Annotated in this window: 44 protein-coding genes; 22 read left to right on the forward strand and 22 right to left on the reverse strand. The window is 71.6% G+C overall.

What is annotated here, in order from left to right; genetic code table 11:
• Nucleotides 1–160: 160 nt before the first annotated feature.
• Together ACWDN5_RS25530 and ACWDN5_RS25535 are read left to right on the forward strand one after the other, a co-directional pair.
• Nucleotides 161–745, forward strand: a complete 585-nt coding sequence (locus tag ACWDN5_RS25530; RefSeq protein WP_449678017.1) for a TetR/AcrR family transcriptional regulator — start codon at nucleotides 161–163, stop codon at nucleotides 743–745.
• 105 nt (nucleotides 746–850) lie between these two features.
• Nucleotides 851–2,404, forward strand: coding sequence for a glycoside hydrolase family 27 protein (locus tag ACWDN5_RS25535; protein ID WP_449678018.1), 1,554 nt, complete (start codon nucleotides 851–853; stop codon nucleotides 2,402–2,404).
• On the opposite strand, the gene pucD is transcribed toward ACWDN5_RS25535, so the two are convergent.
• Genes pucD through ACWDN5_RS25555 form a run of 4 tightly spaced genes read right to left on the reverse strand, consistent with a single transcriptional unit; the run spans nucleotide 2,391 to nucleotide 7,307 of the window.
• Nucleotides 2,391–4,652, reverse strand: coding sequence for a xanthine dehydrogenase subunit D (gene pucD / locus ACWDN5_RS25540; protein WP_449678019.1), 2,262 nt, complete (start codon nucleotides 4,650–4,652; stop codon nucleotides 2,391–2,393). The two genes, ACWDN5_RS25535 and pucD, sit on opposite strands and share 14 nt — an antisense overlap.
• Nucleotides 4,649–5,989: an 8-oxoguanine deaminase gene (locus ACWDN5_RS25545; RefSeq protein WP_449678020.1), complete on the reverse strand. Its 1,341-nt coding sequence runs from the start codon at nucleotides 5,987–5,989 to the stop codon at nucleotides 4,649–4,651. Before ACWDN5_RS25545 ends, pucD begins: the two co-directional genes overlap by 4 nt.
• Nucleotides 5,986–6,453 (reverse strand): (2Fe-2S)-binding protein, encoded by a 468-nt coding sequence (locus tag ACWDN5_RS25550; RefSeq protein WP_449678021.1) that lies wholly within the window; start codon nucleotides 6,451–6,453, stop codon nucleotides 5,986–5,988. The genes ACWDN5_RS25545 and ACWDN5_RS25550 overlap by 4 nt, the downstream gene beginning before the upstream one ends.
• A complete protein-coding gene (locus tag ACWDN5_RS25555; protein ID WP_449678022.1) occupies nucleotides 6,444–7,307 on the reverse strand; it encodes an FAD binding domain-containing protein in 864 nt (287 codons plus the stop codon). The genes ACWDN5_RS25550 and ACWDN5_RS25555 overlap by 10 nt, the downstream gene beginning before the upstream one ends.
• Nucleotides 7,308–7,429: 122 nt before the next feature.
• Between ACWDN5_RS25555 and ACWDN5_RS25560 the strand changes: the two genes are divergently transcribed.
• Nucleotides 7,430–8,749 carry a PucR family transcriptional regulator gene (locus tag ACWDN5_RS25560; RefSeq protein ID WP_449678023.1) on the forward strand — a complete coding sequence of 440 codons (1,320 nt, stop codon included), beginning with the start codon at nucleotides 7,430–7,432 and terminating at the stop codon, nucleotides 8,747–8,749.
• 97 nt (nucleotides 8,750–8,846) lie between these two features.
• Nucleotides 8,847–9,335 (forward strand): MarR family winged helix-turn-helix transcriptional regulator, encoded by a 489-nt coding sequence (locus tag ACWDN5_RS25565; protein WP_449678024.1) that lies wholly within the window; start codon nucleotides 8,847–8,849, stop codon nucleotides 9,333–9,335.
• A 53-nt stretch (nucleotides 9,336–9,388) separates the two neighbouring features.
• On the opposite strand, the gene ACWDN5_RS25570 is transcribed toward ACWDN5_RS25565, so the two are convergent.
• Entirely contained in the window at nucleotides 9,389–9,916 is a 528-nt protein-coding gene (locus tag ACWDN5_RS25570; RefSeq protein ID WP_449678025.1) for a cation:dicarboxylate symporter family transporter, read from the reverse strand.
• Between the two features lie 75 nt (nucleotides 9,917–9,991).
• Here ACWDN5_RS25570 and ACWDN5_RS25575 point away from each other — a divergent pair, with 75 nt between their 5' ends.
• A complete protein-coding gene (locus ACWDN5_RS25575; RefSeq protein ID WP_449678026.1) occupies nucleotides 9,992–11,131 on the forward strand; it encodes a DUF2786 domain-containing protein in 1,140 nt (379 codons plus the stop codon).
• A 3-nt stretch (nucleotides 11,132–11,134) separates the two neighbouring features.
• Here ACWDN5_RS25575 and ACWDN5_RS25580 read toward each other — a convergent pair whose 3' ends face one another.
• Nucleotides 11,135–12,322, reverse strand: a complete 1,188-nt coding sequence (locus ACWDN5_RS25580; RefSeq protein WP_449678027.1) for a DUF6986 family protein — start codon at nucleotides 12,320–12,322, stop codon at nucleotides 11,135–11,137.
• Nucleotides 12,322–13,899 carry a malate synthase A gene (aceB, locus tag ACWDN5_RS25585; RefSeq protein WP_449678028.1) on the reverse strand — a complete coding sequence of 526 codons (1,578 nt, stop codon included), beginning with the start codon at nucleotides 13,897–13,899 and terminating at the stop codon, nucleotides 12,322–12,324. The genes ACWDN5_RS25580 and aceB overlap by 1 nt, the downstream gene beginning before the upstream one ends.
• Nucleotides 13,900–14,011: 112 nt before the next feature.
• Between aceB and ACWDN5_RS25590 the strand changes: the two genes are divergently transcribed.
• Nucleotides 14,012–14,788, forward strand: coding sequence for an IclR family transcriptional regulator (locus ACWDN5_RS25590; protein WP_310974483.1), 777 nt, complete (start codon nucleotides 14,012–14,014; stop codon nucleotides 14,786–14,788).
• A gap of 74 nt (nucleotides 14,789–14,862) precedes the next feature.
• Nucleotides 14,863–15,216, forward strand: a complete 354-nt coding sequence (locus tag ACWDN5_RS25595; protein WP_449678029.1) for a hypothetical protein — start codon at nucleotides 14,863–14,865, stop codon at nucleotides 15,214–15,216.
• Nucleotide 15,217: 1 nt separating this feature from the next.
• Here ACWDN5_RS25595 and ACWDN5_RS25600 read toward each other — a convergent pair whose 3' ends face one another.
• The gene (locus ACWDN5_RS25600; protein WP_449678030.1) at nucleotides 15,218–15,718 is read right to left on the reverse strand and encodes a GNAT family N-acetyltransferase; all 501 of its coding nucleotides are present in this window, start codon (nucleotides 15,716–15,718) and stop codon (nucleotides 15,218–15,220) included.
• A gap of 135 nt (nucleotides 15,719–15,853) precedes the next feature.
• Here ACWDN5_RS25600 and ACWDN5_RS25605 point away from each other — a divergent pair, with 135 nt between their 5' ends.
• Nucleotides 15,854–16,345 (forward strand): hypothetical protein, encoded by a 492-nt coding sequence (locus tag ACWDN5_RS25605; RefSeq protein ID WP_310974486.1) that lies wholly within the window; start codon nucleotides 15,854–15,856, stop codon nucleotides 16,343–16,345.
• Between the two features lie 187 nt (nucleotides 16,346–16,532).
• On the opposite strand, the gene ftsY is transcribed toward ACWDN5_RS25605, so the two are convergent.
• Entirely contained in the window at nucleotides 16,533–17,822 is a 1,290-nt protein-coding gene (gene ftsY, locus ACWDN5_RS25610) for a signal recognition particle-docking protein FtsY (RefSeq protein WP_310974487.1), read from the reverse strand.
• A gap of 139 nt (nucleotides 17,823–17,961) precedes the next feature.
• Here ftsY and ACWDN5_RS25615 point away from each other — a divergent pair, with 139 nt between their 5' ends.
• The 4 genes from ACWDN5_RS25615 (at nucleotide 17,962) to ACWDN5_RS25630 (ending at nucleotide 21,612) form a co-directional block, all read left to right on the forward strand.
• On the forward strand, nucleotides 17,962–19,173 hold the full coding sequence (locus ACWDN5_RS25615; protein WP_449678031.1) for an anhydro-N-acetylmuramic acid kinase: 1,212 nt from the start codon (nucleotides 17,962–17,964) through the stop codon (nucleotides 19,171–19,173).
• A gap of 9 nt (nucleotides 19,174–19,182) precedes the next feature.
• Nucleotides 19,183–20,742, forward strand: coding sequence for a sodium:solute symporter (locus ACWDN5_RS25620; protein WP_310974489.1), 1,560 nt, complete (start codon nucleotides 19,183–19,185; stop codon nucleotides 20,740–20,742).
• A gap of 86 nt (nucleotides 20,743–20,828) precedes the next feature.
• On the forward strand, nucleotides 20,829–21,329 hold the full coding sequence (locus ACWDN5_RS25625; RefSeq protein WP_310974490.1) for a DUF3455 domain-containing protein: 501 nt from the start codon (nucleotides 20,829–20,831) through the stop codon (nucleotides 21,327–21,329).
• A 55-nt stretch (nucleotides 21,330–21,384) separates the two neighbouring features.
• Nucleotides 21,385–21,612 (forward strand): hypothetical protein, encoded by a 228-nt coding sequence (locus ACWDN5_RS25630; protein WP_449678032.1) that lies wholly within the window; start codon nucleotides 21,385–21,387, stop codon nucleotides 21,610–21,612.
• On the opposite strand, the gene smc is transcribed toward ACWDN5_RS25630, so the two are convergent.
• The gene (gene smc / locus ACWDN5_RS25635; protein ID WP_449678033.1) at nucleotides 21,605–25,207 is read right to left on the reverse strand and encodes a chromosome segregation protein SMC; all 3,603 of its coding nucleotides are present in this window, start codon (nucleotides 25,205–25,207) and stop codon (nucleotides 21,605–21,607) included. The genes ACWDN5_RS25630 and smc overlap by 8 nt on opposite strands.
• A 156-nt stretch (nucleotides 25,208–25,363) precedes the next feature.
• Entirely contained in the window at nucleotides 25,364–25,660 is a 297-nt protein-coding gene (locus ACWDN5_RS25640; RefSeq protein ID WP_449678049.1) for an acylphosphatase, read from the reverse strand.
• Nucleotides 25,661–25,854: 194 nt separating this feature from the next.
• On the opposite strand from ACWDN5_RS25640, the gene ACWDN5_RS25645 reads away from it, so the two are divergent.
• Nucleotides 25,855–26,448: a hypothetical protein gene (locus tag ACWDN5_RS25645; protein WP_310974493.1), complete on the forward strand. Its 594-nt coding sequence runs from the start codon at nucleotides 25,855–25,857 to the stop codon at nucleotides 26,446–26,448.
• 202 nt (nucleotides 26,449–26,650) lie between these two features.
• Here ACWDN5_RS25645 and ACWDN5_RS25650 read toward each other — a convergent pair whose 3' ends face one another.
• Genes ACWDN5_RS25650 through kdpF form a run of 8 tightly spaced genes read right to left on the reverse strand, consistent with a single transcriptional unit; the run spans nucleotide 26,651 to nucleotide 34,773 of the window.
• Nucleotides 26,651–26,854 (reverse strand): hypothetical protein, encoded by a 204-nt coding sequence (locus tag ACWDN5_RS25650; protein WP_449678034.1) that lies wholly within the window; start codon nucleotides 26,852–26,854, stop codon nucleotides 26,651–26,653.
• A gap of 29 nt (nucleotides 26,855–26,883) precedes the next feature.
• Nucleotides 26,884–27,120, reverse strand: a complete 237-nt coding sequence (locus tag ACWDN5_RS25655) for a hypothetical protein (RefSeq protein ID WP_449678035.1) — start codon at nucleotides 27,118–27,120, stop codon at nucleotides 26,884–26,886.
• A gap of 21 nt (nucleotides 27,121–27,141) precedes the next feature.
• On the reverse strand, nucleotides 27,142–27,840 hold the full coding sequence (locus ACWDN5_RS25660) for a response regulator (RefSeq protein WP_086837952.1): 699 nt from the start codon (nucleotides 27,838–27,840) through the stop codon (nucleotides 27,142–27,144).
• On the reverse strand, nucleotides 27,837–30,365 hold the full coding sequence (locus ACWDN5_RS25665; RefSeq protein WP_310974496.1) for a sensor histidine kinase: 2,529 nt from the start codon (nucleotides 30,363–30,365) through the stop codon (nucleotides 27,837–27,839). The genes ACWDN5_RS25660 and ACWDN5_RS25665 overlap by 4 nt, the downstream gene beginning before the upstream one ends.
• 4 nt (nucleotides 30,366–30,369) lie before the next feature.
• Nucleotides 30,370–30,960 (reverse strand): potassium-transporting ATPase subunit C, encoded by a 591-nt coding sequence (locus tag ACWDN5_RS25670; protein ID WP_449678036.1) that lies wholly within the window; start codon nucleotides 30,958–30,960, stop codon nucleotides 30,370–30,372.
• Between the two features lie 5 nt (nucleotides 30,961–30,965).
• Complete coding sequence (kdpB, locus tag ACWDN5_RS25675; protein ID WP_449678037.1) at nucleotides 30,966–33,014, reverse strand: potassium-transporting ATPase subunit KdpB; 2,049 nt, start codon at nucleotides 33,012–33,014, stop codon at nucleotides 30,966–30,968.
• Complete coding sequence (gene kdpA, locus ACWDN5_RS25680) at nucleotides 33,011–34,672, reverse strand: potassium-transporting ATPase subunit KdpA (RefSeq protein ID WP_449678038.1); 1,662 nt, start codon at nucleotides 34,670–34,672, stop codon at nucleotides 33,011–33,013. The genes kdpB and kdpA overlap by 4 nt, the downstream gene beginning before the upstream one ends.
• Nucleotides 34,672–34,773, reverse strand: coding sequence for a K(+)-transporting ATPase subunit F (kdpF, locus tag ACWDN5_RS25685; protein ID WP_155545259.1), 102 nt, complete (start codon nucleotides 34,771–34,773; stop codon nucleotides 34,672–34,674). The genes kdpA and kdpF overlap by 1 nt, the downstream gene beginning before the upstream one ends.
• A gap of 404 nt (nucleotides 34,774–35,177) precedes the next feature.
• Here kdpF and asnB point away from each other — a divergent pair, with 404 nt between their 5' ends.
• On the forward strand, nucleotides 35,178–37,019 hold the full coding sequence (asnB, locus tag ACWDN5_RS25690; protein WP_449678039.1) for an asparagine synthase (glutamine-hydrolyzing): 1,842 nt from the start codon (nucleotides 35,178–35,180) through the stop codon (nucleotides 37,017–37,019).
• A 55-nt stretch (nucleotides 37,020–37,074) separates the two neighbouring features.
• Here the strand turns inward: asnB and ACWDN5_RS25695 are convergent, their stop codons facing one another.
• The 3 genes from ACWDN5_RS25695 to ACWDN5_RS25705 are packed head-to-tail and all read right to left on the reverse strand — an operon-like array spanning nucleotide 37,075 to nucleotide 39,595.
• Nucleotides 37,075–37,551 (reverse strand): N-acetyltransferase family protein, encoded by a 477-nt coding sequence (locus ACWDN5_RS25695; protein ID WP_449678040.1) that lies wholly within the window; start codon nucleotides 37,549–37,551, stop codon nucleotides 37,075–37,077.
• A 32-nt stretch (nucleotides 37,552–37,583) separates the two neighbouring features.
• Nucleotides 37,584–38,582 (reverse strand): Gfo/Idh/MocA family protein, encoded by a 999-nt coding sequence (locus ACWDN5_RS25700; protein WP_310974502.1) that lies wholly within the window; start codon nucleotides 38,580–38,582, stop codon nucleotides 37,584–37,586.
• Nucleotides 38,579–39,595, reverse strand: coding sequence for a LacI family DNA-binding transcriptional regulator (locus ACWDN5_RS25705; RefSeq protein ID WP_310974503.1), 1,017 nt, complete (start codon nucleotides 39,593–39,595; stop codon nucleotides 38,579–38,581). Before ACWDN5_RS25705 ends, ACWDN5_RS25700 begins: the two co-directional genes overlap by 4 nt.
• Before the next feature lie 111 nt (nucleotides 39,596–39,706).
• Here ACWDN5_RS25705 and ACWDN5_RS25710 point away from each other — a divergent pair, with 111 nt between their 5' ends.
• Genes ACWDN5_RS25710 through ACWDN5_RS25745 form a run of 8 tightly spaced genes read left to right on the forward strand, consistent with a single transcriptional unit; the run spans nucleotide 39,707 to nucleotide 47,503 of the window.
• A complete protein-coding gene (locus ACWDN5_RS25710; RefSeq protein ID WP_449678041.1) occupies nucleotides 39,707–40,585 on the forward strand; it encodes a TIM barrel protein in 879 nt (292 codons plus the stop codon).
• Between the two features lie 22 nt (nucleotides 40,586–40,607).
• Nucleotides 40,608–41,606, forward strand: a complete 999-nt coding sequence (locus ACWDN5_RS25715) for a sugar ABC transporter substrate-binding protein (protein ID WP_449678042.1) — start codon at nucleotides 40,608–40,610, stop codon at nucleotides 41,604–41,606.
• On the forward strand, nucleotides 41,603–42,646 hold the full coding sequence (locus ACWDN5_RS25720) for an ABC transporter permease (RefSeq protein ID WP_449678043.1): 1,044 nt from the start codon (nucleotides 41,603–41,605) through the stop codon (nucleotides 42,644–42,646). The genes ACWDN5_RS25715 and ACWDN5_RS25720 overlap by 4 nt, the downstream gene beginning before the upstream one ends.
• Nucleotides 42,643–43,422: an ATP-binding cassette domain-containing protein gene (locus ACWDN5_RS25725; protein WP_449678044.1), complete on the forward strand. Its 780-nt coding sequence runs from the start codon at nucleotides 42,643–42,645 to the stop codon at nucleotides 43,420–43,422. Before ACWDN5_RS25720 ends, ACWDN5_RS25725 begins: the two co-directional genes overlap by 4 nt.
• Before the next feature lie 34 nt (nucleotides 43,423–43,456).
• The gene (iolC, locus tag ACWDN5_RS25730) at nucleotides 43,457–44,386 is read left to right on the forward strand and encodes a 5-dehydro-2-deoxygluconokinase (RefSeq protein WP_449678045.1); all 930 of its coding nucleotides are present in this window, start codon (nucleotides 43,457–43,459) and stop codon (nucleotides 44,384–44,386) included.
• Nucleotides 44,383–45,081: a Cgl0159 family (beta/alpha)8-fold protein gene (locus ACWDN5_RS25735; RefSeq protein WP_449678046.1), complete on the forward strand. Its 699-nt coding sequence runs from the start codon at nucleotides 44,383–44,385 to the stop codon at nucleotides 45,079–45,081. The genes iolC and ACWDN5_RS25735 overlap by 4 nt, the downstream gene beginning before the upstream one ends.
• On the forward strand, nucleotides 45,078–45,968 hold the full coding sequence (gene iolB, locus ACWDN5_RS25740) for a 5-deoxy-glucuronate isomerase (protein ID WP_449678047.1): 891 nt from the start codon (nucleotides 45,078–45,080) through the stop codon (nucleotides 45,966–45,968). The genes ACWDN5_RS25735 and iolB overlap by 4 nt, the downstream gene beginning before the upstream one ends.
• Nucleotides 45,965–47,503, forward strand: a complete 1,539-nt coding sequence (locus ACWDN5_RS25745) for a thiamine pyrophosphate-binding protein (protein WP_449678048.1) — start codon at nucleotides 45,965–45,967, stop codon at nucleotides 47,501–47,503. Before iolB ends, ACWDN5_RS25745 begins: the two co-directional genes overlap by 4 nt.
• Nucleotides 47,504–47,539 lie beyond the last annotated feature (36 nt).

The following is a 47,539-nucleotide window of genomic DNA, read 5'->3' on the forward strand; positions in this document are numbered from 1 at the left end:
ACGCGGACGGTGGTGCCGGGTCAAGGCACGCTTTCCCGCCTTGACGCGGTACCACCGTCCGTAGTGACAATCGCGGCTTCGGGGTGGTGGGCACCGACCTGCACAGCGTGAGTAAGCCGAGCTGGATAGAACGCTCTACCCAGCCCGTATCCTCGATGCCATGGCAAGGACCAAGGAACGCATCATGGCCGCCGGCGCCGAGCTTTTCCGGCGCAACGGCTACGCCGGCACCGGCCTGAAGCAGATCGTCGCCGAGGCCAACGCGCCCTTCGGGTCCCTCTACCACTTCTTCCCCGGCGGCAAGGAGCAGCTCGGCGCGGAGGTCATCCGGACCTCCGGGCTCGCCTACATCGCCCTCTTCGACCTCTTCATCGCGCCGGCGGACGACGTCGTCAGCGGCATCGAAGCCTTCTTCGCCGCCGGGATCGCGACGCTCGAAGCCACCGATTACGTCGAAGGGTGCCCGATCGCGACCGTTGCCCTCGAGGTCGCCTCCACCAACGAACCGCTGCGGAAGGCCACCGCCGACGTCTTCACCGCCTGGATCGACGCCGGGACCGAGAAGTTCGCGAAGTTCGGGCTCACCCGGGAGGCCGCCCGGACCCTCACCATCACCGCCGTCAACAACCTCGAAGGCGCTTTCGTCCTCTGCCGCTCGCTGCGGGACACCGAAGCGATGGCCGTCGCCGGGGCCGCCACGGTCGACGTCGCGCGGCGGCTTCTCCAGGAGAACACGCAACTTTAGTCGGTAATCGAACACAAATCACCAACATGGCGCTTGACCGCGCAGCAAGCAACAGCGTATTGGTCTAGTCCTCCTGCCTCACACCGTCGTTCGGTTGGAGTCGCCATGCGCCGTGTCCTCGCCGTCGTCGCCGCCGCAGCCGTGGTCGCGGCCGTCCCCACCCCCGCCCAAGCCCTCGAAAACGGCCTCGCCCGCACCCCGCCGATGGGCTGGAACACCTGGAACACCTTCGAGTGCAACATCAACGAGACCCTCGTCAAGCAGACCACCGACCTGATGGTGAGCTCCGGGATGCGCGACCGCGGCTACACCTACGTCAACCTCGACGACTGCTGGATGACCTGGTCCCGCGACGCGAGCGGGAACCTCGTCGCCGACCCCGCCAAGTTCCCCAGCGGCCTCAAGGCGCTCGGCGACTACATCCACGCCCGCGGCATGAAGTTCGGGATCTACGAAGACGCCGGCACGATGACCTGCCAGGGCTACCCCGGCAGCCTCGGGCACGAACAGGCCGACGCGAACCTCTTCGCGAGCTGGGGCGTCGACTACCTCAAGTACGACAACTGCCACAACGACAGCTCCACCCAGCAGGACTACATCCGGCGCTACTCGGCGATGCGCGACGCGCTGCAGGCCACCGGCCGCCCGATCACCTACAGCATTTGCGAATGGGGCTACTTCGACCCCGCGACCTGGGCCGCGGACGTCGGCAACCTGTGGCGCACCACCGGGGACATCACCAACAACTGGGGCAGCGTCGACGGGATCTACCGGCAGAACGTCGGGCTCGCCTCCGCCGCGAAACCGGGCGCCTGGAACGACCCGGACATGCTCGAGGTCGGTGACGGCATGGACTTCCAGGAGGACCGCGCGCACTTCACGCTCTGGGCGGCGATGGCCGCGCCGCTGATCGCCGGCGCCGACCTGCGCTCGGCCAGCGTCGCGACCTTCTCGACCTACCTGAACCCGGACGTCATCGCCGTCGACCATGACCCGCTCGGCAAACAGGCCACCCGGATCGCCACCGGGAACGGCCTGGACGTCCTCGCCAAACCGCTCCAGGACGGTGCCGTCGCGGTCGTGCTGTTCAACGAAAACAGCACCACGAAGACCATCTCGACGACGGCCGCCGCGGCCGGGCTGCCCGCCGCGGCGAGCTACCGGCTGACCAACCTGTGGTCGAAAGAACTCACCACCAGCGACGGCACGATCAGCGCCGCCGTTCCGTCGCACAGCACCGTGATCTACCGCGTCGCACCGGGGTCCGGCTCCAGCATCGGCACCATCCAGCCGATCCAGGGCGCGTCGTCGGCGCGCTGTATCGACATCAACGACACCATCGCCGACATCTGGGACTGCGACGGCGGCACCGACCAGGCCTGGACGTTCACCGGCGACGGCGAGCTCAAGGCCGACGGCCGCTGCCTGGACGCCGAGAAGGGCGCCACGACCGCCGGGACCAAGCTGCTCGCCTGGACCTGCCACGGCGGCGCGAACCAGAAGTTCAAGCTGGAAGCCGACGGCTCGATCACCCAGGCCGGCCTCTGCGTCGACGTCACCGGCGGCGACAAGCCCGCCGGCAACGTCAACGGCGTCCAGCTCGAACTCTGGGGCTGCAACGACGACGCCAACCAGAACTGGTCGCTCAAGTCCCGGTGAGGTGCTCCGGCCGCACCGGGACGCGGGTGAGCGCGAGCCCGGTCGCGGCCCGGATCGCCGCCACGATCGCCGGGGTCGAGGAGATCGTCGGCGGCTCGCCGACCCCGCGCAGGCCGTACGGCGCGTGCGGGTCCGGACGTTCGAGGACGTCGATGCTCATCGGCGGCATGTCCAGCACCGTCGGGATGAGGTAATCGGTGAAGGAGGGGTTCCGGATCTTCCCCCCGGAGGTCTGGATCTCCTCCATCACCGCGAGCCCGAGCCCCTGCGCCGAACCGCCCTGGATCTGGCCCAGCACGGCTTGGGGGTTCAGCGCCTTGCCGACGTCCTGGGCGCAGTCCAGCGCGACCACCTTGACCAGGCCGAGTTCGGTGTCGACGTCGACGACCGCCCGGTGCGCGGCGAACGCGTACTGCACGTGCGCGGTCCCCTGCCCGGTCTCCGGGTCCAGCGCCGAAGTCGGCCGGTGCCGCCACTCGATCGTTTCGTCGTGGACGTCGTCGCCGAGGACGTCCACCAGGTCGGCGAGCACCTGGCCGTCGGCCGCGACGAGCTTGCCGCCGACGACCCGCGTCCTGGCGTCGAACCGGGACAGCAGCCGCGCCCGCACCGCCACGCACGCGGCCTGTACCGCGCCGCCGGTGACGTAGGTCTGGCGCGACGCCGACGTCGAGCCGCCGTTGCCGATCGAGGTGTCCATCGGCAGGATCGTCACCTGCTCGACGCCGAGCTCGGTGCGAACGATCTGCTGCAGGATCGTCACCAGGCCCTGGCCGACCTCGCAGGCCGCGGTGTGCACGGTCGCGGCCGGCTCGCCGCCGACCAGCTGCAGGCGCACGCGGGCCGTCGAGTAGTCGTCGAAGCCCTCGGAGAAGCAGACGTTCTTGATGCCGACGGCGTACCCGACGCCGCGGACGACGCCTTCGCCGTGGGTCGTGTTGGACACCCCGCCCGGCATGTGCCGCAGGTCGAACGGCCGGTCCGGCGGCAGCGGCATGCCCCGCACCCGGTTCAGCAGCTCCGCGACCGGCGCTTCGGCGTCGACGACCTGGCCGGTCGGCATCAGGTCGCCCTCGCTCATCGCGTTGCGGACGCGGATCTCGACCGGGTCCAAGCCGCACGCACGAGCGAGCTTGTCCATCTGGGACTCGTAGCCGAACGCGGCCTGCACCGCGCCGAAGCCGCGCATCGCGCCGCACGGCGGGTTGTTGGTGTAGGTGCCCCAGCAGTCCACCGACACACTGTCCACTTTGTACGGTCCGACGCCGAGCGTGGCGGCGTTCGCGACCACCGCGCCGGTCGAGGACGCGTACGCGCCGCCGTCGAGGTACAGCCGCGTCTTCACGTAGACGAGCCGTCCGTCGCGGGTGGCGCCGTGCTCGTAGTACATCTTCGCCGGGTGGCGGTGGACGTGGCCGTAGAACGACTCTTCGCGGTTGTAGACCATCTTCACCGGCTTGCCGGTGTGCAGCGCGAGGAGGCAGGCGTGCACCTGCATCGACAGGTCTTCCCGGCCGCCGAACGCGCCGCCGACGCCACCGAGGGTCAGCCGCACCTTCTCGGCCGGCAACCCCAGCGCGGCGACGATCTGCTGCTGGTCGACGTGCAGCCACTGCGTGGCGACGTAGAGGTCGACGCCGCCTTCGGTGTCCGGCACGGCGAGCCCGGACTCGGGGCCGAGGAACGCCTGGTCCTGCATGCCGACCTCGTAGACGCCGGAGACGACGACGTCGGCGTCGAGGTCCTGCGGGCCGCGGCGGATCTTCACGTGCCGGACGACGTTGCCGCCTTCGTGCAGCGAAGGCCCTTCGCCCGCGACGGCGGCTTCAGAGTCCGTCACCGGCTCCAGTTCCTCGTAGCCGACCTTGATCCGCTTCATCGCGCGGCGCGCGGTCTCCGGGTGGTCGGCGGCGACCAGCGCCACCGGTTCGCCCTGGTAGCGGACGACTTCGGAGGCGAGCACCGGCTGGTCGGCGTGCTCGAGGCCGTAGCGGTTCACGCCCGGGACGTCGTCGTGGGTGAGGACCGCGTACACGCCCGGCACGGCCAGGGCTTCCGCGATATCGATGCCGGTGATCCGGGCGTACGGGTGCGGGCTGCGCAGCGTCACGCCCCACACCATGTCCTCGTGCCAGAGATCCGAGGAGTAGGCGAACTCGCCGCGGACCTTCACCGTGCCGTCGGGGCGCCGCGGCGACGTGCCGACGCCGTTCGCGGTCGTCGTCGTGACCGAGGTCGTGCTGGTCATCGGCCCTCCCGCAACCGGGCGCTCGCGGCGGCCAGCTCGCGGGCGATAGCGGACTCGTCGGCTTCGCGCAGGGTGCCGTCCTCGACGACGGCCTTGCCGCCGACGAACAGGCGGCGCAGCGGCGGCGTGGTGCCGAGCACCAGCGCCGCGACCGGGTCGGCGATGCCTGCGTAATTCAGCCCGGTCAGGTCCCAGACGGCGAGGTCGGCGAGCTTGCCGGGCTCGATCGAGCCGAGGTCGTCCCCGCGGCCGAGGCAGCGGGCGCCGCCCATCGTGCCCATCCACAGCGCTTCCCGCGTGGTCAGCCCGCGCGGGCCGCCGCGCTGGCGGGCCTGCAGCAGCGACTGGTGGAGCTCTTCGCCGAGGCCACCGGATTCGTTGGACGCGGCGCCGTCGGCACCCAGGCCGACCGCGACCCCGGCGTCGAGGAGGTCGCGGACCGGGGCGATGCCGGCGCCGATGCGGCCGTTGGACGTCGGGCAGTGCGCCGAGCCGGTGCCGGTCGCACCGAAGCGGCGGATCGCCTCGGGCGCGAGGTGGATCGTGTGCGCGAGCCAGACGTCGTCGGCGAGCCAGCCGAGCTTGTCGGCGTACTCGGCCGGGGTGCAGCCGGCCTCGGCGAGGCACTGCTTCTCCTCGTCGACGGTTTCGGCGAGGTGGGTGTGCAGGCGGACGCCCTTGCGCCGGGCCAGCTCGGCCGCGCCGGACATCAGCCGTTCGGTGACCGAGAACGGCGAGCAGGGACCCGCGGCGATCTGCAGGTGGGCGCCCGCGGAGTCGTCGTGGAAGCGGTCGATCGCCGCTTCGGTGCCGGCCAGCGCGTCCTCGGTCGACTCGACCAGGTTGTCCGGCGGCAGGCCGCCGTCGGACTCGCCGCGGTCCATCGACCCGCGGACCACGTGCAGCCGGACGCCGATGCGCTGGCGAGCGGCGGCCAGCGCCGCGACCTGGTCGCCGCCGTCGCGCGGGAAGACGTAATGGTGGTCGGCGACCGTGGTGCAGCCGGTCAGGGCCAGCCGGGCCATCCCGGCGGTGCCCGCGGCGTGCGTGATCTCGTCGTCGAGGCGGCTCCAGACCGGGTAGAGCGCGACCAGCCATTCGAAGAGCGTGTGGTCGGCGGCCATGCCGCGGGTCGCCCACTGGTAGAGATGGTGGTGGGTGTTGATCAGCCCCGGCGTGACCAGGCAGCCCGCGGCGTCGACGCGCTCGTCGAACTCGCCGGTGTACACGCCTTCGCCGACCGCGGCGATCCGGTCGTTCTCGACGACGACGTGGCCGCTCGCGTACTCCTCGCCGGTGACCGTGGCGATGGCCGCGTTCGCGATGAGTGTCCTCACGCCACGCCTCCCTTCGCGGCCGCGCGGACCGCGTCGAGGATTTTTTCGTAGCCGGTGCACCGGCAGAGGTTGCCGGCCAGTGCCTCGCGGATCTCCTCGTCGGACGGGTTGGGGACGCGGTTCAGCAGGTCGTGTGCGGCGACGACCAGGCCCGGCGTGCAGAACCCGCACTGGACCGCGCCCGCGTCCACAAAGGACTGCTGGACCGGGTGGAGGGTGTCGCCGTCGGCCAGCCCCTCGACCGTGCGGACCACGCGGCCCTCGGCCTGCCCGGCCGCGACCAGGCAGGCGCACACCGGGAGGTCGTCTAGGTAGACCGTGCAGGAGCCGCATTCGCCCTGCTCGCAGGCGTTCTTCGAGCCCGGGAGGCCGAGCCGCTCGCGCAGCACGTAGAGCAGGCTCTCGCCTTCCCAGACGTCGTCCGCCTGCCGCGGCTCGCCGTTGATCGTGACATTCAGGCGCATGCGCGCTCCCCCGTCCGATGTTCGTCCCAGGCCCAGGTCAACGTACGCCGCGCTAGTACCCCGAGAGCGTGCTTCCGATACGCGGCGCTGCCCCGGACGTCGTCGATCGGGGACGTCGCCGCGGCCACCAGGTCGCCGAAGCGCCGCTTCAGCGAGTCGGGCAAGGCTTCCGCCGAGTCCCACGGCAGCTCGGCGGCCAGGAAGTCCTCGGCCTCGCGGGCGCGGCGCGGGGTCGGGGCGGCGGACCCGATCGCGGCGCCGACCTCCCCCTGCCGGAGCGAGAGCGCGAAGGAGCAGACCGCGATGACCATGGCGTTGCGCGTGCCGACCTTGGCGAACTGCTGCGGCCCGGCCTGCGCGGGCAGGTGGACGGCGGTGATCAGCTCGTCCGGCTCGAGGGCGTGGCGTTTCACGCCGACGTAGAAATCCTCCGCGCGGAGGACACGGGTCCCCCGGACGGAGGCCACCTCGATCCGCGCGTCCAGGGCGAGCAGCACCGGGTGGGTGTCGCCGGCGGGCGAGGCGGCCCCGAGGTTGCCGCCGACCGTGCCGCGGTTGCGGATCTGCGGGGACCCGACCGTGCGCGACGCCATGGCCAGCGCCGGGACGGATTCACCCAGTTCGGCGATGACGCGAGAGTACGGGACGCCGGCGCCGAGCCGGACCGTGTCGTCCATAGTGGACCACTCCGTCAGCTCCCCGACCGCGGTCAGGTCCAGGAGGGCGTCCGGGCGCCTGTGGTCGAAGTTGAGTTCGACCATGACGTCGGTGCCGCCGGCGATCGGCAAGGCGCCGGGCCGCTCGGCCTTCAGGGCGAGGGCCTCGGCGAGCGTCGCGGGACGCAGGAACTCCACGGGCTGCTCCTTCGTGAGGGCGATAGACCAGTAGACGACGGATCACGGCCGGGCGGCAACGGCACCACGCATGAAACGCACCGCAGCGGACGCGGGGCCGGTTGTGCTTTCCTACAAGCCTCATGACGACCGTGAAAACTCTGCTGGGGCTGCCGGGGCTGCGGCTGCGCCCACGCGCCGGGACCGACCTGCTCGACCGGCCGGTGACGCGCATCTACGTCACGGAGCTGTCCGACCCCGGACGGTACCTTTCGGCCGGTGAGCTGGTGCTCTCCGGCCTGCTCTGGTGGCACGAGCCGGGTGACGCCGAGCCGTTCGTGGCGGCGCTGGCCCGCTCGGGCGCGGCGGCGCTGGCCGCGTCCGGCGCGGACTCGGGCGGCATCCCGGACGACGTCGTCGACGCCTGCGTCCGGCACCGCATCCCGCTCCTCGAGGTGCCCGCCGACCTGTCGTTTTCGGTGATCACCGAGCAGGTGGTGCTGGCGCTGGCAGCCGCGTCCGACAGTGCCCGCAAACGTTTGCAGGCCGCGGCGGAGGCGCCGGTCGAGACGCTGGTCGAGCGGGCTTCGGCGGAACTGGGGCTGCCGTGCTGGGTGCTGTCGGGCCTTGGCCGGCTGATCGCGGGGACGGCCCCGTTGCCGATGCCGCCGGAGGACGTCGTCCGCCGGTACGCGGCCCGCGAGCCGGGGCCGCTGACGGTGCTCCCGGTCGAGGGGCGGCACGCGGTGCCGTGGCTGATCGCCGCCGGGGGGCCGTTGAGCACCGCGCAGGCCGAGCTGGCCGAGGAGGTGGCGGGGCTGGTCGGGGTCACGCGGGCCCGCAGGTCCCGCCCGGAGGTGTCACTGCCCGAGGACGTGTGCGTTGTCGGGTTGCGGACCGAAGGCAGCGACGAGAGCCGGGACATCCTGGACGAGTTGCTGCCGGACGCGACGTTGCTCGATTCGCCGGGCGACACGTCGTATGCGGCGGTAGCCACGCCTTCCCTGGCGGGCCTGTCCATTGTGGAGCCGCTGCTGCGAGCTTCGCGGATCCTGTGCGGGGTCAGCGATCCGGGCCGGGTGGACGAGGCCGTGGAAAGTGCGCGGTACGCCGTGGCGGTGGCGGCGCGGCGGCCGGGCCGGGTGGCGGTGGTCCGGACCGGTGACGTGGCGGTGCACGAGCTGCTGCTGGCCGGGGCGCCGGACGGGGTGCGCGCGGCGGTGCGCCGTCGGGTGCTCGGGCCGTTGCTGGCCTACGACGCGGAGCAGCACACGGACCTGGTGCACACGGTCCGCGTGTTCCTGGAGTGCTCGGGCTCCCCGACCCGGGCGGCGAAGGCGTTGCACGTCCACGTGAACACGCTGCGCTACCGGATCGGGCGGGCGGGTGAGCTGCTGGGCGCGGACCTGACGGAGTTCACCGACCAGCTGGACGTGTACCTGGCCTTGCGCGCCGGCGACTAGAACGCCCGCTCGCCCGCTCGGCGCAGGGGGAAGACCTCGCACCCCACCGGCCGCCGTCTCGCGTTGCGTGACCGGGGGCAAGGGGGAGGATGAGCGGGTGGACCCCGAAATCACCTCGGCCCGGCAGGCGGCGGACGACGCCCGCGTGCTGGCCTTCGGGCGGCTGCAAGGCGCGGCGCACCGGCTCGGGTACCTGCTCGGGCGAGCGTTGGAACGCGAATGCGGGATCACGCACCTGATGTACGAGGTCCTGCTGATCGTGGGCCGCACCGGCGCGGACGGGCTGACCATGCGCTCCATCGCCCAGGAGCAGGTGCTCACCACCGGCGGCGCGACCCGCCTGGTCGACCGGATGGAGGCGCTCGGGCTGGTGACCCGCACGGCGTCCCCGAGCGACAAGCGCGTCCAGCTCGTCCGGCTGACCTCGTTCGGCGAGGAGACGACCGTGCGGGCCAGCCGGCTGCACGTGGAGAACGTCGAGCAGTTCTTCTTCCGGCCGCTGCCCGAGGACCACCGGGCGCGGTTCGCCGACGACCTGCGGACGTTGAGCCACTTCGCGCGTGACGCCCTCCCGCGGCTGCGTTAAGCCGCGACCGGCGCCGCCCCTTCGAGGGTCTCTCGCAGCTTGGCCCGGTCCAGTTACCCTCCGGACTTCGCCACGACGAACGTCGCCACGCAGTTGCCCAGCAGGTTGACGAACACACGCATCGAGTCCATCAGGCGGTCCGCTCCCAGCAGCAGGCCACGCCCGCCATGCCCTTCGACGTCAGCATCAGGATCAGCACCGCCAGCAGCTGCTGGCCGAGCCAGGCCGGTCGCCGCGCGGGAGCAGCCGGCGTCGGTGAGCTTGGCCATGATCCGCGGCATCACCGACTCCGTCGAGGCCGTGCCCAGCGCCAGGAGGAACTCTTCACGCGTGTAGCGGAGGAACTTCCAGACCGAAACCCCGGCGTAGCACCGGGAAGTCGCGGCGAGGACGAGCGTGAACAGCAGCGCGAACGTCGTGACGACCTCGAAGTAGACGACGGCTTTGAGTCCGATTCGTCCGACCGCTTTGAGGTCGCCGACGGCGGCGATGCCGGTCACCACGACGCAGAAGATCAGCGCCGCGATGATCAGACGTCCACCAGCGCTTCTTCTTCTCGGCCATGGCCGGACCCTAAGCATCGGATGTTCCGGCGGTGTTGACGCTCGCAGTGACGTACCCGACGCCCGCGTCGGGCGCTGCGGCAGACTGACCGGGTGGGCAAGCGGAAGCAGGTCCGCGTCGGCCCGCCGCCGACGACGGCCGAGGAGTTCGGCGAGGCGCTGTTCGCCGCCGTACCGGGCGACGCGGACTGGCTGGCGCCGGACTTCACCCTGCCGCCCGCTCTCGCCGCGGCTGCCGATCTGATCGCCGGGCAGCTGATCGGCCGCGCGTGCCGGGGTGGCTGGCTGCCCGAAGACCTCCGCCAGGTGGCCCGGCGCCGCCTGGACGAGTTCGCCGGCTCGTACCTGCTCGACGCCCTCGCCGCCTACGCCGGGCAGTTCCCCGCAGTGCACCCGGACTGGCTGGCCCAGCTCGACGCGGTCCGCTGGTGGAACGAAACCGAGCCGCACCTGCCGCAGTGGGCGGCGAAGCACATCCTCACGCCGTCCGAAGCGGTGGCGGCGGTCATCGACGCGGTCGGCCTGCTGAAGACGCTGCCCCCGGTGACCGTGGTGCTGCCCGCGCCGGGCACCCCGCTGCCGCGCGCGGCACGCCACCCTGTCGACGACAAGAAGCTGAGCCGGGTCCGCGCGCTGCTCGCGAAGGCCGAGTCGAGCTCATTCCCGGAGGAGGCCGAGGCTCTTTCGGCGAAGGCGCAGGAGCTGATGACCCGCCACGCCCTCGACCGGGCACTGGTGGAGGCGGGCACCGGTGCGCCGGACCGGCCCGCGGCCCGCCGCATCTGGCTCGACACGCCCTACACCGACGCGAAGTCGCTGCTGGTCCACGTGGTGGCGAAGGCCAACCGCTGCCAGGCGATCTTCGACGCACGCTGGGACTTCGTCACCGTCGTCGGCGACGAACTGGATTCCGTCGAGCTGCTCACGACTTCGCTGCTCGTCCAGGCGACCCGGGCGATGATCGCCGACCCGGCGGGCCGGTCCCGGGATCTCCGGAAGTCGTTCCTCGTTTCCTACGCCACCCGAATCGGCGAGCGGCTCGAGCAGGCGGCGAAGGCGACGATCGCCGAGGCGCCGGGCCTGCTGCCGGTACTGGCATCACGCGAGGCGCAGGTGGCGGCGGCGTTCACCGAGCTGTTCCCCGAGGTGGTGTGCAAATCGGTGACCGTGCGCAGCCACGAAGGGTGGGGCGCGGGGCGGGAGGCCGCCGACCGCGCCCAGCTCGGCGAGTGACTCCTACACCTCGCGCCGCGCGTACTTCTCCAGTTCCGGCCGCCCGAACGGCAGCTCGCCCTCGTCCAAGGCCCCGCAGTCCAGCCCACGCAGCAGGTACACCGCCAGCGCCTGCGCGGTCGCCGGTTCGTCCAGCACTCCCCCGGCCGTCTTCTCCGCGTACGCGCGCAATCGCGCCACCGCCTCCGGGAACCCCGCCCGGTAGAACGTGTACGTCGCCGCGAAGCGGGTCGGCAGCTGGTGGGGGTGCAGGTCCCAGCCCTGGTAGAAGCCGCGCTCCAAGGACCTGCGGACCAACCGGAGGTGTTCCGCCCACGCCGCGGGCAGGGCGTCGCCGATCGGGAGCCGGTTCGTCGAGCCGTCCGAGAGGCGGACGCCGGTGCCCGCCGCCGCGATCTGCATCAGGCCCTTGGCCAGGTCGGCCGCCGGGTGCTCCATGCTCTGGTACGCCGCCGCGATGCCGAGGCCCGCGCTGTAGTCGTACGTTCCGTAGTGCAGTCCCGAGCAGCGGCCCTCGGCCGCCTGCACGATCCGCGCCACCGACAGCGTCCCGTCGACGTCCACAATGGACTGCGCCGTCTCGATCTGGACCTCGAAGCGCAGCGTGTCCTCGGGCAGATCGTACGCGGTTTCCAGGCGAGCGAGGACCTCCGCGGCCACCGCGACCTGCTCGACGGCCGTCACCTTCGGCAGGGTGACGACGAAACCGGGCGGCAACGGCCCGTTGTCCAGCAACGACCCGAGGAACAGGTCCAGGGTACGAATGCCACGCCGGCGGGTCGCCGCTTCGAAGCTCTTGAAGCGGATGCCGCAGAACGGCGTCCCGCCCGTCGTCGCCAGGGTCTGCCCGGCCGCCACCGCCGCCGCGTCCTCGACGTCGTCGGGCACGCGGCCGAAGCCGTCCTCGAAGTCGATCCGCAGGTCCTCGATCGGCTCGGTCAGCAGCTTCGCGCGGACGCGTTCGAAGACGTCCGCGTCGGCGCCGAGGAGGTCGCCGTGCTCGATGAAGACCCGCATCGCCTGCTTGCCCCAGTCGGCCACCAGGCGCGTCTTGTACTGCGCCGCCGGGACGTAGACCGTGTGCACGGGCTGGCGTCCCGGCCGCTCCCCCGGGTACGACGCCGCGACGCGCGCGTCGGCCGCAGCCAGGCGCGCGTCGGCGGCGTCGTAGACGTCCTCGGAAAGCCGCACTACTTGATCTTCTCGTACGCGGGCAGCGTCAGGAAGTCCGGGAACTCGTCGGCCAGCGCGACCTGCTCGAACAGCTCCACCGCGGGCTCCAGCAGCTCCGGCTTGAGCTCGCCGGCCAGCTCGCCGCGGACGTCGGCCAGCACACCGCGCACCAGCTCCGCCGTGACGGTGTCGCCACTGTCCAAAGTGGTCCCGTTCTTGACCCACTGCCAGATCTGCGAGCGGGAGATCTCGGCGGTGGCGGCGTCTTCCATCAGGTTGTGGATGGCCGCCGCGCCGTTGCCGCCCAGCCAGGAGGCGATGTAGCGGACACCGACGTCGACCGCCGCGCGCAGGCCGGCCGCGGTCGCGCTGCCCGGCGTCGAAGCGACGTCCAGCAGCTGATCGGCGGTGACGCTGACCTCGTCGCGGGTGCGGCCGAGCTGGTTGGGCTGGTCGCCGAGCACCTTGTCGAACTCCTCCTTGCAGAGCTCGACCATGCCCGGGTGCGCGACCCAGGAGCCGTCGAAGCCGTCGCCGGCCTCGCGGGACTTGTCCGCGTGCACCTTTTCGAAGGCGCCCTTGTTGGTCTCGGGGTCCTTGCTCGGGATGAACGCGGCCATGCCGCCGATCGCGAAGGCGCCGCGCTTGTGGCAGGTGCGCACCAGCAGCTCGGTGTAGGCCCGCATGAAGGGCGCGGTCATGGTGACGGAGTTGCGGTCCGGCAGCACGAACTTCTCGCCCGCGTCGCGGAAGTACTTGATGACGCTGAACAGGTAGTCCCAGCGGCCGGCGTTGAGGCCGGAGGCGTGCTCGCGCAGCTCGTAGAGAATCTCTTCCATCTCGAACGCGGCCGGGATGGTCTCGATCAGCACGGTGGCGCGGACGGTGCCGTGCTCGATGCCGAGGGTCTTCTCGGCGTGGGTGAAGACGTCGTTCCAGAGCCGCGCTTCGAGGTGGCTCTCCATCTTCGGCAGGTAATAGTACGGGCCCTTGCCGCGCTTGAGCAGTTCGGCGGCGTTGTGGAAGAAGTGCAGGCCGAAGTCGACGAGCGCGCCGACGCCTTCACGGTCGCCGAACTTCAGGTGGCTCTCGGGCAGGTGCCAGCCGCGCGGGCGGACCACGATGGTGGCGTGCTCGACGTCGCCGGAGAGCGCGTAGCTCTTGCCGCCGCTCTCCAGGGTGATCGTCTCGCGGATGGCGTCGTAGAGGTTGACCTGGCCGGAGACCACGTTGTGCCAGTGCGGCGTGTTGGCGTCTTCGAGGTCGGCGAGCCACACCTTCGCGCCGGAGTTGAGCGCGTTGATGGTCATCTTGCGGTCGGTCGGCCCGGTGATCTCGACGCGGCGGTCGCGGAGCGCGGGCGGCGCGCCGGCGACCTGCCAGTCGCCTTCGCGGATCTCCTTGGTCTCCGGCAGGAAGTCGAGCCGGCCGGTGGTCCGGGCCTCCTCGCGACGCTTGCCGCGCGCCTGGAGCAGCTCGTCGCGGCGGCCGGCGAAAGCGTCGTGGAGGCCGGCGAGGAAGGCGAGCGCCTCCGGCGTGAGGATCTCGTCGCCGCGCTCGACCGGGTCGCCCAGCACCTGGACTTCAGAAGACATGGGGAAACACCTCGAGGGTTCGGATCTTTGGATAACGGCCCTACGGTTTTCTACCAGCCGGACTATAGTTTCTGCATAGCGGAAGCTCAACGCCGACGTAAGGAGGGCCACCGTGCCGGCGGAGAAGAACGGTCGCGACGGCGGCGTCCAGTCCCTGCAGCGCGCCTTCGAGCTGCTGGAACACCTCGCGGACACCGGCGGCGAGGCGAGTTTGTCGGAGCTGGCGACGCTGTCCGGGCTGCCGATGCCGACGATCCACCGGCTCATCCGCACGCTGGTCGACCTGGGGTACGTCCGCCAGAACACGAACCGCCGCTACGCGCTGGGCGCGCGGCTCATCAGACTGGGCGAGAACGCGAGCATGCAGTTCGGCGCCTGGGCGCGGCCGTTGCTGGCCGAACTGGTGGAAGAGGTCGGCGAGACGGCGAACCTGGCGGTCCTGGAGCGCGACGAGGTCGTGTACGTGGCCCAGGTGCCCTCGAAGCACTCGATGCGCATGTTCACCGAGGTCGGACGGCGGTTGCTGCCGCACGGAACCGGGGTCGGGAAGGCGATGCTGGCCCACCTGCCGTCGTCCGAGGTCCGGTCACTGCTGGACCGGACGGGGATGCCGGCGTACACGGAGCACACGTATACCGACCCGGACGCGCTGGCGGTGGAGCTGTCGCGGATCGCTTCGCAGGGGTACGCGCTGGACGAGGCCGAGCAGGAGCTGGGGGTGCGGTGCGTGGCGGTGGCGGTGCCGGGCGCACCGGTGCCGGCGGCGGTTTCGGTGTCCGGGCCGTCCGGTCGGCTGACCGCCGAGGCGGTGGCGCACATCGCCCCGGCGGTGCAGCGGGTCGCCGACGCCCTCGGCGCTAGCCTGTCCCAGGCCGTCGCACAAGTGTGACAGTGGGTGAAATTAAGGTGACACAAAGTGACACCCGCGAGGGGAGCGAATCCGGCGCCGGTAAAGTCGGCGACATGGCAAGCCTCGAAGCCCGCGTGACCGCGTTGGAGGAGCAGGTGCAGTACACCCGGCAGGACGCCGCGGCGGCTCGCATACTCGCCGGCACGGCAGACCGCGACGTCTCCGAGTTCAAGCAGACCTTGAACGGCCACACCAAGGTGCTCAACGCGATGCGCGAGACGCAGATCGAGCACGGGCAAGACATCTCCGGCCTCAAGACCGACGTCACCGGCCTCAAGACCGACGTCACCGACCTCAAGACCGACGTCGCCGACCTCCGGGCCGAGATGCGCAGCGGGTTCACCAAGATCAACGTCGGCATGGAGCAGATGAGCCGGCTGCTTCAGCAGGTCATCGACAAGGACTGACTCAGCTCAGCTCCCCTTCCAGCAGGTCCATCAGCAGCCCGTCGTGCCAGGTGCCGTCCGGGGCGCGTTCGTAGTTCCGCAGGATCCCGACCGGCCGGAAGCCCACCTTCGTGTACACCCGGATCGCCGTCTCGTTGGACGCCGCCGGGTCGATCGTCAGCCGGTGGTGGCCGGTCTCGAACAGGTGGCGGGCCAGGGCGCGGATCGCGTCCGTGCCGAGGCCGCGGCCGTGGAAGTCCGGGTGCAGCGAGATGTCGATGCCCGCGTGGCGGTACTGCGGGTCCAGCTCCTCGCAGCTCTGGATCAGGCCGACGACGTCACCGTCGAACTCGATCACGTAGACCGTGTAGCCCTCTTCGACTTCGTACAGGCCTTCGGTTTCGCGGTCCGGGTCGCCCCACCAGCGGGCGACCTCCGGGGTGGCCAGGATTTCGCGCACCCGGACGCGGTCGGCTGGGCCGATCGGGCGCAAGCGCACCCGATCGCCGTGAATGGCGGTCACAATGGGTCCTCTCTCGTAGCGAATGACGGCTTCGGGGCGTCTTCCACGAGGAGGGGCACGCGTGCGTCAACCGGGCATTCCCGGATTCTGCGCCGGGTGCACCGCCGCCGTCATCCGAATATCGCCGGAGGCCGCATGAACACGCACGCGGGCGCCTTGGCCTGGCTCGCGCAGGGCGCCGCTTCGAACCTCCTGGACCGGCTCGTCGACCGCGCGCTCGACGGCTCGCCCGCGTCGCCCGCCTGGCCGGGCCCGGCGAAGACCGCCGCGGGCACCGTCGAGATCACCGTGCGGCACCACGGTGCCGCGAAGGGCCGGACACCGGTGATCCTCACGATGCAGGAGGACGGCGGCCGCACCGGCACGGCGTTCTCGGCGATCCTCGGCCACACGGCCCGCATCGCGGTCCCCAGCGGCCGCTACTTCAGCGCGGCGATGGTGCTCGACCCGGCCCGCCGCACGCTGCAGGGCATCGGCTGGTCCCACCTGACCGTGCCGGCCCGCGGGACGTCCCCGTGCCTCATCCCGGCGAACCGCCCGTCGGCGCCGGTGATCCTGCAGCTGGGGTTGCGGAAGGCGGACGGGACGCCGTTGTTCCGGCTGGAGCCGCCGGCGAAGGTCCGCTGACCGAGCGACCTCGACATCACCGTGCGATACCGGGCAGCGGGCGGCGCTGCCCGGGTTCCGGACCGCGCCACGCGAAGGCGAGCGGGCAGCGGGTGCGACCGTGCCGATGGTGCTCGCCGAAACCGCGCTCGGCCTGAAGACGCCGGACGGCAGCAGCCCGTCCGAGCTGCGCCCGCCAGCCGATCACCTAGCCGAGCAGGGCGTCCACGAAGGCGCCCGGCTCGAACGGGGCCAGGTCGTCCGGCCCCTCGCCCAGGCCGACCAGCTTCACCGGGACCCCCAGCTCCTTCTGGACCTGGAACACGATCCCGCCCTTGGCCGTCCCGTCCAGTTTGGTCAGCACGATGCCCGTCACGTCGATGACCTCGGCGAACACCCGGGCCTGCATGAGCCCGTTCTGGCCCGTCGTCGCGTCCAGGACCAGCAGGACCTCGTCGACCTTGGCCTGCTTCTCCACCACGCGCTTGACCTTGCCCAGCTCGTCCATCAGGCCCGTCTTCGTGTGCAGGCGGCCCGCCGTGTCGACCAGGACCGCGTCGACACCGGTGTCCACGCCGCGCTTGACCGCGTCGAACGCCACCGCCGCCGGGTCCGCGCCCTCCTTGCCGCGGACGACCTCGGCGCCCACGCGCTCGGCCCACGTCTGGAGCTGGTCGGCCGCCGCCGCGCGGAACGTGTCCGCCGCGCCCAGCAGGACCGTGCCGCCCTGGGCCACCAGGACGCGGGCGAGCTTGCCCGTGGTCGTCGTCTTGCCCGTGCCGTTGACGCCCGCCACCAGCACCACCGCCGGCTGCTTCTTGCCGTCGACCGTGTGCGGCAGCGCCCGGACCGCGCGGTGGCCGTCGGTGGACAGCTGCGCCGTCAGCACCTCGTGCAGCACCTCGCGCGCCTCGGCCGACGACCGCACCGCGCGCCGGGACAGCTCGTCGCGCAGGCGCTCGACGATCTGGTTCGTCGTGGCCGCACCGAGGTCGGCCAGCAGCAGCGTGTCTTCGACGTCCTGCCAGGAGTCCTCGTCGAGGTCACCCGCGCCGAGCAGGCCCAGCAGGCTCGTCCCGAACACCGAGCGGGACTTCGAAAGCCGGCCGCGCAGCCGCTCCATGCGGCCGGTCGCCGGCTCGATCTCCTCGGCGACCGGGGCCGGTTCGACGACCTCGGCGTCCGGCAGCTCGACGTCGCGGACCGTGCGCTGCGCCGAGTCGCGCGGGACCGCCGCGTCGTCGCCCACCGCGGGCTGGCCGTCGGTCTCCGGCCGGTCCCCGACCGGGTGCTCGGGGGCTTCGGCCTCGGCCGTGCCGCCGGGCGCGAGCGCGATGCCCCCGCTGGCCGCGTACGACCCGCCCTTCGGTTTCGCCTCGACCTCGCGCTGGGCGTCCAGGCTGATCCGCCGCCTGCGTGCGATCAGCAGGCCGGTCACCAGCAGGGCGACCAGGACGACGACGGCGACGACTACGAACAGGAACCAGGTGCTCGACACGGGCCCATCCTTTCATCCGCGCTCCCCCGCGCCGGACACCCCGTCCGCACAGGCAATTCGTCACCACCTAGGTCCCGATTGGGCCAAGACTTCACCAAGTGGGTTGCGTCACAGGCAACGCTCCACTAAACCCCTCCGGATGGGGATGCGAGCGAGTCACGGCTATCGGGTGATCGGCCTGATTTCGGGCACGTCGCTCGACGGGATCGACGTGGCCGCCGCCGACCTGCACGCCGAAGAGGACACGGTCGTGCTGACGCCGCTCGGCGAGCTCGACGTCCCCTATCCCGATCACCTGCGCGAGGGCCTGCTCGCCGCGCTGCCGCCGAACCCGTGCACCGCCGGCGAACTGACGCGGCTGGACACCGGTGTGGGCCAGGCGTTCGCCGACGCGGCCGCGCGCGGTGTCGAAGAGCTCGGCGGCAGCGCGGACCTGGTCGCCTCGCTCGGCCAGACGGTGTTCCACTGGGTCGAGGACAACCACGTCCGCGGCACCCTCCAGCTCGGCCAGCCCGCGTGGATCGCCGAACGCACCGGGCTGCCGGTGGTCGCCGACCTTCGGGCGCGCGACGTCGCCGCGGGCGGCCACGGCGCGCCCCTGGCGAGCACGCTCGACCGGCTGTGGCTGCGCGGCCTCGCCGAGGACACCGGACGGCCGGTCGCCGCGCTGAACCTCGGCGGCATCGCGAACATCACCGTCGTCGCCGAGGGGCGGCCGGTGATCGCCTACGACACCGGGCCCGCCAACGCCCTGCTCGACGTCGCCGCTCACCGCGTCTCGGGGCAGCGCAGCGACGTCGACGGGCGGCTCGCCCTCGGCGGGTCGGTGCGCGCCGACCTGCTCGGCCGGCTGCTGGCCGACCCGTACTTCACCGCCGCGCCGCCGAAGTCGACCGGCAAGGAGCACTTCAACGCGGACTACCTCGACACCGCACTGGCCGGTCTGGACGGCGTCGAACCCGGCGACCTGCTCGCGACGCTGACCGAGCTGACCGCCGTCACCGTGGCCGACCAGTGCCGCCGCCACGGTGTCACGACCGTCATCGCCTCCGGCGGGGGCGTCGCCAACCCGGCGCTGATGGCCGCGCTGGTCCGCGCCGTGGGTTCGGCGGTGGTCAAGACCAGTGACGACCTCGGCCTGCCCGGCGCCGGCAAAGAGGCGTACCTGACCGCGCTGCTGGGCTGGCTCAGCTGGTGCGGCGTGCCCGGTACGGTGCCGTCGGCGACCGGTGCCCGCGGGCCGCGCGTGCTCGGCGCGCTGGTCCCGGGCCGCGGTCCCCTGACCCTTCCCGCCCCGCTGGGGGGCACCGTGACCCGGTTGCGAGTCGCGGAGAAGGCCGGAGAACGGTAGGAGTGATCCATGCGCGGTGTTGACCTCGCCATCATCGTGATCTACCTGGCGGCGATGCCGCTGATCGGCGTGCTGGTCGGCCGGAGACAACGGTCGGCGGCGGACTACTTCGTCGGCGAGCGCAGCCTCCCGTGGGGTGCGGTGATGCTGTCCGTGGTGGCCACGGAGACCTCGACGCTCACCGTGATCAGCACGCCCGGGCTGGTCTTCGGCAACGCCTTCCTGTTCCTGCAGCTGGCCTTCGGCTACATCATCGGCCGGACGATCGCCGCGTTCGTGCTGCTGCCGCGGTACTTCCGGGGCAACCTCGTCAGCGCGTACGCCTTCCTCGGGAAGCGGTTCGGCTCGGGGCTGCAGGGCACGGCGTCGGTGACGTTCGTGATCACGCGGCTGCTCGCCGAGGGCGTGCGCCTGTTCGCCGGCGCGATCCCGATCAAGGTGATCCTCGGCCACTACGGGATCCACCTGGACTACTGGGTGATCGTCGTCATCCTCACCGCGCTGACGCTGGTCTACGCCTACATCGGCGGGATCAAGGCGGTGGTCTGGGTCGACGTCATCCAGCTGTCGCTCTACCTCGGCGGCGCCGCGGTGGCCGCGATCGTGCTGCTGAACAAGCTGCCGGCCGACTGGGCCACCCAGGCGTCCGCGGACGGCAAGTTCATGCTCGTCGACTTCACGAAGAACCTGCTGACCAGCCCGTACGCCTTCATCACGGCGGTGCTCGGCGGCGCGGCGCTCTCGATGGCGTCCCACGGCGCCGACCAGCTGATCGCGCAGCGGCTGCTGGCCACGCGCAGCCTGCGCGACGGCCAGAAGGCGCTGATCGGCAGCGGCGTCATCGTCACCGTGCAGTTCGCGCTGTTCCTGCTGGTCGGGGCCATGCTGTGGGTGTTCAACGGCCGCAAGTCCGTGGCGCAGCTGGGGTTGCAGAGCCCGGACGACGTGTTCTCGCGGTTCATCATCGACGACCTGCCGGTCGGTGTCTCGGGCCTGCTCATCGCCGGTGTCCTGGCCTCGACCATGGGCGCGCTGGCTTCGGCGCTCAACGCCCTGTCGACGTCCACCGTGGCCGACCTCTACCAGCGGTTCACCAAGCGCTCGCCGGAAGACTCGAAGCTCCTGCAGCACGGTCGCATGTGGACCCTGATCTGGGCCGTCGTGTTCGCGGTGTTCGCGTCGCTGTTCTCCACCACGAAGAACTCGGTGATCGAGCTCGGCCTGGCCATCACCGGCTACACCTACGGTGCGCTGCTGGGGTCGTTCCTGCTCGGCCTGCTGATCAAGAAGGCGCGGCAGGCGGACGCGATCGTCGCGTTCGTGGTCACGGTCGTGGTGATGGCGTTCGTCATCCTCGGGGTGAAGTTCAACGCGAAGACCGGCGGCCTGATCGGCGTCGACTTCAGCAAGGCGGCCGGGGACAAGGTGGCGCTGGCCTACCCGTGGTACACGCTGATGGGCGTGCTCATCACCCTGGTCGTCGGCGGCCTGCTGGCACTGCGGCACCGGACGCCGGACCCGAAGGCGGCCGAAGCGGAAGCCGCGACCGCCGAGGTGCGCGCCGCCTGATCCGCCTGAACCGTTTCCGGCGGGCTCCCGTGTGGAGGGGCGGGAGCCCGCCGAGAAGCGGCGGGAGGATTTCGAAGGTGGATTCCATGAAGCGGATGACGGTGGCGCTCGCGGTGGGTGCCCTCCTGGTCGGCGGCGCGGCGACGGCTTCGGCCACCCCGGCGGCCGCCAAGGTGCCGGACGCGATCAAGGTCCCCGCGGGCAACCGGCCGGTGGCCGCCTACGCGGCCGAGGGCGTGCAGATCTACGGCTGCACGAACGGCGCGTGGACGCTGATCCAGCCCGCCGCCGTGCTGTCGAAGCACGGGAAACCGGTGGCGCTGCACAGCAAGGGCCCGGTCTGGACGTCCATCGTGGACGGCAGCACGGTCGGCGCGGCGGCGGCCGCTTCCTCGCCGCGGACGGACGCGATCCCGGAACTGCTGCTCAAGGCGAACCTCAACACCGGCGACGGGATCTTCGGCAAGGTGACCTACGTCCAGCGCCTCAACACCCGCGGCGGCGTTGCCCCGGCCGGGACGTGCACGGCGGGCGCGCAGACGGCGGTCCGGTACTCGGCGGACTACGCCTTCTGGGTCGCCGGATAAGCGGATGTGACCCCCTGTCCCGCTCCCGTAGCCTGGGAGCGGGACAGGGGGTCACATGGGGTTCTTCATCGGTCTCGGCGCGGTGCTGCTGGTCGTGCTCGTCATCGCACTGGTCATGGACCGGTCCGACCGCAAGCGGGGCGTCAAGCGCGGCATGCTCACGCCACGCGGACGCCGGCCGCGGATCGGCGACGCCCAGTGGATGGGCAACGACCTGCGCCACTACGAGCCCCGCGCGCACGGCGAAGACCGCCGCGCACCGCGCGAGGACGAGATCAGCTGACCGGAACCGGCTCTTCCTCGGTCGAGCGCAGGCGCTGCGAGATCACCTTCGTGATGCCGTCGCCCTGCATGCTCACGCCGTAGAGGGCGTCGGCGATCTCCATGGTCGGCTTCTGGTGGGTGATGATGATCAGCTGCGACGAGTCGCGCAGCTGCTCCAGCAGCCCGATCAGCCGGCGCATGTTCGTGTCGTCGAGCGCCGCCTCGACCTCGTCCATGACGTAGAAGGGTGAAGGGCGGGCGCGGAAGATCGCCACCAGCATGCCCACCGCGACCAGCGACTTCTCGCCGCCGGACAGCAGCGACAGCCGCTTGACCTTCTTGCCCGGCGGCCGCGCTTCGACGTCGACGCCGGTGGCCAGCAGGTCGTCCGGCTCGGTGAGGACCATCCGGCCCTCGCCGCCCGGGAAGAGCACGCCGAACACCGTCTCGAACTCGCGCGCCACGTCCGCGTACGCCGAGGCGAAGACCTCGAGGATCTTCTCGTCGACCTGCTTGATGACGGCTTCGAGGTCCTTGCGGGTGTCCTTGAGGTCCTCCAGCTGCGTGGAGAGGAACTTGTACCGCTCCTCCAGCGCCGCGAACTCCTCGAGGGCGAGCGGGTTGACCTTGCCCAGCAGCGACAGGTCCTTCTCGGCGCGCTTGGCGCGGCGGGCCTGGGTGTCGCGGTCGTAGTGCATCGGCGGCGGCGGGGTGACGTCCTCGCCGCGGTCCTTGGCCGCCTCGTACTCGGCCATCTCACCCGCGCTCGGCGGCACCGGGACGTCCGGGCCGTACTCGCGGACGAGGTCCTCCAGGCCCATGCCGAAGTCCTCGGCGATCTTGGCTTCGAGGGTCTCCAGCCGCAGCCGCTGCTCGGCGCGCAGGACCTCGTCGCGGTGGACGGCGTCGGTCAGCTTCTCCAGCTCGCCGGTCAGCTCGCGGACCTTCGCGCGGACACCGGTCAGCGCCTGCTCGCGGCTCTGGCGGCGGGCCTGGACCTGGTCGCGTTCGGTGGCGGCGCGCTGCACCGAGTGCTCGATGCGCTCCAGGGCGATCTCGCCGGCGTTGACGACGGCGTTGGCGATCTCGGCGCCGCGTTTGCGGGCCGCGGCGGCACGCTCGGCGCGTTCACGGGCCTGCTGCTCGGCGTGCGCGGCGCGACGAAGGCCCTCGGCCTTGCCGGCGATGCTGCGGGCGCGCTCTTCGGAGGTGCGCTGCGCGAGCCGCGCCTCCATCTCCTCCTGCCGCACGACGGCCAGTTCTTCGACGGCCTGGTCGCGCTCGGCGGTGTCCGGGTCGTCCTCGACGGGCTGCTCGGCGACGGCGGCGAGCCGTTCCTCCAGCTCGGCGAGCTGGGCGAGCGCCTGGACGCGGCTCTGCTCGACCTTCGCGCGCTGCCCGGACAGCCGTTCGACCTCGGCCTGTGCCTGGCGGGCGGCCTGCTGCAGCCGGTTGAGCCGCTCCGAGGACCGGGCGCGCCGGACCTTGGCCTCGCCGAGGGCGTCCTTGGCCTGGGAGACCTCTTCGCGACGCGCCTGCTGCTCGGCGCGGGCGCCTTCCAGCTCGGCCGCGTACCGCTCCAGCGAGCGTTCGGCCAGGCGCAGCCGCTCCCCCGCCTCGTCGACGGCGGCCTGGACCTCGATCACGCTCTCGCGCTTGCCGGAGCCGCCGATCGCCCAGCGGGCGCCGAAGACGTCGCCCTCGGCGGTGACCGCGCGGACCTCGGGGTGCACCGCGACCAGGTGCCGGGCCGCGTCGAGGTCGCGGACGATGGCCAGCTTGTCGAGGGCCTGCTCGACGGCGGGCCGCAGTTGCGCGGGCGCCGTGACGACCTCACGGGCCCAGCGCGCGCCTTCCGGCAGCGACGGCCACGAATAGGTGTCCACAGTGGACTCGGGCCCGCCGAGCAGGATGCCCGCGCGGCCGGAGTCCGTCTCCTTCAAGTACTTCAGGGCACGCAAGGCGTCTTCGCCGCCCGCGACGGCGATCGCGTCGGCGACCGGGCCGAGCGCCGCGGCGAGCGCGACTTCGTGCCCCGGCTCGACGGTCAGCAGCGCGGCGACCGAACCGAGCAGGCCCGGCAGCTCGTGGGACGCGCCGAGCAGCGCGCCCGCGCCGTCCTTGCGCCGCAGGCCCATGGACAGCGCCTCGACGCGCGCCTTCTCCGACGCGATCTCGCGCTCGGCGGCGCGCTCGGCCTTGACCAGCTCTTCGACGCGCGCCTTGGCCGCGTTGTTCGCCTCGACCGCGCGGTCGTGGCGGTCCATCAGGCCGGCGTCGTCGGATTCCTCCGCGCCGCCCTCGGCCTTGGCCAGCTCCAGCTCTTCGACGGCGATCTCGGCGCGCTCGGCGGCTTCCTCGATGGAGACGCTGAGCCGGTCGATCTCGTCGGTCGTGGCGCCGTTCTTGCTGCGCAGCGCTTCGACCTGGCCGGTCAGCTTGGCCATGCCCTCGCGGCGGTCGGCGATGGCGCGGACGGCGGCCCAGTGCGCCCGCTCGGCGGCCTGGACGCGCTGTTCGAGGTCCTCGCGGCGCAGCACGGTCTGGGCGAGCAGCTCCCGGGCCTCCATGACGGCCTCGTTGAGCTCTTCTTCCTGCTCGGCGACGCGCTCGGCCTCTTCGAGGAGCTCTTCGGGGTCGCGGCCGCCGGTGTTCGTCGCGACGTCGGCGGAGAGGTGGCGCTGGCGCTCGATGGCGAGCCGGACGGTGCCGCGCAGCCGCTCGGCCAGCGCGGACAGCTTGTACCAGGTCTCCTGGGCGGTCTGCAGGAGCGGCGCGTCCTCGGCGAGCGAGGCCTCCAGCTCGGCTTCTTCGGCGGAGACGATCTCGAGGGTCTGCTCGACCTCGGCGCGGCGCGCGCGGGCTGTCTTCTCGTCGGCTTCTTCGCGCGCGATGGCTTCCCGCTGGGTGACCAGGTCGTCGGCGAGCAGGCGCAGCCGGGAGTCGCGCAGCTCGGACTGCACCGACTGGGCCTTGCGGGCGATCTCGGCCTGCTTGCCCAGGGGCTTGAGCTGGCGGCGCAGCTCGGTCGTCAGGTCGCCGAGGCGGTCGAGGTTGCCCTGCATGTTGGCCAGCTTGCGCAGGGTCTGTTCCTTGCGCTTGCGGTGCTTGAGGACGCCGGCGGCCTCTTCGATGAAGGCGCGGCGCTCCTCGGGCTTCGACTCGAGGATCGCCGAGAGCTGGCCCTGCCCGACGATGACGTGCATCTCGCGGCCGATACCGGAGTCCGACAGCAGTTCCTGGACGTCCATCAGGCGGCAGCGGTCGCCGTTGATCTCGTACTCGCTGGCGCCGTCGCGGAACATCCGGCGGGTGATCGAGACCTCGGAGTACTCGATCGGGAGCGCGCCGTCGGCGTTGTCGATGGTGAGGGTGACCTCGGCGCGGCCGAGCGGGGCGCGGCCCGCGGTGCCGGCGAAGATGACGTCCTCCATCTTGCCGCCGCGCAGGTCCTTGGCGCCCTGGGTGCCCATGACCCAGCGCAGCGCGTCGAGCACGTTGGACTTGCCCGAGCCGTTCGGCCCGACCACGCAGGTGATACCCGGCTCGAAGCGCAGCGTGGTGGCCGAGGCGAAGGACTTGAAGCCCTTGAGCGTCAGGCTTTTCAGGTGCACGTGCTGCTGACCCCTCTGGCCGCGGGTACGGGCGGTTCAATCGTCCCAGGCTACCTGGGGGCCTCCGGGGTCCGCCGGACGCGCCCCCTCCTCGGCGCGCCTAGCACACTCCCGGCGGCCTCAGCAACACCACGAGCCACACCGGCCCCGGACGGCCTACCGCTCGACGAACCCGCTGAGTCCCCCTTTCGGGTCGGACCAGCGCTCGGCGACGTGCTCCACACTTCCGGGTGATTCTCCCGACCGTAACGCGGCCAACAGCCGCTGACAGTGGTCACGGCTACCCTCCGCTATCACCTCGACACGCCCGTCCGCCAGGTTGCTGGCGCTCCCGACGAGCCCGAGTTCCAGCGCACGGCTGCGCGTCCACCAGCGGAAACCGACGCCCTGAACCCGGCCGCGCACCCACGCCGTCAACCGGGTGCAGGTTTCTTCCTCACTCACGCTGTTCATCCCTTCCGGGTCGACCGACCGCGCACAGTAACGGATCAAGGCCACTACCTGGGCGAATACCCGCACGCCGGTGATAACCTCCCCGCCGAGGTCGGTCCCCCGCCGTGGCTGTGCTTGGTACGACACGCCCGTTTCCCGGCCTCACCGTGCCGTCGGAAACACCGCGCCTCCCCGAATTCCCCAAGGAGCCCCGTATGCCCCGCCCCGCCGGGTCGGATTCGAGCTCTCGGATCACCAGGATCGACACCGCGCCGCCCAAGAGCAGCAAACCGAACCGCACCGGGTACGTCGTGCTCGGGGTGGCCGGGCTGGTCGTCGCGACCGCGTTCGCCGCCGTGGCCGAGCTCGCCGGGCCGGCCCCCGCCTCGACCGCGGGCGGCACGGGCGGCCCCGGCGGGCAGGGCACCGTCCCGGCCGGCGTCCAGACGCTGCCGGCGACCCCGTCGTCGAGCGACCCCGCATCCTCGAGCGGCGCGCCGACTACGTCGAGCCCGACGTCGCCCAGCGCGCCGACGACCGTGGTTTCGGTAAGCCCGGACGGCAAGACGACCACCACGGTCGTCACCCAGCCGTCGCCGCCCCCGCCGCCGCGCAACGACACCGGCGGCAACCCGCCGCCGTCGAGCCAGCACCCGACGTCGCCCACGAAGACGCCGACGCCGACCCCCACGCCGACCCCGACTCCCACGCCGACCCCCACCCCGACGGACACCACACCGCCCGGGGGCGGCTCCAGCTCGGTCGGCGCCCCCTCGTCGAGCACGACGGGAACCAGCACGACAGCCTAGGCCCAAGTGCCCCAACGCTGAGGCACTTAACCTAAGTGTCCCAAGATTGGGGCACTTAGGCCAAGGCCAGAACGGCGGCGACCATCGCGTCGCGGGCCAGCAGCTGTACCGCGCGGGAGCTCGCGCCCGAGCTGAGCGCGGTGACCATCGCGTTCGGCTACGCGAAGCTGCGGTTCGGGATCGACCAGCCGGCCTTCTGGTTCTAGCCGCCGCGGACGCGGCGCCGCAGGTCGTCGGCGAAGAAGCCGGCGAGTGCGGGGCCGATGCCGATGATGCCGAAGCTCCAGGGTTCCGCGCTGCCGAGGACGGCCGCCACCCCCACGCCCACGAAGTAGCCGGCGACCAGCAACACGAGCAGCAGCGCGGCTCTGCCCCACCCGTTCTTCTTCCGCACCCCAGTGGCCATGGGGGAGGACTACCCGGCCGAGCCCGGGTTCAGGCCCCGGAAATCCGGGGCGGGCTTCCGCTCCGCCGTGCCCGGAAGTACCGGGCCCAGTAGAACGCGGCCGCGAGCACCCCGCCGACCGGCCACACGAACCGGAGCGCTTGCCGCCACCCGGTCGCTTCCCAGCCGAGGGCGAGCACCACGGCGGCGACCGTGAACACGCTCCACAACACCGCCAGGCCCAACGCCACCTTGGCCGGCATCCGGCCTTTCGTCCCCTCGGTCACGCCGGAGGGATACCCAGCGGGTCAGACCTCGAAGCGGTACCCCATCCCCGGTTCCGTGAGCAGGTGCCGGGGTCGCGACGGCTCCCGCTCCAGCTTGCGCCGCAGCTGGGCCAGGTACACCCGCAGGTAGTGGGACTCCGTCTCGTACGACGGGCCCCACACCTCGTGCAGGAGCTGCTTCTGCGCCACCAGCCGGCCGCGGTTGCGGACCAGCAGCTCCAGCACGCCCCACTCCGTCTTCGTCAGGTGGACTTCCACGCCGTCGTGGCGGCGGACCTTCTTCGCCGCCAGGTCGACGCTGAACGACGCCGTGTCCACCACCGCGTCCGCGCCGTCCGCGCCCGCCACCGCGGACCGACGGACCGCCGCGCGCAGGCGGGCCAGCAGCTCGTCCATGCCGAACGGCTTGGTCACGTAGTCGTCGGCGCCCGCGTCGAGGGCCTCGACCTTGTCCGCGGAGTCGCCGCGGGCGGACAGCACGATGATCGGGACCGTCGTCCAGCCGCGCAGGCCCGCGATCACCTCGGTGCCGTCCAGGTCCGGCAGGCCGAGGTCCAGCACGACCACGTCCGGCTTGGTCTCGGCGACCGCCTTCAACGCGGCCGTGCCGTCGTGCGCGGTGATCACCTTGTAGCCGCGGGCGGTCAGGTTGATCCGCAGCGCCCGCACGATCTGCGGCTCGTCGTCCACCACCAGCACGGTGGCCCCCGGGTCGCTCATCGCACCCCCTCCTCTTCGTACTCCACACTGAACGCGGGCAGCGACACCACGACCGTCAGCCCGCCGCCCGGGGTGTCCTCGGCGCGGATCGTGCCACCCATCGCCTCGGTGAACCCCTTCGCCACCGACAGCCCGAGCCCGACGCCCGGCGTCGTGTCCCGGTCGCCGCCGAGCCGCTGGAACGGCGCGAACGCCGAGTCCGCGGCGCCCTTGCGCAGGCCCTTGCCGTGGTCGACGATCCGCAGCTCGACTTGGCCGGAGTGCGCGCTGGCCCGGGCCGACACCGGGGCGCCGCCGTGGCGCAGGGCGTTGTCCAGGACGTTCGCCACCACCCGTTCCAGCAGGCCGGGGTCGGCCAGCACCGACGGGAGCTCGTCGTCGATCGCCACCACCACGTCGTCCGAGTTGTCCACATTGGACAAGGCGTGCGCGACGACCTCGTCGTAGCCGACGGGGCGCAGGTGCGGGCGGACCGCCCCGGTGGCCAGCCGCGAGGAGTCGAGGAGGTTGTCGATCAGCCCGGCGAGCCGGTCGGCGGACAGCTCGATGGCCTCCATCAGCTCCGCGGTGTCCTCTTCGGACAGATCCAGGTCCGCGGCACGCAGGCTGCCGATCGACGCCTTGATCGACGTCAGCGGCGTCCGCAGGTCGTGCCCGACGGCCGAGAGCAGCGTCGTGCGCAGCTCGGTCGCCTCGGCCTTGCGCTCGGCGCGCGCCGCCGCGGCCGCGGCCCGCTGCTGTCGCAGGGCCAGGAACGCCTGCCCCGCCACGGCTTCCAGGACCCGCCGGTCCGCCGCCGGCAACGCCCGGCCGCTCAGGGTCAGGTGGACGTCGGCGGTGACGGCGATGTCGGCGTCCGCCTCGTCCGGGTCGGCGCACGGGTGTTCCCCCACGGTCGCCACGCACTGCCACACCCCGTCCTGCTTCTCCAGCAGCGTCACCGACGTCAGCGCGAAGTTCTCGCGGACCTTCGCCAGCAGCCGCTCGATCGGGTTCGCGTGGGTGAGCACGGTCCGGGCGTAGGAGGCCAGCAGCGCCGCCTCGGTCCGGGCTCGCGCGGCCTGCGCGGCCCGGCGCGCGGCCTGGTCGACGACCAGCGCGACCAGCACCGCGACCACGACCATCGCGATCAGCGTCACCAGGTTCTGCGGGGTGTGCACGTTGAGCGTGTACAGCGGCGGTGTGAAGAAGAAGTTGAGCAGCCCGGCGCCGAGCACGGCCGCGACCAGCGCCGGGCCGAGGCCGCCGACCAGGGCGACGACGACCGTGGCGAGGACGTAGGCGATGACGTCGGTGGCGAAGTCCAGCCCGCTCGGGACGAAGACGCCGACGAGGGTGACCAGCACCGGCAGCACGATGCCCAGCACCCAGCCGGTGACCAGCCGCGAGAGCCCCAGCGGGCTCGCGATCAACCCGGTCCGCAGCCGCCCGCCGGCCTCGGAGTGGGTGACCATGTGCACGTCGATCGGCCCCGACCGGCGGACCACCGCGGCGCCGATGCCCTCGTCGAACAGCCGCGCCACCCGGGACCGCCGCGAGGTGCCGAGCACCAGCTGGGTCGCGTTGACCCCGCGGGCGAAGTCCAGCAGGGCACCCGGGACGTCGTCGCCGACGACCGTGTGGAACGTCGCGCCCACCTCTTCGGCGAGCTTGCGGTAGCGGGCCATCGCGGCCGGGCTGATCCCGGCCAGGCCGTCGCCGCGCAGGATGTGCACCACCTGCAGTTCGGCGCCGGCGCGGGTGGCGATCCGGCTGGCCCGGCGGATGAGCGTCTCGCTTTCCGGGCCGCCGGTGATCGAGGCGACCACGCGTTCGCGCGCCTCCCACGTGTCGGTGATCCGCTGCTCGGCGCGGTAGCGCTGCAGGGCGACGTCGACCTGGTCGGCCACCCACAGCAGCGCCAGTTCGCGGAGCGCGGTGAGGTTGCCGGGCCGGAAGTAGTTGCCGAGCGCGGCGTCGATCCGCTCGGCCGGGTAGACGTTGCCGTGCGCGAGGCGGCGGCGCAGCGCCTCGGGCGTGATGTCGACCAGCTCCAGCTGCTCGGCGCGGCGGACGACCTCGTCCGGCACGGTCTCCTGCTGGGTGACGCCGGTGATCCGCTCGACGACGTCGTTGAGGCTCTGCAGGTGCTGCACGTTGACCGTGGAAAGCACGTCGATGCCGGCGTCGAGGAGCTCTTCGACGTCCTGCCAGCGCTTGGCGTTGCGCGACCCCGGCACGTTGGTGTGCGCGAGCTCGTCGACGACGGCGACCTCGGGCGCGCGGGCGAGGACGGCGTCGACGTCCATCTCGTCGAACACGCGGCCGCGGTGCTCGGCGTGCCGCCGCGGAACGGTTTCGAGGCCCTCGAGCAGTGCCGCGGTCTTCTCGCGGCCGTGCGTCTCCACCAGGCCGATGACGACGTCGGTGCCGCGGTCGAGGCGCCGCCGCGCTTCGCCGAGCATGGCGAAGGTCTTGCCGACGCCCGGAGCCGCGCCGAGGTAGATCCTCAGCTCTCCCCGGCGCGGCCTGTTCTCCGTGGTCACGGTGTCAGTGTGCCCCTCCGGCCGCCGCGCGCACGGCCAAGTTGAGCGGGAGCACATCCACTCCGGGGACACCGATCCCGGCCCCGCTCGTGTTCTGCTCGATCAGCTGCTTCACCCGGTCGAGGGGCAGCCCGGTGTTCCGCGCGACCCGCGGTGCCTGGAGGTCGGCGTAGGCGACGCTGATCGCCGGGTCGAGGCCCGAGCCGGACGCCGTCACCGCGTCCGGCGGTACCTGAGCGGGTGACACGCCCTCACGCTTCGCGATGGCGTCCTTGCGCTCGCCGATGGTCTTCACGAGGTCCTCGTTGTACGGACCCTTGTTGGACGCGCCGGACGGCATCTCGGGCGTGACCACCGAGGGCCGGGTGTGGAACCATGGGTCGTGCGCCGGGTCGGCGGGCACCGGGTCGACGCCGATGAGCGACGAGCCGACGGCCTGGCCGTTCTGCGTGACGATCGAGCCTTCGGCGTTGCCCTCCAGGCCTGGGATGCGGGCGATGGCCCAGACGGCCAGCGGGTAGAGGATGCCGAGCAGGACGGTCATGACGAGCAGGACGCGCAGCCCGGCCCAGGTCTGCTTGACGAGCGTGTTCACGAGATTCACCCGATTCCAGGGATGAGGCGGACGAGCAGGTCGATCAGCCAGATCCCGAGGAAGGGGCTGACGATCCCGCCGAGGCCGTAGACGAGCAGGTTGCGCCGCAGCAACGCCGAGGCCGACGACGGCTTGTACCGCACCCCTCGCAGGGCCAGCGGGATCAGCACGACGATGATCAGCGCGTTGAAGACGACCGCCGACAGGATCGCCGACTTCGGCGTGGCCAGGTGCATGATGTTCAGCCCGCCCAGCTGGGCGTAGATGCCGGTGAACATCGCGGGCAGGATGGCGAAGTACTTGGCCAGGTCGTTGGCGACGCTGAAGGTGGTCAGCGCGCCGCGGGTGATCAGCAGCTGCTTGCCGATCTCGACGATCTCGATCAGCTTCGTGGGGTCGCTGTCGAGGTCGACCATGTTCCCGGCTTCCTTGGCGGCCGAGGTGCCGGTGTTCATCGCGACGCCGACGTCAGCCTGGGCGAGCGCGGGGGCGTCGTTGGTGCCGTCGCCGGTCATCGCGACCAGCCGGCCGCCTTCCTGCTCCCGCTTGATGAGCGCCATCTTGTCCTCGGGCTTGGCTTCGGCGAGGAAGTCGTCGACGCCGGCGTCCGCGGCGATGGCCTTGGCGGTGAGCGGGTTGTCGCCGGTGATCATCACCGTTTTGATGCCCATCGAGCGCAGTTCTTCGAAGCGTTCCTTCATGCCCGGCTTGACGACGTCGGACAGCCGGATCACGCCGCGCACCACCGTGTCCTCGGCGACGACCAGCGGCGTACCACCCTGGGCGCTGATCTCGTCGACGACCCGCTCGGTCTCGTCGGGGAACTCGCCGCCGTTGTCGCGCACCCACGCCCGCACGGCGCTCGCCGCGCCCTTGCGGATCCGGCGGGTGCCGATGTCGATGCCGCTCATCCGGGTCTGGGCGGTGAAAGGGACGAACTCGCCGTGCTCGTCCTGCGCCGCGTGGTCCTCGGTGAGGTCGACGACGCTGCGGCCCTCGGGGGTCTCGTCGGCCAGGCTGGCCAGCCGGGCGGCCCGCGCGAGTTCGTCCGGGGTGGACGTGCCGACCGGGATCAGCTCGGTGGCGCGGCGGTTGCCGAAGGTGATCGTGCCGGTCTTGTCGAGCAGCAGCGTCGAGACGTCGCCCGCGGCCTCGACCGCGCGGCCGCTGGTCGCCAGGACGTTGCGCTGGACCAGGCGGTCCATGCCCGCGATGCCGATCGCGCTCAGCAGCGCGCCGATCGTCGTCGGGATCAGGCACACCAGCAGCGCGGTCAGCACGATGACCGACTGCTCGGAACCGGAGTACCGGGCCATCGGCTGCAGCGCGACGACGGCGAGCAGGAAGATGATCGTCAGCGTCGAGAGCAGGATGGTCAGCGCGATCTCGTTCGGCGTCTTCTGTCGGGAAGCGCCTTCCACCAAGGCGATCATACGGTCCACAAAGGACTCGCCGGGCTTGGTGGTGATCTTCACGACGATCCGGTCGCTCAGCACGGTCGTGCCACCGGTGACGGCGCTCCGGTCGCCGCCGGATTCGCGGATGACCGGGGCCGACTCGCCGGTGATGGCCGACTCGTCGACGGTCGCGATGCCCTCGACGACGTCGCCGTCCCCCGGGATCACCTGGCCCGCCTCGACCACGACCAGGTCGCCGACCCGCAGCTCGACGCCGGGGACCTGTTCCTCGGAGCCGGACCCGGTGAGCCGGCGGGCGACGGTCTCCTTCTTCGACCGCCGCAGGGATTCCGCCTGGGCCTTGCCACGGCCTTCCGCGACGGCCTCGGCGAGGTTCGCGAAGAGGACCGTGAACCACAGCCAGACGGCGATCAGGATGGTGAACACGCTCGGGTCGGTGACGGCGAAGACCGTGGTGAGCGCCGAACCCACCCAGACCACGAACATCACCGGGTTGCCGAGCTGGTGCTTCGGGTTGAGCTTCCGGAACGCTTCCGGCAGCGACGTCCAGAGCTGGCGCGGGCTGAACACGCCGGCGCCGACCCGGCCCGGGGGTTCGGCGGGGGTCACCCGGGGTCGTTCTTCGGTGACGGTCATGCGAGTGCCTCCGCGATGGGCCCGAGCGCGAGCGCCGGGATGAACGTGAGGGCCGCGACGAGCACCACCGTGCCGGTGAGCAGGGTGGCGAACAGCGGCCCGGTGGTGGGCAGGGTGCCGGCGGTTTCCGGCACCCTGCGTTGCGCGGCCAGGGAGCCGGCCAGGCAGAGCACGGCGAGGATCGGCACGAACCGGCCGATCGCCATGGCGACGCCGAACGAGGACTGGAACCAGTCGCTCGTCGCGGTCAGGCCGCCGAACGCGCTGCCGTTGTTGTTGCCGGTCGAGGCGTAGCCGTAGAGAATCTCGGACAGCCCGTGCGCGCCGGTGTTGCCGAGCGCGCCCGCCGTTCCGGGCAGCAACAGGGCGATCCCGGAGCCGAGGAGCACGACGGTCGGCATCGCCAGCATGGCGATCGCGGCGCAGGTGACCTCGCGCTTGCCCAGCTTCTTGCCCAGGTACTCCGGCGTGCGCCCGACCATCAGCCCGGCCAGGAACATCGCGATGATGGCCAGCACGAGGATGCCGTAGAGGCCGGTGCCGACGCCGCCGGGCGAGATCTCGCCGTACAGCATGTTCAGCAGCGGTCCACCACCGCCGAGCCCCGAAAGACTGTCGTGGGCGCCGTTGACCGCGCCGGTCGACGTGCCGGTGGTGGTGTCGGCGAAGATCGACGTCAGGCCGATGCCGAACCGCTGTTCCTTGCCTTCCATGCTCGCGCCCGCGGCCAGCGCGGCCGGGTTGTTCGCCGTGGCCTCGGAGAACCAGATGAGCGCCAGGGAAGCCGCCCACAGCAGGCCCATCACGCTCAGCAGGACGTACCCCTGGCGGCGGTTGCCGACCAGCGTGCCGAACGCGCGGGTCAGGCTGACCGGGATGACCAGGATGAGGAACAGCTCGACGAGGTTCGTCCAGGCGTTCGGGTTTTCGAACGGGTGCGCGGAGTTGGCGTTGAGGATGCCACCGCCGTTCGTGCCCAGTTCCTTGATCGCCTCCTGGCTCGCGGCCGGAGCCAGCGCGACGGTGCTGCGGCTGCCGTCCGGGTTCGTCACGGCGACGCCGGCCTTGAGGCTCTGCACCACGCCGAGCGCGACCAAGACCAGGGCGAACACGAACGCCATCGGCAGCAGCACCCGGACCGTGCCGCGCGTCAGGTCGACCCAGAAGTTGCCGAGCCGGTCGGTCTTGGCCCGTACGAAGCCCCGCGTCACCGCGATCGCCACGGCCAGGCCGACGGCCGCCGACAGGAAGTTCTGCACGGTCAGCCCGGCCATCTGCACGAAGTGGCCCATGGTCGTCTCGGGGACGTAGGACTGCCAGTTCGTGTTGGTGACGAACGAGATCGCCGTGTTGAAGGCGACGCCGGGGCTCACCGAGCCGCGGCCGAGGTTCCACGGCAGCAGCGGCTGCAGGCGCTGCAGCAGGTAGAGCAGGACGACCGAGACGAACGAGAAGCCGAGCACGCCCGCGGCGTAGGTCGGCCACCGCTGCTCGGAGTCCGGGTTGACGCGGAAGAGCTTGTAGAGGCCCTTCTCGAGCTTCAGGTGCTTCTCGGTGGAGAAGACCCGCGCCAGGTAGTCGCCGAGCGGTTTGTAGACCACGGCGAGCGCGGCGAGGAGCAGGCCGAGCTGGATGAGCCCGGCCGTGGTGTCGGACATCAGAATTTCTCCGGCTTGATCAGCGCGACGAAGAGGTACACGAGCAGGCCCAGCGCCAGCAGCCCGCCGACGACGTTGGCCACGGTCCCGGCGCCGCTCACAGCTTCTCCAGCCCGCGCAGGGCCAGCGCGAGCACCACGAACACGCCGATCAGCAGGACGGCGTAGAGCAAGTCGGCCACAGGCACCTCTCAGGACGGGTCACCGGGTTCGGTGACCGGACGTCGTTCACTCTGCGGCTCCGGGACCTCGGCACGACCCGCGGCTGATGGCGCCTTGACGCGTTCCTGACACGCATTTACGCCGCGTTTATGGCTGGTGGCGGCCATCACGCAAACGTTTGCCGATTAATCACGGTATGCGGTTGGCCAGTGACTCGCGACACAACGCGTGACCGAACAGGTGCGGAACGTGCAATTCGGGCAGACAAGATCTACTGCCCGTGTTACACCTGTGTTACCGATAGTTGTATCGGCTAAGCAAAATCTTGGGAGAGGGGATCACCTATGTGCGGTATCGCCGGCTGGGTTTCCTACGACGCCGACCTCACCCGCCGCCAGGACGTCGTCGACGCGATGACCGCGACCATGTCCTGCCGCGGCCCGGACGACGAGGGCACCTGGGTGCGCCGGCACGTCGCGCTCGGCCACCGGCGGCTGGCCATCATCGACCTGCCCGGCGGCCGGCAGCCGATGTCGGTGTCCACGCCGAACGGCGACGTCGCGATGGTCTACAGCGGTGAGGCCTACAACTTCACCGAGCTGAAGGAAGAGCTGACCAAGCTCGGCCACAAGTGGGAGACCGACAGCGACACCGAAGTGGTGCTGCACGGCTACCTGCAGTGGGGCGACGCGGTCGTCGACCACCTCAACGGCATGTACGCCTTCGCGATCTGGGACGAGCGCGACGACCGGCTCGTCATGATCCGCGACCGGATGGGCATCAAGCCGTTCTACTACTACCCGACCCGCGACGGCGTCCTGTTCGGCTCCGAGCCGAAGGCCATCCTGGCCAACCCGCTGGCCAAGAAGGTCGTCGACCTCGACGGCTTCCGCGAGCTGGCCGGCTTCACCAAGCGGCCGGGCTGGTCGCTGTGGAAGGACATGGAAGAGGTCCAGCCGGGCACGATCGTCACCGTGTCCCGCGAAGGCATCAAGACGCGCACGTACTGGAAGCTGGACGCGAAGCAGCACACCGACGACCAGGAGACCACGGTCGCGCGCGTGCGCGAGCTGATGACCGACATCGTCAACCGCCAGCTCGTCGCCGACGTCCCCCGCTGCGTGCTGCTGTCGGGCGGCCTGGACTCCAGCGCGGTCACCGGTCTCGCGGCCGCGCGGCTGGCGGAGCAGGGCGAGCAGCTGCGGACGTTCTCCGTCGACTTCTTCGGCCAGGAAGAGAACTTCAAGCCGGACGAAATGCGCGACACGGCGGACTCGCCGTTCGTGCGGGACGTCGCTCAGCTGGTGAACTCCGCGCACGAGGACGTCATGCTCAACCCGGGCGACCTGACCGACCCCGAGGTCCGGCGCGCCGTGCTGCGGGCCCGGGACATCCCGGCCGGCCTCGGCGACATGGACACCTCGCTGTACCTGCTGTTCAAGGCGATCCGCGGCCAGTCGACGGTGGCCCTGTCGGGCGAGTCGGCCGACGAGGTGTTCGGCGGGTACCGCTGGTTCCACGACGAGAAGGCGGTCAACGCCGACACGTTCCCGTGGCTGGCGTTCCGGACGTCGATGATGGACGAGCGGGCGTCGCTGTACACGCCGGAGCTGGTGAAGAGCCTGGACGTCGAGTCGTACATCGCGGACCAGTACCAGACCGCGATCGCTTCGGTGGAGCACCTGGACGGCGAGTCTTCGCAGGAGGCGCGGATGCGGACCATCTGCAACCTGCACCTGACCCGGTTCGTGCGGATGCTGCTCGACCGCAAGGACCGCGCGTCGATGGCGGTGGGCCTGGAGGTCCGCGTGCCGTTCTGCGACCACCGGCTGGTCGAGTACGTGTACAACACGCCGTGGTCGCTGAAGACGTTCGACGGCCGCGAGAAGAGCCTCCTGCGGCACGCGACCAAGCACGTCCTGCCGGAGTCGGTGGCGCAGCGGGTGAAGAGCCCGTACCCGTCGACGCAGGACCCGGGTTACGCGGCGGCGTTGCAGCAGCAGGTCAAGGAGGTGCTGGCCGAGCCGAAGCACGAGGTGTTCGGCCTGGTGGACCGCGCCTGGGCGCACCGGGCGTCCGAAGTGGACCCGGCGACCATGGACCCGGCCATGCGCATCGGCCTGGACCGGGTGCTCGACCTGTACCACTGGATCGAGATGTACTCCCCGGAGCTGCAGCTCGGCTGACGCTCGCCACCGGCCGGTCGTGAGTGGGAAGGCGGGTTGGAACCCGCCTTCCCACTCACGACCTGAGCCGGAGTTCCGCGGCGACCTCGTCCCCTTCGGTGGTGAACGCAGCGCCCGTCCCGGCCAGCAGGGCCCGGGCGCCGTGGTTGCCTACCGTCGTCGAGGCTACGAACTTCGCCGCGCCGGACGCCCGGGCCTCGGCCAGCAGCAGCCGGGTGACCTCGCGGCCGATCCCGTGGCCGCGGACCGCACGGCTCAGCCAGAGGCCCGCTTCCACCGCGTCGCCGTGGTGCTCCAGCCGGGCGGCACCCACCGCGGCACCGTCCACGTCGACCACCCAGGTGCGTTCCACCGCGGTGGCGGGGTCCAGGGACCGGCCGCGGTGGAACGCCAGGAACGCCGAGCGGCGCGCGGGGGTCCAGCCGGGGACGTCGTCGACCGGGGGCATGACCTCCAGGGGGTCGGCTCCGGCGACGGCGGCGTCGAGCAGCCGCGCGAGGGCGGGCTCGTCGAGCGGGGTCAAGGTGATCACTCCCCAAGCCTGCCCGGGCGCGCCACCGGATTTCAGCGGCGGATCTCCGTCAGCTCCACCGGACGCCGTTCGCGGCGCGACACCTCGCACGCCTCCGCGATGTAGAACGCCTCCAGGGCATCAGCCGCCCCGCACGGCGAGGGGGCCCGGCCCGCGACGACGTCCAGGAACGCGCGCAGCTCGGTCGTGTACGCCGGCCGGAAGCGCTCCATGAACCCCGGGTACGCCGGCCCCGGCAGCGGGGCCACGCCCGGCTCCACCGACCGCAGCGGCGCCCGGTCGTCCAGGCCGACCACGACACCCGACACCGAGCCCAGCACGTCGAGGCGGACGTCGTACCCCGCGCCGTTGTAACGGGTCATCGACACCGTGGCGAGGGTTCCGTCGTCCAGGGTCAGCGTCGCCGCCGCCGTGTCCACGTCGCCCGCGTCGCGGAAGAACTGCTCGCCGCGGTTCGCGCCGATGGCGTACACCTCTTCGACTTCGCGGCCGCTCACCCAGCGGATGATGTCGAAGTCGTGGACGCCGCAGTCGCGGAACAGCCCGCCCGAGTGGGCCACGTACTCCGCCGGCGGGGGCGCCGGGTCGAACGTCGTCGCGCGCAGCGTGTGCAGCCAGCCCAGCTCGCCCGACGCGACCGCCGCCCTCGCTGCCGCGTAGCCCGCGTCGAAGCGGCGCTGGAAGCCGATCTGGACCCCGACGTCCGACGCGCCGATCCGGTCGATCACCGCCAGCGTGCCCGGGATGTCCGCGGCCACCGGCTTCTCGCAGAACACCGGGATGCCCGCGTCGACCGCCGCGATGATCAGGCCGGGGTGCGCGTCCGTGGCCGCGGTGACGACCAGGCCGTCGAGGCCCGCGGCGAACAGCTCGTCGAGCGCCACCGTTTCGACGCCGAGCTTCGCGGCGGCCGACTGGGCCCGCGCCGGGTCGACGTCGGCCACGACGACCGACTCGACCTCCTCGAAGCCCTTCAGCGTCTCCGCGTGCGCGGTGCCGATCCGGCCGGTGCCCGCCAGTCCCAACCTCATCGTGGTGTTCCTCCTGTCGTCTCGGCGGTGGTCGCCCGGACCACCAGTGACGGGTGCAGCAGGTGCCGGACCGGCTCCGTGCGCTCCCCGCGGATGCGTTCGGCCAGCGCCTCGAAGGCCAGCCGGCCCATCTCGGTGCGTGGCTGGTCCACTGTGGTCAGTGAGAGGTGCCGCAGCGCGGCCAGCGACGTGTTGTCGTAGCCGACGACCGAGACGTCCTCGGGCACGCGCAACCCGGCCTCTTCCAAGGCCGAAATCGCGCCCACGGCGTTGAAGTCGTTGCCCGCCACCAGCCCGGTCGGCAGGTCGGCGCGCGAGTACGTCGCCAGCAGCTCCCGCACCGACTTCTCGCCGCCGGTGTCGGTGTGCTCGCTGCGCACCACGATCGGCTCGAGGCCGTGCCGCCGCATCGCCGCCTGGAACCCGCGCCGGCGCTGCGCCGCACCCGCCGCTCCCCCGCCGTCGAGGTGCGCGATGCGCCGGTGCCCGAGGCCGACGAGGTGGTCGACGGCCAGCCCGGACCCCGCTTCGCCGTCGTCGTTCACCGTGTCCACTGTGGACGATCGGATCGTCCGGGAGACGAGCACGACCGGGCACTGCTTGGCCGCGACCTGGATCGACGCCGCCGGCACGACCGGGGAAAGCAGGATGATCCCCGCCGGACGGAAGGAAAGCAGGTTGTGCAGGGCGTTCCACTCGCGGGTGGGACTGCGGCCGCCCGTGTTGAGGATGAGGTCGAAGCCTGCGGCCTGCGCGGCCGCGTCGAGCCCCTCGACGACGTCGGCGAAGAACGCGTTGCGCAGGTCGTTGACCATCACGCCGAGCACGGTCGACGTCCGGCTGGCCAGGGACCGTGCCATCACGTGCGGCTGGTAGCCGAGTTCCTCGGCCGCGCGCAGCACCGCCGCGCGCCGGACCTCGGAGACCTTCGGTGAATTGTTCATCACCAGGGAGACCAGCGCGCGGGAAACTCCCGCCCGTTCGGCGACGTCCTCCATGGTCGGACGCACCATGCGCACCTCCCCTGATCTCGGAAAACTCGGCCTTGACTTGCTGTGACGGACGCTACAAGATTGGAGCGCTCTAATCAATAGAGCGCTCCAACGGACCAACGGAGGCCCCTTGTGACAGCGACGATCCGCGTGGCCGCCGCCCCGATCTCCTGGGGTGTCTGCGAAGTCCCCGGCTGGGGCCGGGTGCTGGACGCGGCCACCGTGCTCGGCGAGATGGCGGCCCTCGGCGTCCAGGCCACCGAGCTGGGCCCGCCCGGGTACCTCCCCCGCGAGCCCGCCGCCCTGCGGGAGCTGCTCGCCGGGTACGGCCTGACGCTCGTCGGCGGGTTCCTCGCCGTCGTCCTCCACGGAAACCAGGAGAACGCCCTGAAGGAGGCCGAAGAGTCCGCCGCGCTCTTCGCCGCCTGCGGGGGTGACGTCCTCGTCCTCGCCGCCGCGACCGGCCTCGACGGCTACGACGACCGACCGCAGCTGACCGACACCGAATGGGCGACCCTCGTCGACACCGCGGGCCGGATCCGGGACGTCGCCGCCGCCCACGGCCTGCGCACGGTGCTGCACCCGCACGTCGGGACGCACGTGGAGCAGCAGGCCGAGGTCGAGCGCTTCCTCGCCGATTCCGATCTCGGGTTGTGCCTCGACACCGGACACCTGATGATCGGCGGGACGGATCCGGTGGAGCTGGCGAAGCGGTATCCAGAACGGGTGGGGCACGTGCATCTCAAGGACGTCCGGGAAGACCTGGCGGCCGAGGTCCGCGCGGGCCGGCTGGCCTACACCGACGCGGTCGGGCGGGGCATGTACACCCCGCTCGGCGAGGGCGACGTGGACGTGGCGGCGATGGTGCGCTCCGTCCAGGCCGCCGGCTACGACGGCTGGTACGTCCTCGAACAGGACACCGCCCTCGGCGACTCGAGCCCCGACGACCTGCCCCGGCGGGACACCGGACGCAGCCTGGCCCACCTCGCGAAGATCACCGACTCCCTCTGAACCTGGTCCCAAAGGAGTGACTGTGTTTTCTCTGAAGAAGCTGGCCGGCGTGGCGGCGATCGCCGCCGCCGGTCTCGTCCTGTCCGCCTGCAGCGGCCCCACCGCCGACAATTCCAGCAGCAGCACCAGCGGCAGCCCGTCGGCCGCCGCGCCGAGCACGGGCGGCCCGCTGAAGGTCGCCGTGGTCACCCACGGCAGCGCCGGCGACGCCTTCTGGAACGTCGTGAAGAACGGCGCCGAGCAGGCGGGCAAGGACCTGAACGTCGGCGTCGACTACTTCTCCGACGGCGACCCGGGCAACCAGGCGCGGCTGATCGACAACGCGGTCGCGCAGAAGGTCGGCGGCCTGGTCGTCTCGATGGCGAACCCGCAGGCCCTGCAGACGTCGATCCAGAACGCGGTGAAGGCCGGCATCCCGGTCATCACCATCAACTCCGGCGAGGACTTCAGCGCCCAGTTCGGCGCGATCGCGCACGTCGGCCAGAGCGAGGGCCTCGCGGGCCAGGGCGCGGGCCAGCGGCTCAAGGCGGCGGGCAAGACGAAGCTGCTGTGCGTCATCCACGAGGCCGGCAACATCGGCCAGAACCAGCGGTGCGACGGCGCGAAGCAGACCTTCGGCAACGTCACCACGCTGCAGGTCGACATCTCCAACCCGACCGACGCGCAGGCCCGCATCCGCGGCGCCCTGCAGTCCGACCCGTCGATCGACGCCGTGCTGGCGCTGAACTCCCAGGTCGCGGCCCGCGCCGTCGCCGCCGCGAAGGAAGCGAGCTCCAAGGCCCAGGTGGCCACCTTCGACCTGAACGCCGACGTCGTCGCGGCCATCAAGGACGGCAGCATCCTCTTCGCCGTCGACCAGCAGCAGTACGAGCAGGGCTACCTGCCGATCGTGTTCCTCAAGCTGTACAAGGAGAACGGCAACACCATCGGCGGCGGCAAGCCCGTCCAGACCGGCCCGGGCTTCGTCGACAAGACCAACATCGACACCATCGCCCCGTACGCGCAGCGCGGCACGCGATGACCGCAGCGATCCAGGCACAACCCGACGAGCGCGTCGCCAAGAAAGGGCTGACCGACCGCCTGGTCGTCCGCCCCGAAATCGGCGCGCTCCTCGGAGCCGTGCTGGTCTTCGTCTTCTTCTCCGTGGTCACCGGCCAGTTCCTCAGCCCGCTGGGCGTGGCGACCTGGCTCGACGACTCCTCGACGCTGGGCATCATGGCCGTGGTGGTCGCGCTGCTCATGGTCGGCGGCGAGTTCGACCTCTCGGCCGGCGTGATGACGGCGTCGACGTCGCTGGTCACCGCGATCCTGGCGACGCAGGCGGGCTGGAACGTCTGGCTCGCGCTCCTGGCGTCGCTGGTCTTCGCGCTCGGCGTCGGCGCGTTCAACGGCTGGCTGGTGATGAAGACCGGGCTGCCCAGCTTCATCGTCACGCTGGGGTCGTTCCTCGCCCTGCAGGGGCTCAACCTCGGCGTGACGCGGCTGGTCACCAACACCGTCCAGGTCTCGGGTATGCGTTCGACCAGCGGGTACGAATCGGCCGGCGGGTTGTTCGCCTCGACGTTCGACATCGGGGGCACCGAGTTCCAGTCGTCGATCGTCTGGTGGATCGTCGTCACGGCGATCGCCGCGTGGCTGCTGGTGCGGACCCGGTTCGGCAACTGGATCTTCGCGGTGGGCGGGTCGCAGGTGTCGGCCCGCTCGGTCGGCGTTCCGGTGGTGCGCACGAAGATCCTGCTGTTCATGGGCACCGCGCTCGGCGCGTGGCTGGTCGGCTCGATCAACATCCTGCGCTTCGCCAGCGTCCAGGCGAACCAGGGCATCGGGCTGGAGTTCCAGTACATCATCGCCGCGGTGATCGGCGGCTGCCTGCTCACCGGCGGGTTCGGCTCGGCGGTGGGCGCGGCGATCGGCGCGCTGATCTTCGGCATGGCGCGGCAGGGCATCGTGTTCGCGCAGTGGAACAGCGACTGGTTCATGCTGTTCCTCGGCGTCATGCTGCTGGCCGCGGTCCTGGTCAACAACGCCTTCCGGCGCCGCGCGGAGAGGGTACGCCGATGAGCCTGCTCGAAGTTCGCGAGATCGGGAAGACCTACGGCAGCGTGATCGCGCTGCGCGATGTGTCCACTGTGGTCAACGCCGGCGAGGTCACCTGCGTGCTCGGCGACAACGGCGCCGGGAAGTCCACGCTGATCAAGATCCTGGCCGGCGTGCACCAGCACGACCGCGGCGAGTTCCTCGTCGAAGGCGAGCCGGTCCGGTTCTCGTCGCCGCGCGAGGCCCTCGATCACGGCATCGCGACCGTGTACCAGGACCTCGCCGTGGTGCCGCTGATGAGCGTCTGGCGAAACTTCTTCCTCGGCTCCGAGCCGACGACCGGGTTCGGGCCGTTCAAGATGCTCGACCGGAAGAAGGGCCGCGAGACGACCAAGAAGGCGTTGTCCGACATGGGCATCGACCTGCGGGACGTCGAGCAGCCGGTCGGGACGCTCTCGGGTGGTGAACGCCAGTGCGTCGCGATCGCGCGGGCGGTGTACTTCGGCGCGAAGGTGCTGATCCTCGACGAGCCGACGGCCGCGCTCGGTGTCAAGCAGGCCGGCGTGGTGCTGAAGTACGTCGCCCAGGCGCGGGACCGCGGGCTCGGCGTCGTGCTCATCACGCACAACCCGCACCACGCCTACCCGGTGGCCGACCGGTTCCTGCTGCTCAAGCGGGGTGCCGCGCTCGGGCACTACGAGAAGTCCGAGATCGACATCGGCGAGCTGACCCGGCAGATGGCGGGCGGTGCCGAACTGGAGGCCCTGGAACACGAGCTTCGGCAGGTGGAAAAGGCGTGACGCCCGCCGACGCACTCTTTCCCGCGGAGGCGGCATGACCATCGAGGCGTTGACGATCGGCCGGGTCGGGGTGGACCTCTACCCGGAGCAGAGCGGCGTTCCGCTGGCGGGGGTCCGCACGTTCGCCAAGTCGCTCGGCGGGACCGCGACCAACGTCGCGGTCGCCGCCGCGCGGCTCGGCCGGCGCACGGCGGTGCTCACCAAGGTCGGCCCGGACGGCTTCGGCGACTACGTCCGGCAGGCCCTCGACGGCTTCGGCGTCTCGCCGGACTTCGTGGGCACCTCGCCGGACCTGCAGACGCCGGTGGTGTTCTGCGAGCTGAACCCGCCCGCGGACCCGCCGCTGCTGTTCTACCGCTCCCCGATCGCCCCCGACCTCACGCTGACCGACGACGACGTGCCCTGGGACGTCGTCGAGTCGGTGCCGCTGCTGTGGGTGACCGGCACCGGTGTCTCCGTGGAACCCGCGCGGGCGACCCAGCGGAGGATCCTCGAAGCCCGCGGGCGGCGGGAGCACACCGTCCTGGACCTGGACTACCGGCCGATGTTCTGGCCGTCGGTGGAGCAGGCGCGGGCCGAGATCGGCGGGCTGCTCGACCACGTCACGGTCGCGGTCGGCAACCGGACCGAGGTGGAGGTCGCCGTCGGCACCGCGGACCCGGACACGGCCGCGGACCGGCTGCTCGAACGCGGTCTCCGGCTCGCGGTGATCAAGAAGGGCGCCGAAGGCGTGCTGGTGGCGACGCCGGACGGCCGCTGGACGGTGCCGCCGCAGCGCGTCGAGGTCGTCTGCGGCCTCGGTGCGGGTGACGGCTTCGGCGGCGCGCTGATCCACGGGCTGCTGTCGGGCTGGGACCCGGTGCGGATCGCGGAGTACGCGAACGCCGCGGGCGCGCTCGTCGCGTCCCGCCTGGCCTGCGCCGACGCCATGCCGACCGCCGGGGAGATCGAGGAGCTGGTGTGATCCTCACCGACGAGCGCTGGAGGGAGCTCCTGCACGTCCGCGCCACGAACCCGGGCGCGGTCCGGCAGGCGTACGCGACCCGCAGGCGGCGGTCCCGGCTGGTGTCCGACCAGGGCACGCTGTTTCTGGCCGCCGCCGACCAGGCGGCCGGGGAGGGCCGGCGGACGCTCCTGGAACGGCTGCTCGTCGCGCTGGCGAACCCGGCGGTCGACGGCGTCCTCGGCACCCCGGACATCGTCGAGGAGCTTCTGCTGCTCGGCGCACTGCACGACAAGGTCGTCTTCGGGGCGATGAACCCCGACGACGGGTTCACCGGCTACGACGCCCGGACGCTGGTCGACTGCGGGCTCGACGGCGGCGAGCTGCTGCTGCCGGGCCCCGCCCCGGCCCGGCAGGCCTGCGCCGACGCGGTCACCGAGCTGGCCGCGTACGGCCTGGTCGCCCTGATCGAGCTGCCGGAGGCCCTGGCGCCGTCGGTCACTCGCGCGTCCGCCCTCGGGACGACGTCGGCGCACACCTGGTTGAAGCTGCCGGCCACCGCGTCGCCCGCCGTCCTGGACGCCACGACGCTGCCGGTGCTGCTTGGCGGCCTGCCACCGGACCGGACGCTGTCGCACGGGGTCGTCCGCGGCCTGGTCATGAACCCTGCGGGAAATGTCGAAGCCGCCGCGAAAGCTCTGGAGGCCGCGAAGTGAGCAAGCTGCACCGTCCACTCGGGACACTGTCCGACGCCGCCGACCCGGTCCGGCTGACCCCGGACACCGCGGGGTGGCGGTACTCCGGCCTGCGCGTGCTCTCCCTGGCCCCCGGCGAGACGCGCGTCCTGCACACCGGCGAGTTCGAGGCCTTCGTGCTGCCGCTTTCGGGGTCGGCGACCGTCCGGGTGGACGGCGAGGTCTTCGCACTGCGCGGCCGCGACTCGGTCTTCACGCGGGTGACGGACTTCGCGTACGTCCCCCGGGACGCCGAAGTCGAGTTGTCGACAGAAGGCGGCCTGGAGGTCGCGCTGCCGATGGCGCGCTGCACCCGCCGTCTGTCCCCTGCGTATGGTCCCGCGGAGAACGTGCCGGTGGAGGTGCGCGGCGCCGGGCAGGCGACGCGGCAGGTGACCAACTTCGGCGTGCCCGGGGTGTGGGACCACGCCGACAAGCTGAACGCGTGCGAGCTGATCACGCCCGGCGGCAACTGGTCGTCCTACCCGCCGCACAAGCACGACGAAGCGACCGAGTGCGAGGTCGTCAACGAGGAGATCTACTACTTCCGCATCGCCGGCCGCGACGGCGTGACACCGTCCCGCGAAGGCTTCGGCCTGCACCGGACGTACACGAGCGACGGCGAGCTGGACGAGGACGTGGCGGTGCGCGACCACGACGTCTTCCTCATCCCGCGCGGCTACCACGGGCCGTGCGTGGCCGCGCCGGGTTACCCGATGTACTACCTGAACGTCCTGGCCGGGCCGGCCGACGAGCGGTCCATGGCGTTCTGCGACGACCCCGCGCACGGCTGGGTCCGCGACACCTGGGCGACGCAGGACCTCGACCCGCGGTGTCCCGTCACGACTCACGAAGGGCGTGTTCAGTGAAGCTGACGACGGCTCAGGCGCAGGTCCGCTGGATCCTCGCCCAGCGCTCGGAAACCCTCGACGGCCGCGAGGTCCCGCTGTTCCCCGGCGTGTTCGCGATCTTCGGGCACGGCAACGTCCTCGGCCTCGGCACCGCGCTGGAGGAACACCGCGGGGACCTCCCGGTCTGGCGCGGGCACACCGAGCAGGGCATGGCGCTGGCCGCGGTCGGGTACGCGAAGGCCACGCACCGGCGGCAGGTCGGGGTCGTGACGTCGTCGATCGGGCCGGGCGCGCTGAACATGGTCACCGCGGCCGGCGTCGCCCACGCGAACCGGCTGCCGGTGCTGCTGCTGCCGGGCGACACGTTCACCAACCGGGCGCCGGACCCGGTGCTGCAGCAGATCGAGCCGTTCGGCGACGCGACCGCGACGGTCAACGACGCCTTCCGCGCGGTCTCGCGCTACTTCGACCGGATCACCCGGCCCGAGCAGCTGCTCTCGACGTTGCCGCAGGTCGCCCGGGTGCTCACCGATCCGGCCGACGCCGGGCCGGTCACCCTGGCGCTGCCGCAGGACGTCCAGGCCGAGACGTACGACTTCCCGGACGCGCTGTTCGAGCCGGTCACGCACCGCCCGCTGCGCCCGCGCCCGGACCGGCGTGCGGTCACCGAGGCGGCCGGGGTCCTGCGTGCGTCCCACCGCCCGCTCCTGGTGCTCGGCGGCGGCGTCCGGTACTCCGGGGCCGGGCAGCGTGCGCTCGAGTTCGCCGAACGGCACGGGATCCCGCTGGTGGAGACGACGGCGGGCCGCACCCTGGTGCCGCACGAGCACCCGCTGCACGCCGGCCCGCTGGGCATCACCGGCTCGACGTCGGCGAACGTCGTCGCGGCGGCCGCCGACGTCGTGCTCGCGGTCGGCACGCGGCTGCAGGACTTCACGACGGCGTCCTGGACGGTCTTCTCCCCCGGCGTCCGGCTGGTGTCGCTCAACGCGGCCCGGTTCGACGCGGTGAAGCACGGTGCCCTGTCGGTGGTCGGGGACGCCGACGCGGGCCTGGCCGACCTCGCCGCCCAGCTGGAGAGCTGGCGGGTGGACTCGTCGTGGACGTCGCGGGCCGCGGCCGAACGCGCTTCCTGGGACGAGCACATCGACGCGCTGCGCTCCCCTTCGGGCGAGCTGCCGTCGTACGCGCAGGTGGTCGGCGTCGTGAACACGCTGTCGGAGGAGCACGACTACGTCATGACGGCGTCGGGCGGGCTGCCGGGCGAGCTGATCGGCGGCTGGCGCGGCTCCGGCGCGGTCTCGATGGACGTCGAGTACGGGTTCTCCTGCATGGGTTACGAGCTGTCCGGCGCGTGGGGTGCGGCGATCGCCCACCAGGGCCTGGTGACGACGCTGCTGGGTGACGGCTCGTACCTGATGCTGAACTCGGAACTGTTCTCGGCCGCGTTCGCGGGCCATCCGTTCGTCGCGGTGGTGTGCGACAACGACGGGTCCAGAATCTGGGCGAGAACCATCCCCACACGCTTTCGGCGGCCCTCGACCTCGGCGTGACGCTGCGGCTCGGCGGCGACCCCGCCGCGGCCAGGG

The organism is Amycolatopsis sp. NPDC003731 (assembly GCF_053586895.1).

Excerpts from the sequence above, each read along its gene's own strand:
- ACWDN5_RS25530 (WP_449678017.1), top strand. The coding sequence starts at position 161 with ATGGCAAGGACCAAGGAACGCATCATGGCCGCCGGCGCCGAGCTTTTC.
- ACWDN5_RS25535 (WP_449678018.1), top strand. The coding sequence starts at position 851 with ATGCGCCGTGTCCTCGCCGTCGTCGCCGCCGCAGCCGTGGTCGCGGCC.
- pucD (WP_449678019.1), bottom strand. The coding sequence starts at position 4,652 with ATGACCAGCACGACCTCGGTCACGACGACGACCGCGAACGGCGTCGGC.
- ACWDN5_RS25550 (WP_449678021.1), bottom strand. The coding sequence starts at position 6,453 with ATGCGCCTGAATGTCACGATCAACGGCGAGCCGCGGCAGGCGGACGAC.
- ACWDN5_RS25560 (WP_449678023.1), top strand. The coding sequence starts at position 7,430 with ATGACGACCGTGAAAACTCTGCTGGGGCTGCCGGGGCTGCGGCTGCGC.
- ACWDN5_RS25570 (WP_449678025.1), bottom strand. The coding sequence starts at position 9,916 with ATGCTTAGGGTCCGGCCATGGCCGAGAAGAAGAAGCGCTGGTGGACGT.
- aceB (WP_449678028.1), bottom strand. The coding sequence starts at position 13,899 with ATGTCTTCTGAAGTCCAGGTGCTGGGCGACCCGGTCGAGCGCGGCGAC.
- ACWDN5_RS25595 (WP_449678029.1), top strand. The coding sequence starts at position 14,863 with ATGGCAAGCCTCGAAGCCCGCGTGACCGCGTTGGAGGAGCAGGTGCAG.
- ACWDN5_RS25605 (WP_310974486.1), top strand. The coding sequence starts at position 15,854 with ATGAACACGCACGCGGGCGCCTTGGCCTGGCTCGCGCAGGGCGCCGCT.
- ACWDN5_RS25615 (WP_449678031.1), top strand. The coding sequence starts at position 17,962 with ATGGGGATGCGAGCGAGTCACGGCTATCGGGTGATCGGCCTGATTTCG.
- ACWDN5_RS25620 (WP_310974489.1), top strand. The coding sequence starts at position 19,183 with ATGCGCGGTGTTGACCTCGCCATCATCGTGATCTACCTGGCGGCGATG.
- ACWDN5_RS25625 (WP_310974490.1), top strand. The coding sequence starts at position 20,829 with ATGAAGCGGATGACGGTGGCGCTCGCGGTGGGTGCCCTCCTGGTCGGC.
- ACWDN5_RS25630 (WP_449678032.1), top strand. The coding sequence starts at position 21,385 with ATGGGGTTCTTCATCGGTCTCGGCGCGGTGCTGCTGGTCGTGCTCGTC.
- ACWDN5_RS25640 (WP_449678049.1), bottom strand. The coding sequence starts at position 25,660 with ATGAACAGCGTGAGTGAGGAAGAAACCTGCACCCGGTTGACGGCGTGG.
- ACWDN5_RS25645 (WP_310974493.1), top strand. The coding sequence starts at position 25,855 with ATGCCCCGCCCCGCCGGGTCGGATTCGAGCTCTCGGATCACCAGGATC.
- ACWDN5_RS25650 (WP_449678034.1), bottom strand. The coding sequence starts at position 26,854 with ATGGCCACTGGGGTGCGGAAGAAGAACGGGTGGGGCAGAGCCGCGCTG.
- ACWDN5_RS25660 (WP_086837952.1), bottom strand. The coding sequence starts at position 27,840 with ATGAGCGACCCGGGGGCCACCGTGCTGGTGGTGGACGACGAGCCGCAG.
- kdpB (WP_449678037.1), bottom strand. The coding sequence starts at position 33,014 with ATGACCGTCACCGAAGAACGACCCCGGGTGACCCCCGCCGAACCCCCG.
- kdpA (WP_449678038.1), bottom strand. The coding sequence starts at position 34,672 with ATGTCCGACACCACGGCCGGGCTCATCCAGCTCGGCCTGCTCCTCGCC.
- asnB (WP_449678039.1), top strand. The coding sequence starts at position 35,178 with ATGTGCGGTATCGCCGGCTGGGTTTCCTACGACGCCGACCTCACCCGC.
- ACWDN5_RS25700 (WP_310974502.1), bottom strand. The coding sequence starts at position 38,582 with ATGAGGTTGGGACTGGCGGGCACCGGCCGGATCGGCACCGCGCACGCG.
- ACWDN5_RS25705 (WP_310974503.1), bottom strand. The coding sequence starts at position 39,595 with ATGGTGCGTCCGACCATGGAGGACGTCGCCGAACGGGCGGGAGTTTCC.
- ACWDN5_RS25720 (WP_449678043.1), top strand. The coding sequence starts at position 41,603 with ATGACCGCAGCGATCCAGGCACAACCCGACGAGCGCGTCGCCAAGAAA.
- ACWDN5_RS25725 (WP_449678044.1), top strand. The coding sequence starts at position 42,643 with ATGAGCCTGCTCGAAGTTCGCGAGATCGGGAAGACCTACGGCAGCGTG.
- iolC (WP_449678045.1), top strand. The coding sequence starts at position 43,457 with ATGACCATCGAGGCGTTGACGATCGGCCGGGTCGGGGTGGACCTCTAC.